Raw genomic sequence first — 57,671 nt, 5'->3', positions numbered from 1 at the left:
GCGATCCATATCCACTCGTCAAGAAAAGGAACTGAACCGTCTTCCGGCAGTGCCTGGACATGTGAGGAAATATCGATGGAATGCCGCGGAAACAGCGGCGACAGCTTGGCGACCAGCCCGCTCTTGCTGTCAGGACGAGCCGGAGGATAATCCTCTTTACCTGTTACATAGGGCATTTCCCGAGAATGGACATAAACAGGTACATCCCAATGCTCAAGGATCTCTTCGATTGCCCCAATATGGTCAAAGTGCCCGTGTGTGAGGATAATCGCCTTCAGCTGAAACCCTTCACCGAATCTTTGTTTGGCTTCATTGACAATCATGCCGGCTGATTGAGGCATGCCGGCATCAATTAAAACAAATGAGTGAGGTTCAGAAGGCAGCTGAATAAAATAGACATTCGCAATTTGCACAGTCAGGCCGTGCACCCCTTTTGCCGCTTCGAACCCCGTTCCGCTTCTGACTGAAGTCAGCGGCATATAAGGATCACTCATAATGACACCTCCGGAATGTTATATGCCGTTAGTGTGTGTCATTACGCCTGAATTATCATACGGAAATAGAGATCGCACCGATCAATAGAGCGATAGCCGTCATGACGATCACTGCGAGAACCGCCCATTTCAATGCGAATTTTTGATGGTCATCAATAGAAACTCCGACGAGTCCGACAAGCAAATGAGTGGATGGCACAAGCGGACTCAGCATATGAATCGGCTGGCCGATAATAGAGGCTCTGGCAATTTCCACTTTATCCACACCGTATGCGACAGCTGTTTCTGATAAAATCGGCAGCACCCCGTAGAAATACGCGTCATTCGGCATCAAAAATGTGAAAATGCCGCTTGTTAAGGCAACAATCGCCGGGATCAATCCGCCCATTTGTTCCGGTATCATGGACACGAGCGAGATCGCCATTTCATCAACCATTTTCGTGCCTGTCAAAATCCCCGTGAACACCCCCGCAGCAAAAATCATTGAACCGATAGCCAGCACGTTGCTGGAATGCGCCGCGATGCGCTGTCTCTGATGCTCGAGATTGGGATAATTCACAATCAGCGCAATACAAAACGCAATGACAAACAGTACGGTTAAACTGACTTTACCCGATACTAAACATCCTATTAAAGAAAGCGTTAACAATAAATTGAACCACCAAAGCTTCGGCCGCTTCCACTCATCTTCAACCGCAGCAGCCGGTTCATTGGCATTGGCCGGCTGTTTCAGTTCAATCACACCAAGGCGCTTTCGTTCCGCTTTTCCAAGCACATACGCAACCGCCACCATACAAAGCATCCCGCTTGCAATGACAGGAATCATCGGCCCTGTAAGCTCAGCTGGATCAACCCCCAGCGCACTCGCGGCCCTCGGCGTCGCACCGCCCCATGGAATCGTGTTCATGATTCCCATGCCGACTCCCGCGATTCCTGCCAAGATAATTGGCCGGATGCCTAGCAGCAAATAGAGCGGAAGCATGGCGCTTGTCGTAATCATGTACGTTGTCGAGCCATCTCCGTCCAAGGCGACGAGCATTGTAAGGACCGCTGTCCCGACAACAATTTTTAAAGGGTCTCCTTTGACCATGCTTAAAATTTTGCCAACCATTGGATCAAACAGGCCTGTATCAATCATAATTCCAAAATATAAGATCGCAAACATAATCATGACCGCAGTCGGTGCGACTTGCTGAATCCCCGAAATCATCATGTCCCCAACTTCAGTAAATCCAAATCCGGCGATAAGCGCAAACACAATCGGCGTCAAAACCAATGCTGTTAAAACAGAAAGCCGTTTTGTCATGATCAATGCCATAAACACAAGCATCATGAGAAAGCCTAAGATTGCTAACACATCCATTCCCCCTTAAATGAATCCGCTTACATTTTTTTCTCCCTTACTCCCCTTTTTGTCTTACCTTTTTGCCATCGTATGGGAAAACCAACCGCAAGTAAATAATTTGTTTTTTTTGTATTTTTAATTTTTTAAAACCGTTTTGTTCTTTTTGATCAATTTTCGGCATGAAAAAAATCCCGGGATGCCGGGATCTTAATTTCCTGTCATGATGCTTTGATAAAAAGCAGATTGCTCTTCTAAAAACCGTTTCGTTTCCCTGCTGTTCAAATAAAAGCTTTCCCAGTCCTGTTCGTTTATTTTCCGCTTCCATTCAGGTGAAGAGGTGACCTTCTTTAGCGCTTGATCCCAGTAAGAAATCTCTTCCTCAGACATATTTTTCGGGCCCAAAATCCCTCTCCAATGAGAAAAAACAAACGGGATTCCCTGCTCCTTCCACGTCGGTACATTTGGAAAACCGGGAAGTCTTTTATCAGACGTTACAGCGGCTAACGTGATATCGCCGTTTCGTTCATATGGTTTCGCTTCAGAAAGTGTCATGGAAGCCGCTTCTATCTCATGTCTGATCAGCGCCTGAATGAGCTGTTCGCTGCTGTCATACTGTGAGAATTGAATGTCAAACGGGTCAATGCCGTACATATCTGCCGCTCTGACGAACGAGAGCTGATCATCATTGCCAAACCCCGGGGCAAAGCCGATTTTCACCTTGCCGGGATGCATGTTGATCTCATTCAGCACATCCTTGCCATTTGTTAACGCTGATCCTTTTGGCAATGCAACCGTCTGCCATTCCTTGGAGAGAATGGCGAGCGGCGTAAAATCGGCCATTTTTAATTTGCTTTGCCCGAGAAGATCATTGCTCAATATTAAGCTGGACGTCATGCTGATGGTTTGTTTGCTGCTTTTGTTGACATATTTCCAGCCTTTCTCTCCCCCGCCGCCGGATTTATAGACGATATGAACATCACCGTTCACGATCTGCTTCTGCCTCAAAATAGATTGGATCGCCTGCGCTGTGACATCCCAGCCGCCAGAAGGCTCAGCGGGGACGACAATTTCTATCGGCCCGTCCGGCAGGCGCGGCGCAGCCGCCTGCCTGATATCACCCTGCATAAAGATCAATAGAAAAATCAATAATATTATAGATTTTTTCATATCTAATCCGCCGCCAAATAATATTTTCTCTCCGGCCTGCCGATAATCCCGTATTCAAGCTCGGCTCTTGCTTCTTCCTTTGATACAAGGTACTCGGCATAACGGCGGGCAGTTGTTCGTGACGCCCCCATTTTTTCCCCAAGTTCCTCCGCTGTCAATCCTTCTGACGCAGTCTGAAGCGCTTCCTTAATTTTTCGCAGTGTAATCGAATTAATGCCAGTCGGCAAATCCTCTGCCGGCAAAGCTGTCTTCACACTGTTCCCAAAAATATGGTCGATCATGGATTGGCTGACCTCCGGCTGAGACATGAGCAGCTTCCTTTTTTCTTTATACTGAAGCAGCACCTGCCTGAACTTGTCAGCCGTTACAGGTTTGATCAAATAGTGGGCAATTCCTGCTCTTAGCAATTCCTGCTCTTAGCGCTTCCTGCAAATGCCGGGTTTCTGTTGCCGCTGTGATAATCATAATGTCCACTTCAGGAAATTGGCTTCGTATATCAGGAATCAACGCGGTCCCAAGCTCGTCCGGCATATAAATATCCAGCAGAAGCAAATCAGCCTTGTGTTCCTTCAAAAGCGCCAATGTCTCTTTTGCGTTAGCCGCCTTGCCGATAATCTTGAATCCATCAAGCTGTTTAATCAATCTCTCATGGATTTGCGCAACTCGAAAATCATCCTCCGCAATCGCGATGTGAATCAAATGGATTCCCCCTTTGTTTCTCCTTCGGTATAAACACAGTGAATACCGCCCCGCCAGTTTTTTGATTCGCCAGTTCGATCCAGCCGCCCAGTTCACGCACTGAGTCTTTCACATTGGCCAGACCGTAGCCTCTCCTCATCCCCTTTGAAGAATAGCCTCTCTCAAACACAGCTTCTATTTTCTCTGGCGGCACACCGGGCCCTGTGTCTGATACTTCAATGACAATGTCATGGCCCATATCCGTGATAAAAAACAAAACTTCCTTCACGCTTTGCTCCGCTACAGCTTCGAAAGCGTTATCAATTAAATTGCCAATAATCGTAATAAGATGGGACAAGCCGATATGCGCAGGAAGAGGCGCGAGTGAGCTGTTCTCATCAATCACCAGCTTGACCTTCTTTTCCGATGCCTTGCTTATTTTCCCTAACAAAATGGCCTGCACCTGCTGCGAATGGATATTATGGAATAAAAGATCATGCTGTTCATTTTGTATCGCATATTCCTCTTTTATCAGATCAATGGCTTCATCATACTCCCCAAGTTCAAGCAGCCCTAAAATCGCATAAAGCTTATTTGAAAATTCATGAGTCTGCGCCCTGAGATCCTCAGAATATTTGCGAACCTCTGTCAATGTGTCGATCAGTTTCTTCAGCTCTGTTTTCTCCCTGAAGCTGACGACAATCCCATACGCCTGCCCGCCTTGATTCATCACTTTCGTATTGATAATAAACACTTGATCGTTGACGCTTACCTCTTGGTTCGGCAGCATTTCTCCTTGTTCAAGCACAGACATCAGCCCTGCTCCCGGCATGACGTCATCTATAGGAAGATGGATCACAGGCTCGGGCAGCTTCAGCATCTCGGCCGCCGATACGTTCATCATGGTGACGACGCCTTCACGGTTGGTGGCAATAATCCCTTCTCGAATCGCGAAAAGCATTGCGTTCCTCTCACGATATAGAGCCGCGATCTCATGCGGCTCAAGCCCAAGCGTATCCTTTCTGATGCTTTTCGCCAGCACGGCGGCGCCAATAAATCCAAGCAGCAGTACAAGCACAGCAATCACACTCAAATTTCTCAAATGCTTTTTGATGCTTTGCTCTGTCTCCGTTTGCAGAAAATCAACAGATACGCTGCCGATCACTTGGCTGTATCCCTTCTGTTCTTTTATAATCGGCGCGCTCCCTCTGATCACTCTTCGTCCATCCGCTTTTGTTTCAGAAACATACGAACCGCCAAACAAAATTTCTCTGCTGCGCTCCAGTTTTTTTAATCCGCTTTTTCCAGAGGCGCTGCGAATGTCTCCTTTTTCGTCCAAAACATAAATGGCAAACGCGCCAGTCTGTTCTTTCATTTGTTCAATGACCTCTTGCGTCTGAGCCGCATGTCCGTCTTTTCTCTCAATGAGCTCTTTAACCGGCGGCATATAGGAAATGGTTCTCGCCGTTTGAACCGCCAGCTGCTCTGCCTGTCTCCGTTCTCCCTGTGTATGCTGAACGGCTAACGTAATGGTCAGCACACCAATGACAAAGACCAGCAGAGCCGCAATCAGCCCCATTATTTTTGTTTGCAGGGAAAAATGGAACCGCTTTTTCACCACAGCACCAGCCGTCCTTTCTACCTAGATCATACCATTTTTCACAGGGGATTTTCTCATTTTTCAAAATCCGTTTTCTTGCGAAGGAGTGAAAATAAAAAAAAGGCAGACCGCGTCTGCCTTTTTCTTTCTACCATATTCCCAGTACTTTCCACCATAATCCGCCGATCACAAGCCATACGATGATATGAACAATCGACAGGATAAATCCGATGGACCACCATTTGCCTTGCGGGATGTAGCCTGCTCCGAAGAAGACCGGAGCCGCTCCAGAACCGTAGTGAGTCGTTGACCCGAACAGGTTACTGATGAACGCGAGGCTCAGCGCTGCTAAAAGCGGCGGTGCGCCCGCTGCCACGACGACAGCCAAAAATGCTGAATACATCGCACTGATGTGGGCTGTCGCACTTGCAAAGAAATAGTGAGAGTAATAATACACAACAATTAAAATGATAAATGCCACAATCCAAGAGAACCCTGATACGGATGATTTCATGGCATTACTGAACCAAGATACCATGCCTAATTCATTCAAGAAGTTGGCGAGCATGACAAGCGCCGCAAACCAAGTGAGCGTATCCCAAGCGCCCTGTTCTTTCTTGATATCATCCCAAGTCAGAACTTGTGATAATAAGAGAACGGCCAAACCGATCAATGCGGTTGTGGTTGCGTCGATGTTGAAGCTGCCGCCAAAAATCCACAGCACGAGCACCAAAAGAAACACGATAACCATGGAAAGCTCTGATTTTTTGAACGGTCCCATTTCTTTCAGTTTTTCTGTTGCGATTTTCGCCGCATCCGGTGTTTCTTTGATTTCCGGCGGATATAGCTTGTAAATCACAAGCGGCGTGATGATTAAGCTTACAAGTCCCGGCACAATCGCGGCAATTGCCCAGCTTGTCCATGTTAAGTCCACCCCTGCGACATCATGGGCCAGCTTGGCAATCAGCGGGTTCGCCGCCATCGCTGTCAGGAACATAGCAGATGTGATCAGATTCCCCTGAAAACCGGTTTTTAATAAGAATGCACCGATTTTCCTCTCTGTTCCATTTGCCGGGCTTGATCCGAATGTTTCGGATAATGATCTGATAATAGGAAATATAATGCCTCCTGCACGCGCCGTATTACTTGGAATAGCAGGTGAAAGTATTAAATCACTGAATAGCAGTGAATAAGAAAGTCCAAGGGTTTTTTTCCCGAATTTCTGAACGAATACATACGAAATTCTCGCACCGAGCCCGGTTTTGATAAATCCCCGGGAAATAAAGAATGCGATAACGATAAGCCAAATGGTCTTATTCCCGAATCCGCTTAATGTATCCTCAATTGATAGTGTTCCAGTTAGTGCAGTAACCGCCAATGCAAAAATTGCAATTGCACCCATTGGCAAGGGCTTGGAGATAAAGCCGATAATTGTTGCGACAAAAATCGCAAACAAATGCCAAGCTTTAGGTTCAAGTCCGGACGGAGCGGGAATAAACCAGATGATTAGTCCCACAGCGACAGTAATAAGCAATGGAACAAGCTTTACTGCTGACTGTTTTCCTGCGTCTTTTTCTGAAGCCATAAATAGGTCTCCTCCTATATACTTGTTTTCCGATCCCCTTTTCCATTCTACTCCTTAACTAAGTTAATAAACATTTTAATTAATTAAAAAACACAAAGGTTAGCACCCTTTGTGTTTTTCACTTTCTTAATTTAATTTACCCGCACCCGCTTGATTTATAACATTTGATTTCACATTAGCAGAAGCATCAATCGATCCATGCAGAGACGGCGTCCAGCCGACAGAAGAGCTCAGCCCGTTTGCAGCCGATGCGTTGATCTGTGTGCCGTTCAGCAACGTGCCGGAGTCATATAAAGCCGTTCCCCCGCTGAATACGCTGATCGTTTTAGCAGCTGACAGTCCCGGTACGTCAATGACATTGTTTTGGGCATAGATTTTAGATGACTTTCCGATTCCCCATGCATAGCTGAAAGGATAACTTGAAGAGCTTGTGCTTCCTTCATAATAGTTGTTGTATACGTGCACTTGCCCGAAGCGGACTCTCGGCGCGCGCTGGACAATATTTTTATAGCGGTTATGATGCAGCGTAATTTTTAATTTGCCGTCATCGGAGGTTTTGCTGTCACTTGATCCGAAAATGGAGCTTTTATCATGATCGTGATAATAGTTGTAGGACATCGTGATATAGTTAGCACCGTTGGAAGCATCCGTTTGGCCGTCATGGTGCTGATATTTTCTTCCATAATATTTCGGTGATGTGCTGTCCGGACGCGAACCGTCATTAAATGTACAGTGATCAATCCAGATGTGTGTGCCGCCGTTTATCGTGATGTTGTCGTATTGTGAGTTCCAGTTCCCTGAGCTTCCGTCAGTCGGATCCCATTGCGGAAAATAGTCATAGGCATCCTGGAATTCAATGTTGCGAATAATGACGTTATCACTCTTGATTTGGAAGTTTCCTCCCACGACTTTAGCGTTAGTCCCTGAACCGACGATCGTCGTGTTTGCAGGGATATCCACCATGACCCGTGCTTTTTGGTTTTTCTGAGAGCGTGCTCTCGCTTCTTCTTGTGTTCCCGACGGCTCTTTTTTGCCCCATGTGCTAGGATCATAGGCTTTCAAATATTTGTCCAAATCATACTCCGGATCTTTATAGTCATTTAGGCCAAGCGGCTTCAGATTGTCATCCACGTTCATGTCAATCGTTCCCTTGATATAAATGATTTTTGGCGTTGTGTTCGTTTCCTTCCCTAATGCCGAGACAAGCTGGTTTCTGTTGCTGACGGTATACACATTTGAGGAGGATGCTTTTGATCCGCCTGTCGTGCCGGTCGAGTACGCGCCCCAGCCATCATTGGATCCCAACGTCTGGTGGCCTAAATCAGCTGCGTTCGCGCCAGCTGGAGTCAATCCTAAAAACAAAGCTGTAGCTAACATCACTTTTTTCATCCACTATGTACCCCCATTTTCTATTTTGTGAGATTTTATTCCAATTTATCACAAAAATATAATAGCAAATTGAGGGACATTCAGAACCGAAAATGTTCCGCTATCCTATTGCGGCATTCTGCAAAATGCCACCGCAAAGACCGCAAAAAAACCAAAAGGCCGTCATAGCCTTTTGGTTTTTTCCTTGCTTTATGCCCAAGCTTTCACTTTTTCGTTATCTGTCACAAAGAGAAGCACTTTTCCTTCATCTAAGCGTTTTTCAAATTGAGCTGCTTCATCTTCAGAAAAACCGATTTCGTGAATTTTATTGCGGAGCTCGTCTCCTTTTTTATTGAAGATATTTCCCACCGCGTGCTTGAAACCTGTTTCTTTGGCTCCGATCGTGTTGGCGTTCGTGTTGTCTGCCAGGCGTTCCGTTCTGTCATCGTCGTGAGCTAAGACGTATACATCCTCTTTCGCAACACCCATTTTCTGCAATTCCTCTACATCCTTCATGAGCTGTTCGTCATTTGTATACTCTTTTACAACTGGTTTCATGTCGATATTCCTCCTTCATGTTTTCTATATTTCTTTCATACCCGATCGTCTGTACCTGAAACAGATTCCAGAACATTAAAGAGAAAAACAGGAGGAATGGTAGTAGCTATTTGTTTTCCGTCCATGGTAAAGTGATAGGAACGGGACCTATTTTCAGAAAAATCAAAATTAAGGAGAAGCCGCTGCACGGAGCACACGACCATGAAACGCTGCCTTTATCCGTACGAGCAGGAGGTATGTCTAATGCAATACTTTTCACCAGAACAGCAATACAATGCTTGGATTGTGAGTGATTTAGTCAAACAGATTTTCCATAAGCGTGCCGGATGTTCACCAGGAATTCACGAGCTTGCGGTTTTTGCCGAGGAACATTTTCATATCGATATCGACTTTGTTTTCTCGATTATCATGAATATCGGCGACATTGAATTTGCACTAACAGATGAAATAGAAAAGAAATTGTCCGGTTATCTCAGCACTCTCCTTCCTTATGTCACTGCTGATATGTTCGAAACCTCTAAAGCCAACGCCCATGCGTTTTTGTCTCGAAGACACGGTAACGCTGCATACCACTTATTTGTGTCTGATGATGCTTTCATGAGAAAGCAGTAAAAAACGCAGCTTTCTTTACTAAAAAAATATTGACATGATAAGCCATGCTATTATAGTGTTACATGTGATAATGATTCTCATTACTAAATCTAAAAAAAGGAAGAATGACATGCGCACCTATTCTAACAAGTTGATTGCCATCATGAGTGTTTTATTGCTCGCCTGCCTCATTGTATCCGGCTGTTCATCAAGCCAGAATAACAACGGAAGCGGCAAAAGCGAGTCTAATGATTCCAGAGTGATCCATGACGAAGAAGGAAAAACGACAGTAAGCGGCACACCTAAGCGGGTGGTTGTGCTTGAGCTTTCATTCTTGGATGCCGTTCACAACCTCGGCATTACGCCGGTGGGCATCGCCGATGACAACAAAAAAGATATGATTAAAAAGCTTGTCGCAAGCTCCATTGATTACACATCTGTAGGCACACGCAGCGAACCCAATCTTGAGGTCATCAGTTCCTTGAAGCCTGATTTAATCATCGCTGACGCTGAGCGCCATAAAAACATTTATAAACAGCTGAAAAAAATCGCCCCGACGATTGAATTAAAAAGCCGTGAAGCGACATATGACGAAACGATCGACAGCTTTACGACCATTGCTAAAGCATTAAATAAAGAAGATGAAGGAAAAGAAAAGCTTGCCGAGCACAAAAAAGTCATCAACGATCTAAAAGCCGAACTTCCGAAAGATGAAAACCGCAACATCGTTCTCGGCGTTGCAAGAGCGGATTCCTTCCAGCTTCATACATCATCATCCTATGACGGAGAAATCTTTAAAATGCTAGGCTTTACACACGCTGTGAAGTCAGATAACGCCTATCAAGAGGTCAGCCTTGAGCAATTGAGCAAAATCGATCCTGATATTTTGTTCATCTCAGCCAACGAAGGCAAAACCATTGTAGATGAGTGGAAAACGAACCCGCTCTGGAAAAATCTCAAAGCGGTGAAAAATGGACAAGTCTATGATGCGGACCGTGACACTTGGACAAGATTCAGAGGCATCAAGTCTAGTGAAACAAGCGCCAAAGATGTGCTTAAAAAAGTGTATAATAAATAGGACAAATGAGAAGCGAGGGGAAATCCTTGCTTCTTCGTTTTTGCAACCAGACGCAGTAAGGAAGTGAGACTGTTGTATCATTCAGCCAAACGGCGCTCATCATCAAGACTGATGATGTTTATCATTGCACTGATTATTTTTATATTTGGGCTTGGGCTGAATCTTTCAGTAGGAGCCTCAGACATCGGCATCATAGATTCATTGAAATATCTTTTTGTATGGGACGGTTCAAAGGAACAGCTCATCATCTCTACTCTTCGCCTTCCCCGCACTTTAATCGGCGTTTTTGTCGGCGCCAGCCTAGCTGTAGCAGGGGCGCTGATGCAGGCTATGACCAGAAATCCTCTGGCTTCACCCCAAATTTTCGGTGTGAATGCGGGTGCATCGCTTTTTGTTGTTGCTTCTCTCGTCATTCTGCCGGCATCGCCCTATTCATCTGTTATATTCGCTTTTGCGGGTGCGGCAGCAGGCGGCGCGATTGTATATATGATTGCCTCATCCGGCGGAATGACACCTGTCAAGCTGGCGCTGTCAGGAATGGCCGTGCATTTGTTCCTCTCCTCTATGACACAGGCCATCATTATTTTAAATGAGTCAGGTGAGGATGTTCTGTACTGGATGACAGGCGCAATCGACGGCAGCAACTGGCAGGATGTCATAACCATCGCTCCTTTTTCTGTCATTGGCATCGGGCTTGCCCTCGTATTTTCCGGTTCTGTTTCTGTTCTCGGTCTCGGAGACGAAACAGCAAAAGGGCTTGGACAAAATATGAACGGCATCAGGATTCTGATCAGTTTGATTATTTTAATCCTTTCCGGCGCTTCCGTAGCCGTCGCCGGGCCGATTGGCTTTGTCGGGCTGCTCGTCCCGCATATTGTCCGCAAGCTGATCGGAGAACATTATCAATACGTGCTTCCGTTTTCGGCACTGTTCGGTGCCATTTTGCTGGTGTACGCAGATGTTCTGGCCAGATGGATTGCATTTCCTTATGAATCACCGGTCGGCATTGTCACCGCGATTATCGGAACGCCGTTTTTCTTATATTTGGCAAGGAAAGGGCGGCATCTGAAATGAAGAAAACAACCAGAAAACAAAAACGCCCCTTGCTGGCGATACTCATATTGGCCGTGATTTTGATCGTTCTGTCCGTCATCAGCATTGGAATCGGTGCATTATACATTTCACCTGATGCGGTAGTGACGAATCTGCTGGGATTGGATCATTCCTTTGAATTTATCATCCAGCAATATCGTCTGCCCCGCATCATATTAGCGATTTTGGCCGGGGCTGGGCTTGCCGCTGCCGGAGCGATTTTACAGGGTGTGATCCGAAATCCGCTCGCTTCCCCGGACGTTGTCGGCATTTCAAAAGGCTCCGGACTTGCAGCGATGGCTGTGATTCTCATCTTTCCTGAGTCGCCGGTATACGTGCTTCCGTTCTCCGCATTTGCCGGAGCCGCCATTATTGCTGTACTATTATTAATGATAGCCCGAAAAAAGAGCATTCAGCCCTCTTCACTGGCTTTATCAGGCATTGCTTTAGGCGCGGTCTGCCACGCCGGAATGCAATATATGATGGTCAAGTTTCCGGGCGACGTGAATGCTGCACTCATTTGGCTGACAGGAAGCCTCTGGGGAAGAAACTGGGAAGAAGTCAAGCTGCTTGCGCCATGGCTTTTGATTCTTTTTCCGATCGTCTGCATACTCATACCGAAGCTGGATCTTATGTCACTCGGGGATGAGCTTGCACAGGGTCTCGGAGAAAACGCAAACCGGCTGAGATTCATCCTGATTTTCACCGCGGTGGCGCTGGCGGGAAGCTGTGTAGCCGTCGTCGGCTCAATCGGTTTTATCGGCTTGCTTGCTCCGCATATCGCCAGACGGCTTACCGGAGAAAAAGCTAAATATTTACTGCCTGCATCGGCATTGATTGGTGCTATTATATTATTAATTGCAGATACGTTAGGGCGCGGCATCATGCCTCCGGTTGAAATACCTGCCGGAATACTGACAGCCGTAATCGGCGCGCCTTATTTCTTATATTTATTGAAATTCGAAGCGAGGAAACAGTAGGGAGAGGATACCATGGGAAAACTGGCTGCAGACCAGCTCACTCTTTCATATGACAGTACAGTGATTATTGACGGAGTCGACTTAAAGATAGAAGAAGGAAAAATCACTGCGCTCATCGGCGCTAATGGCTGCGGTAAATCAACAATCCTCAAATCGCTCGCCAGGCTGATGGCCCCGAAAAGCGGTACAGTGCTACTAGAAGGAAAAGACATCCACCGCCAGCCATCAAAAGAAGTCGCAAAAAAACTGGCCATTCTTCCACAATCTCCTCAGGCTCCTGAAGGATTGACGGTAGAGGAATTATGCTATTTTGGCAGACATCCTCACAAAAAGCTGTTATCCAAGCATACCCAAGAGGATCATGACATGGTAGAGTGGGCGCTGGAAGCAACGGGCATGATTGAACTGAAGGATCGGACGCTGGATGCCCTTTCAGGCGGCCAAAGACAAAGAGCCTGGATTTCCATGGCACTTGCGCAAGGCACTGATTTGCTTTTGCTTGATGAGCCGACCACGTATTTAGACATCTCACACCAGATTGAAGTACTTGAACTGCTGAAAAAGCTGAACCGCGACCATGGCCGCACCGTTGTCATGGTGCTCCATGATTTAAACCAAGCCGCTCAATACGCTGACTATCTGATCAGTGTGCTGGACGGAAAAATATACAACGCCGGAACACCGGAAGATGTGTTCACCCAGCCATTTTTCCGTGAAGTCTTCGGCTTGGAATGCTGCATCATGAGAAGCCCGATCGACCAGAAGCCAATGTGCCTGCCGACGGGACTGTGCCCGAAATTACGGGCGAAATGAAAAGGAGAGGAGCCCCTCTCCTTTTTTGTTTGCCAGCTTACCTTTTGTATTTCCTCTCCTGTCCATGTTACAGTGGTGTCAACCAAGTAATAGGAGGATGAAAATGACAGCATCTCAGCAGCAAATTCAATTAGCAAGACGTCCACAAGGTATTCCTGTTCATGAAGACTTTCGCTTTGAAACCATTCCGGTTCCTGAACCCAAGCAAGGGGAAGTGCTTGTCAAAACGCTTTATGTTTCGGTTGACCCTTATATGCGCGGCCGTATGCAGGATACGAAGTCATATGTTGAGCCGTTCGCCTTGGATAAAGCGCTTTCTGGCGGGGTTATCGCTGAAGTTGTGTCAGACGGGAATCATCTGAAAAAAGGCGATATCGTCATCGGAAATCTCAGCTGGCAGGAATTTTCCGCTGTGAGCGAGTCTGCCTTGCGAAAAATTGATACAAGCCTTGCTCCCGCTTCGGCCTATCTCGGCATTTTGGGAATGACCGGCTTAACAGCATACTTCGGATTGCTGGACATCGGACGCCCGAAGGAAGGCGAAACCGTGGTTGTCTCCGGAGCTGCTGGAGCCGTCGGTTCAACAGTCGGGCAAATTGCCAAAATCAAAGGCGCGCGAGTCGTCGGCATCGCGGGCTCTGATGAAAAAATCGACTATTTAAAACAGGAGCTTCAGTTTGACGAAGCCATCAATTACAAAACAGCGGATGATATCCAAAAAGCGCTTCAAAACGCTTGTCCTGACGGTGTCGATGTGTATTTTGACAATGTCGGCGGACCGATTTCAGACGCGGTGATGAATCTGCTCAATGAATTTGCCCGCATTCCGGTGTGCGGCGCCATTTCTTCCTATAACGCAAAAAGCGAAGCAGATGACATGGGCCCTCGTGTCCAATCAAAACTCATTAAAACGAAGTCGCTGATGCAAGGCTTTATCGTAAGCGACTACTCCGATCGTTTTTCTGAGGGAGCAAAACAGCTGGCCGAATGGCTGAAGGCTGGTAAACTCCATTACGAGGAAACCATCACAGAAGGCTTCGAAAACATTCCTGACGCGTTTCTCGGTTTATTTAAGGGAGAAAATAAAGGGAAACAGCTGATCAAGGTCAGTGATCCGAGCTGAATGAAGATGAAAACGGGAGGGCTTTTTGCCCTCCTTTTGTGTTTCGATGAGATCAGTTGCGAAGAATCAGCGTAAGAAAACCATCTTCATCAGGTTCCGTGTCTTCTAAAGTGAATCCTGCTGCTTGAAAGCAAGCTAAACTGATTCGATTGTCTTCTTCAATGCATGCCACCCATTCTCGCACGCTAGTAAAATCAGGTTCGGTCATCAGCTTTTGCAGTATCCGTTTTCCGTACCCTTGAAGCCGGTACAAAGGATTGACGATCAATCCAATATACGTCCGCTCCTCTCCGAACTCAATAACGACCATCCCTGCCGGCAGCTGTCCATCATACGCCATGATGACAGTATCGTGTTTATCTTTATTTACTCGTGCGTACCACTCATCTAATGGCAGCATCCCATCCATTCTCCGTCTGGTATCCTCATTCTCAAACCAGTGTTCAAGTATTTTCAGCTCTGGCTCCTGCATTACTTGAAACCTGTCTATTGAAGCCATTTTCCCACCTCCGCGCAAAATCTTTTCTATTATTTTACAACAAAAAAAGGGCTTTCCGCCCTCCTTTTTATTTCGTCTTCAGTTTTCCGCCTGCATACACAGCTTCACTCAGCTCAACACCAAGCTTCTTCGCCATTTTTTTCAGCTTTGATTCCTCCAATTTTGTCACAAGGCTCAGCACGTTGCCTTCTTTTCCGGCCCGGCCTGTTCGTCCTGATCTGTGGACATAGCCATCTTCATCTGGAATATCAGCATGAATCACGTATGGCAGGTTTTCAATGTCTAAACCGCGTGCGGCAATGTCAGTCGCCAATAAAAGAGGAAACTCTCCGTTTTCGAATGCGGCAATGATTTTCGCCCGCTCCATTTTTTTCGCTTCGCTGTGCAAAACGCCGAGTTCAACGTGGTGATATGCCAGCTTTTCCGCATATACACTCAGGTTGCCAATGTCTCTCACAAATACGAGTGCCTGCATGCCTTCAAGCCTTGACAGCTTTTGCAGCAGCTTTACTTTGTCACGCTGGTCACAAATGAGATATTGATGCTTCACTTTCCCTGCCTCTGCCTTGCTTCGCTGCACCTTCAACACCTCAGGCTCTTGCGCCAATTCGCGGAGCACATCCTCTGTTTCCTTTTTAAGCGTGGCAGAGAAACATAGAAGCTGGCGGTCTCTTAATGTCGTTTTAATAATTTGTTTGATCGTCTCGCGATGCTCCGGCAGGATAAGCTGATCCGCTTCATCAAGTACAATCGTTTTCACTTCATGCATTTTGAGTTTCTTTGCTTTAATCAGTTCAAATACCCTGCCTGGCGTGCCGACAATGATATGCGGATGTTTCTTTAGCTTTTCGACCTGCTTCTTCACATTCGCCCCGCCGATTAAGGAAGCCGCGCGCAGCTCTGAGCCCGCTTTCCAATCCTGAATCACCTGAAAAATCTGCATCACCAGCTCACGGGAAGGCGCTAAAATCACCGCCTGCGGATGCTTTTGCTCTGGTTTGATCCGCTCCAAGACCGGCAGCGCATACGCCAGCGTCTTCCCTGTGCCTGTCGGCGATTCTGCAATGACATCCTTTCCGTCCATGATCAGCTGGGCTGCCTGCTCTTGAACAGGGGTTGGCGTTTGAAAGCCGGAAGCATTCCAATTCTCTTGTATAAATGATTGTGCATTATGTAAAAATGGCCAAGTTTGCGTCATTTTGTTCTCCTCAATTCCTGAAATCTATTCCATAGTATCTCAAAACCTCGCCCGGAACGCAATTTTTCTTTTTCTTTCCTATACCTTTCAACATTCCGAATCCTCCTTTATAATCAAAAGGGTGAATATTACACGCCGATTGTGCGTGTTTGATAACGATAGAGGTGTAAACATGAGTATTTTATCTGTAAAGGATTTAAGCCACGGCTTCGGGGACCGGGCCATTTTTAATAACGTTTCCTTCCGCCTGTTAAAAGGCGAGCACGTCGGCTTGATCGGCGCAAACGGTGAAGGAAAGTCAACCTTCATGAATATTATTACCGGAAAGCTTGAACCTGATGAGGGAAAAGTCGAGTGGTCAAAAAACGTCCGTGTCGGATACCTTGATCAGCATACCGTGCTGGAAAAAGGAAAATCTATTCGCGACGTCCTGAAAGATGCATTCCATTATTTATTTGCGATGGAAGAGGAAATGAACGAGATATACAACAAAATGGGCGAGGCTGATCCCGATGAGCTCGAGAAGCTGCTTGAAGAAGTCGGCGTCATTCAAGACGCGCTGACAAACAATGATTTTTATGTCATTGATTCCAAGGTGGAGGAAATTGCCCGCGGTCTCGGTTTGAGCGATATCGGTTTAGAGCGAGATGTCACCGATTTGAGCGGCGGACAGCGCACAAAGGTCCTTCTCGCTAAGCTGCTCCTTGAAAAGCCGGAAATTCTGCTTCTCGATGAGCCGACCAACTATCTTGATGAACAGCATATTGAATGGCTGAAACGCTACCTGCAGGAATACGAGAACGCGTTCATCCTGATTTCCCACGATATTCCGTTCTTGAATAGTGTCATCAACCTGATTTATCACGTTGAAAATCAAGAGCTGACACGCTATGTCGGCGACTACCATCAGTTTATGGAAGTCTACGAGGTGAAGAAACAACAGCTTGAAGCGGCCTATAAAAAGCAGCAGCAGGAAGTCGCAGAGCTGAAGGATTTCGTCGCCCGCAACAAAGCGCGCGTCAGCACGAGAAACATGGCGATGTCCCGCCAAAAGAAACTCGATAAGATGGATATGATCGAGCTTGCGGCAGAAAAGCCAAAGCCGGAATTCCACTTTAAGCCGGCGAGAACGTCAGGCAAGCTGATTTTTGAAACGAAGGACCTCGTGATCGGTTACGATTCCCCGCTGTCCCGTCCGCTCAACCTCCGCATGGAGCGCGGCCAAAAAATCGCCCTTTACGGCGCAAACGGGATCGGAAAAACGACGTTGTTGAAAAGTTTGCTTGGTGAAATCCAGCCGCTCGAAGGCTCTGTAGAACGCGGTGAGCACATCTATACCGGCTATTTCGAGCAAGAGGTCAAGGAAACAAACAACAATACGTGCATCGAAGAAGTATGGAGCGAATTCCCTTCTTATACGCAGTATGAAATCCGTGCCGCTCTGGCAAAATGCGGACTGACGACAAAGCATATCGAAAGCCGCGTCTCCGTATTAAGCGGAGGCGAAAAAGCGAAAGTCAGATTGTGCAAGCTAATCAACTCAGAAACAAACCTGCTGGTGCTCGATGAGCCGACAAACCACTTGGATGTCGATGCCAAGGAAGAGCTCAAGCGCGCCCTGAAAGAATATAAAGGCTCCATTCTGCTCATTTCCCACGAGCCAGACTTTTATATGGATATTGCGACAGAAACGTGGAACTGCGAGTCTTGGACGACGAAAGTGCTTTAATTTATAAAAAAACCCGCCTGCTAAAGGGCGGGTTTTTTACTGCCGTTTATTCTGAACGATTCTCAAAAGCTCTCTGTCTTTTAAAATGGAGATGTGAATTCATCAAGTGTCAGCTCTCTTTTGGCAGACAGCTCAAAATCCTCCTCATCTGCCCAAGCGGTAAACCACTCGGGCGAAAAGCTGTTTTTCATGACGCTGTGTATGTATTGATAGAGCGTTTCTAAACATTTCTGATCATATTCGTCGGTTTTGCCTTATCTATGGCAAACGTCCCCTCTACAGCATGAACCATCACTTGAAATGGCAATCGTAAATGAACGGACACATTCTCAGCTTCTGCAAGATAAATCCCAGCCGCATCAATGCCTGACCGAAGCGGATGCCAACGGAATTAAAAAAATCTCACTGAATGTCCTGGAAACAAACGAAAGGATTTGAAGCAGAAGGAATCTTAAAAAAGGAGAAATTGCTTTCTGACGGAAATTACTATAATACGGTAGTAATGGGGAAATTCCACGATTAAAAAAAGACACTGCATCTTCGCAGTGTCTTTCGTTATTAATGCCCCGCCTTAATTCCAGCAAGATGTTTACGTCCCATGAGAAGGACAAGCATGCCGACAAAAACGACGATTCCGCCTACTGTATATGGTGTGCTTGCAGTAAAGTGTTCTGACAGCATTCCTGCAATCCACGGGGCGAGCGCGCCGCCGATGAAGCGGACTGAGCTGTAGGCTGAAGACGCGATTGAACGTTCAACCGGCGCAGAACCCATCACAGCGGTTGTCATGATCGTATTCACCATACCGAGGACAGCACCAGCGACAACGATACATGTAATAATCAAAGTCTGATGGTCTGTCCAGATCCCCATAATAACGAGAATGGCCGCAAAGGCGATAAAGAGAACGACGAGCGAACGCACTGTGCCCAGCGCTTTGTGCACGAGCGGCGCCGTAAAGACTGACGTAATCGCCAGCAGAAGGCCCCAGCCGAAGAAGACATATCCAAGACCGTGTTCATCTAAATCCAGAACGAACGGAGAATAAGCAAGCAAAATAAAAAATCCAAAGTTGTATAAGAATGCCGATACCGCCATTGTTAAAAGGCCTTTATATTTTAGCGCCTTCATCGCATCAAACACACCGACGCGTTTCGCCGGTTTCGGCAATTTCGGAAGCATGAAAGAAATCGCGATTAACGCAATAAACATCAGGACAGATACTCCGAAAAACGGCGCGCGCCATGAAATGCTTCCAAGCTCTCCGCCTGCAAGCGGTCCGACAGAAATCCCGAGACCGAGCGCAGCCTCATACAAAATAATCGCTTGGGCGCTGCCACCGACTGATACGCCGACGATGACCGCAAGCGCTGTTGAAATAAACAAAGCATTCCCTAATCCCCAGCCGCCGCGATAGCCGACTAACTGAGCGATTGAGCTTGAGCTGCCGCCAAGCCCCGCAAACACAATAATAAAAATAAGTCCGAGAATTAATGTCCATTTCGCGCCGATGCGGCTGGAAATGGCTCCTGAGAAAAACATCATAAATCCGGTTACAAGCAAATAACTTGTAAACAAGAGTGATACTTCACTAGGTGAAGCATGTAATTGTGCGGCAATGGCCGGAAGAATTGGATCGACCAGCCCGATTCCCATAAAGGAAATCACACAGGCAAATGCGACAGCCCATACCGCTTTTGGCTGGCTGAGCAAGCCTGTTTTCTGATTCACTTGTTTTGTCTTATCCATTTGACCTGACCTCCATCTTTATTCCATTAAAAGAAACGCTACAAAAATAGCGTTTGGCAAACTTTTCATTCGATTGATTGAATGGCGCGTTCCGCTTTGCCTTTCATGCCTTGCAGGCGTTCTTTAAAGCTTTGGAATGTGCGGATTTTCTCATCAATCAAACTCAGCTGGTGATTCAGGGTTTCCTGAATTTCCTCCAGTTTTTCTTTCCGTTCCTTAGGATCCAGTGACAACAAATACCCCTCTTTGTTTAACTCTAGCTGGCGGCTGGTTTCCATGAAATGCTGAAGCTCCTGAAGGGAAAAACCGAGCACCTCTTTTGTGCTGATGACTTTCTCAAGCTCCTCCATATCATCCTCTGAATAAAGCCTTACACCGCCGTCTGTCCGTTTCGGCGCCGGAATCAAGCCGATTTCTTCATAAAACCGGATGGTCCGCTTTGTCAGTCCGCTCCTTTTGGCCACTTGATCAATCTTCATCCATTCCAAGGTAAATCCCCCTTCGCCGTTTCTGTTACCATTATACACCCTTTGAACCTTAACGTAAACGTTAAGGTTTAAAAAACAATAAAAAAGACGAGTAGCATACAGCACCCGTCTTTCACTTTCCTGTTTAAGCTAAACTTCCCGCCACTGACAGAGACTCTTTTTGAAGGCTTTCAGAAAGCACTCGATACGCGATCACTTTCTTCTTGTACTGTTTCACGACGTCGATATGGTCGTCGTAGCGGTACACGAACAGCTTCACGTCTCTTTTTCCTTTTTTTGTATCTATCACCAGCGGCGTGCCGCCGTTTTCCGGATGTAAATAACGCTCTTCATCACCTGGATAGATATAATATTTTTCCAGGAAGACAGCTTCGTTAAATTGATCAATCACTTTCTGCTTCTCTGCACCCTCGAGGCGTTTTCCATCTAGAGAGAGACTCGCATTTTCGCCACTCAGCTTGGCGTGCACTTCAAATTTGCTGAGCAGCCATTCTATGACGCCTGTAGGAAGACAGGTTAATACGATTTTCACCAGACTCATGAGAATTAACATCACGATCGCCCATGTCATACTTCATCATCTCCGTTAGTTTTCCATGTGCCGCTGACACACAATTTTATCCTAACATAAGCAGGCCGGTTCGTTTTTGTCCATTATGTGAAAAAAAGCGCGGCCTGCTGCGGCCACGCTTTTTAGCTTTCCAGTTCTTCGATCATGAGGGACAATTCTGTCCAGCGGTCCATCGCAGCCTCAAGCTCTTCCGCAGTTTTCGCCTGCTCGGCCATCAGCTCTTGGATTTTGCCAAAATCACTGCCTGCTGCGGCGATGTCAGCTTCGAGCTGCTCATGCTTTTCTTCCAGCTGGGCAATTTTATCTTCGATGCCATCCCATTCCAGCTGGTCTTTGTAAGAAAGCTTTTTCCGTTTTTTCTTCGGCTCGGCTTCAGCCGTTTTTTCCTCAGCTGTCGGTTTTGGGGCCGCTTTTTTCGCTTTTGACTCCTCCATATAGTCGCTATAGGAGCCTTGAAAGCGGGAAATGACGCCATTTCCTTCAAATACAATCAAACGGTCGACGACGCGGTCAAGAAAATAGCGGTCATGGGATACGGTGATGACGACGCCAGGGAACTGGTCAATATAATCCTCAAGAACGCTTAATGTTTCAGTATCCAAATCGTTCGTCGGCTCATCGAGAAACAGGACATTCGGCTCCTGCATGAGAACCTGAAGCAAGTATAAACGGCGTTTTTCCCCGCCGGACAGCTTGCGGATATACGTCTGCTGCATCGAACGCGGGAAGAGGAAACGCTCGAGCATTTGTTCAGCTGTAATCATATCGCCATCTGCCGTTTTTACGACCTCCGCCGTTTCTTTTATATAGTCAATGACCTTTAACTCACCGTTCATTTCACTATGATCCTGAGTATAGTAGCCGATTCTGACCGTCTGTCCGATCGTAATATCGCCTCCGTCCGGCGTATGACGGCCGGCAAGGGCATTTAACAGCGTTGTTTTCCCGATGCCGTTTGGCCCGATGATCCCGATCCGTTCACCTGGTATGACAAGTTCATTAAAACGGTCGACGAGCATGCGGCCGTCATAAGCGATCATGACGTTCTCCGCTTCAATAACCTGTTTTCCGAGACGGTGCGAGCCAATGGCAAAATCGAGTGAACCTGATGACTGAGGGCCTTTCTGCTCTTTAAGCGACTCTACCCGGTCAATTCTCGCCTTTTGTTTTGTGGAGCGGGCTTTCGCTCCTCGTCTGAGCCAGGCCAGCTCGCGGCGCAGCAGGTTTTGCCGCTTCGTTTCCTTTTGCTCAGCCTGCGCTTCCCGTTCCGCGCGTTTTTCTAAAAACACTTCATAGTTGCCTTTGTACGTGTAGAGGCTGCCTCTTTCAAGCTCATAAATGCGGTTGGTGACACGGTTTAAGAAATATCTATCGTGCGTCACCAGCATGACGGCGCCGGGATATTGGCTTAAATACCCTTCAAGCCACTCAATCGTTTCATTATCCAAATGGTTTGTCGGCTCGTCCAAAATGAGCAAATCAGCGGGCTGAATTAAGTTTTTGGCAATGGCCACCCGTTTTTTCTGGCCGCCTGAGAGCTCATTGACCGGTTTTGTTACGTCGTTGACGCCCAGCTTAGACAATACGGTTTTTGCCAAGGTGTTTGCATCCCATGCATTGTTTGCGTCCATTTTCGCTTGTGCTGCCAGCAGGTGTTTCTGGCGCTGTTCATTTTCGGGATCTTTCCCCAGTTCATACAGCGCTTTTTCATATTCACGCAAGGTTTTCATCACAGCCGATTCACCGGAATAGATATGCTCCAGCACTGTTTGCCCCGCAGGCAGCTCCGGGTCTTGATGAAGAAATTCGACCTGCACGCTTCCGGATTTCGTGATTTCTCCTTCTTCGGTAGATTCCAAGCCGGCAATCACTTTCAGCAGCGTTGATTTTCCTGTTCCGTTCGGCCCGATTAATCCGATTCTCTCATTCTCTTCAATATGAAAGGAGATATGGTCAAATAATGTTTTATCTCCGTATGTTTTATAAAGATTTTCCGCTTTTAATATGCTCATGGTTCCTATCAATCCTCACGTAAGTTCATGTGTACATTTTAAATCAGCCGCTGGAATAAAACTAGTAAAACGTCAGACGAATTTCATGGAAATGCAGGATAGAAAAAGACCGGGGACGTTTGTCCCCGGTCTTTTACTCTTCCTCAAGCGCTTTTTCAGCCATTTTTGCAAGATGCTGCGCGCTTCCTGATATCTCCTGCATTGTGGCGGAAATTTGTTCAACGGCAGCGGCTTGTCCGTCTGTATGCTGATTAATCGACTCAATGGATTCCTCCAGCCCTTTCAGCAGGCTGTGGATTTTTTTCGTAATCTGGTCAATTTGGCCGACATTTTCTTTTGAATGCGTCGCTAGCTTTCTGATCTCATCTGCGACGACAGAGAAGCCTTTTCCGGACTCCCCTGCTCTTGCCGCTTCGATCGCGGCATTCAAGCCTAGCAGATTGCTTTGGTCCGAGATGCCTTTAACAGTTACTGAAATATCGGCGATTTCACCGGCGCTTTCGCTTACTTTTTTCGCCTGAGAGGAAATGCCCGACATTTGAGTTGAAAACCCGTTAATTGATTCAGAAATGTCGGAAATAGCCGCGGCCGTTTGTTCAACGACAGCCGATAAGCTTTCCGCCACATCATGCAGCTTTGACGACTCCTCAAGGCTCGTTCCGAGGCCGACGCCTCCAATGACTCTTCCATTCTCGTCGTGCAGCGGGATGGCACGCGCGATCAATGGAAAGCCGAACAATTCTTTCGGAACCATACTCGTCTTCTTCTGATTGCTGCGGATGGCATCAGTGATAATATCCCCTTCCTGCAGCGGATCGCCGGCTTTTACGTTCAGCGAAAAGGTTTTGGCCGGTATATTCACGAGCAGTTTTTCCGTATCATAAATGCCGATTGTAATATCATCCTGAACCAGGCTGTTTAAATAAGGGGCTACTTTGATAAATGCGTCCAGAATATCTGCGGTTTCTTTTTCCGTATTTATGGTCAATTCCATTCACTCCTTTTCATTAATAAGGGAAGCTGCGTTTTTCGTGCTGGACCGAAATCCATTTCAGCGTTGTAAATTCTTCGAGGCTCCACTCACCGTTTAATCGGCCGAGGCCTGATTGCTTTTCACCGCCGAAGGCTACATTCGGTTCATCATTGATGGTCGTGTCATTGACGTGAATCATGCCCGTTTCAATGCGTTTCGCAAAAGCCACGCCGCGCTCAAGATTTGACGTATGTACGGCACCGCTCAAGCCAAACGGGGTTTCGTTTGCGATATCCACCGCTTCGTCTTCTGAATCAAACTTCATAAAGGAGACGACTGGTCCGAACAGCTCTTCCTTGGCAATGCTCATGAACGGTTTGACGTCTTTTAAGATCGTCGGTTCCACGATCGTCCCGTTAAATCCGCCAAGCTTCACTGGTACGGCGCCTTCTTCAATTGCTTTCTCAACAGACTTCATCAGCCCGTCCGTCTGTCTGCTGTTGATTAATGGCCCGATAATCGTATCAGGATCCATTGGGTCGCCGACTTTCAGCGATTCCACTTTTGCCTGGTACAGCTCAAGGAACTTGTCATAAATAGAAGAATGAACAAGCACGCGGTTGGCTGACATGCAAATCTGTCCTTGATGTGTAAATCGGCTGAACACCGCCGCATTGACCGCATATTCTATATCTGCATCCTCAAGTACGATGAAGGCACTGTTCCCGCCAAGCTCAAGAAGCGGCTTTTTAAAATGCTTCATCGCAAGCTGTCCGATGTAGCTGCCGACTTTCGTAGAACCGGTAAATGAGATGATCCGCGGCACTGGATGCTCAACGAAGCTGTCGCCGATTTCGGCAATGTCTGTGACAACAACATTCAGCAGCCCCGCTGGAATTCCCGCGTTCTCAAAAATTTTCGCAATCAGCGTTCCGCCGCAAATCGGCGTTTCCTCATGCGGCTTTAGCACAACGCCATTGCCGGCTCCGAGTGCAGGCGCCACTGATTTCATAGATAAAAAGAATGGGAAGTTAAACGGACTGATGACACCGACAACACCTGCCGGCACGCGATATAATCTGTTTTCCTTGCCATCTATTGTGGACGGAAGAATTTTGCCTTCCATGCGGACAGGGAACGTTGCCGCTTCTTTTATGATGTTTTTGACAAGACCGATTTCAAAAGCTGCTTTGAGCCTTGTTCCGCCAAGCTCTTCCATAATCAAATAAATGATGGCTTCTTCGTTCTCTTCGATATACGTGACGGCTTTTTCTAAAATGGTCCTTTTCTCGAACGGATTGACCGCATCCCATTTTTTCTTCGCCAGCGCCGCTGCCCTGTACGCTTCATCTACATCGTCAGCAGTCGCTTTACGGAATGTTGTGAATGTTTTTTGAGTATAAGGATTTTTGTTTTCCAATACATTTGGGCTGCTGCCCTCCTGCCATTTCCCGCCGATAAACTGTTTATTCAACTCTTCATATTGAAACATGGTCAGCATCTCCTTTATAACCGCAAATCAAAATATGGGCGAATCTATTTTTTCTATCGGTTCATCTTGCATAAAATTGAATATACGATTAGTAAAAATTACTATCCTATGATACGACAACGCTGTTTCGCTTCTATCATTTAAAGCAGAAAAATATTTTATTGACTGCGTCAAATTTCGACAATATAATACAACAAGAACTGCATATAATGATTAGAATATTTTGAATATTTCTAGGAGGAACTTTTGATGAGTTCATTATTTAGAAAAAAACCGCTTGAAACATTGAGTGCGCAGAGCAAGTCAAAAAGCCTTGCCCGTACGTTAAGCGCATTTGATTTAACCTTGCTCGGTATCGGTTGTGTCATCGGTACAGGGATTTTTGTCATTACAGGAACAGTGGCAGCGACCGGTGCAGGTCCCGCCCTCATCATATCGTTTATTTTAGCGGGGCTCGCCTGTGCGCTGGCTGCTTTCTGTTATGCTGAGTTTTCGTCTTCCATTCCGATTTCGGGAAGCGTGTACTCATACTCATACGTGACACTTGGAGAGCTGCTCGCCTTTTTGATCGGATGGGATCTCATGCTTGAATATGTCATTGCACTGTCGGCGGTTGCCACCGGCTGGTCTTCATACTTTCAATCACTGCTTGCCGGCTTCAATCTTCATATTCCGGCTGCACTGACAGGAGCGCCGGGAAGCACGGCGGGCGCCGTATTTAACCTTCCGGCTGCGGTGATCATTCTCCTCATCACTGCGATTGTCAGCAGAGGCGTCAAGGAAAGCACACGCTTTAACAACGTCATCGTACTGATGAAAATCGCGATCATATTATTGTTCATTATTGTCGGCATCGGCTATGTGAAACCGGATAACTGGTCTCCTTTTATGCCATTCGGGATGAAAGGCGTCATACTTAGCGCTGCCACTGTATTCTTCGCGTACCTTGGGTTTGACGCGGTTTCTAACGCATCAGAGGAAGTGAAAAATCCGCAAAAAAACATGCCCGTCGGCATTATTTCAGCTCTAGCCGTCTGTACGGTTCTGTACATCGCGGTATCGCTTGTGCTGACAGGCATGATGCCTTATGCCAAATTGAATGTCGGAGATCCTGTATCCTTTGCGCTGAAATTCGTCGGACAGGACGCTGTTGCCGGAATTATTTCTGTCGGTGCGATTATCGGGATTACGACGGTGATGCTCGCTTTGCTGTACGCACAGGTCCGCTTGACATTTGCCATGAGCAGAGACGGCCTTCTGCCTGGATTGTTCGCAAAGGTTCATCCGTCATTTAAAACCCCGTTCCGCAACACATGGCTGACAGGGATCGTTGCAGCGGGAATCGCCGGCTTTATTAACCTCGGAACGCTGGCCCATCTGGTGAACATGGGAACACTTGCCGCGTTTACGGTCATTTCCATTGCTGTCATTGTGTTAAGAAAGAAACATCCTGAAATCAAAGCGTCCTTCAGAGTGCCATTCGTTCCGGTTGTGCCGATTATCAGCGCAGGCATCTGCCTTTGGTTCATGTACAGCCTTCCCGGCGTCACATGGCTTTCATTTGTCATCTGGATCGCTGTCGGAACGCTGGTTTACTTCCTATATTCGAGAAAACACAGCTTATTAAACAAATAATCTCTTTTCAGCCGGCGGTGCCTCACCCGCCGGCTTTTTCCTTTTTTTATGTGCTATACTTTGAATACATATGAGAAAGGGAGACACACAGATGAAACGATACCGCACTTTATTATTTGATGTAGATGATACCATCCTTGATTTTCAAGCGGCAGAAGCTTTAGCCCTGCGTTTGCTGTTTGAAGATCAGAACATTCCTTTAACAAATGACATGAAGGAGCAGTATAAAACCATCAATCAAGGTCTCTGGAGAGCCTTTGAAGAAGGTAAGATGACACGGGATGAAGTCGTAAACACACGTTTCTCCGCTTTGCTCAAGGAGTACGGTTACGAAGCGGACGGCGCCTTGCTTGAGCAAAAATACCGCCGCTTTCTTGAAGAAGGACATCAGCTTATTGACGGTGCATTTGATCTCATCTCAAATCTGCAGCAACAGTATGATTTGTACATCGTGACAAACGGTGTGTCTCACACACAATATAAGCGTCTCCATGATTCAGGATTATTTCCATTCTTCAAAGACATTTTCGTTTCTGAAGACACAGGCTTCCAAAAGCCGATGAAGGAATATTTCGATTACGTGTTTGAACGGATTCCTCAATTTTCAGCAGAGCACACATTAATCATCGGGGATTCACTAACTGCTGATATCAAAGGCGGACAGCTCGCCGGGCTTGATACTTGCTGGATGAACCCTGACATGAAGCCGAATGTGCCAGAGATCATACCAACCTATGAGATTCGTAAGCTTGAAGAGCTATATCACATTTTGAATATCGAAAATACCGTCAGCTGCTAATATTTATAAGAGTCTTTTTTCCTCTTGATAAATTCTTCACCTTATGAATAATATGGTGGTATGCTTTGGTTATATATGTAAGGAGGAGACTCAATTGGCTATCGCCGCCCCGTTAAAAGAAAAAACAGTTCAAAAACCAGGCACCACGGTGTATCCGATTTTGATTATTATCGGAATTTGCCATATGCTCAACGATTCGCTTCAGGCTGTGATTCCGGCCATGTTCCCTATTTTGGAACGCTCCATGAGCCTGACGTTTACACAGCTTGGCATCATCGCTTTCACATTAAACATGGTGTCATCCGTCATGCAGCCTGTTGTCGGCTGGTATACCGATAAACGGCCGCGGCCGTATGCGCTGCCAGTCGGTTTGACCGCCAGCATGCTTGGCATTTTGGGCCTTGCATTTGCCCCGTCATTCATAACGATCTTATGCTGTGTGTTTTTCATTGGATTAGGCTCGGCCATTTTCCATCCGGAGGGCTCCCGTGTGGCGTATATGGCCGCCGGCACAAAACGCGGGCTCGCCCAGTCGATTTATCAGGTGGGCGGAAACTCAGGCCAGGCGATGGCGCCGCTGATCACCGCGCTGATCCTTGTGCCGCTCGGGCAATTCGGCGCTGTTTGGTTCACGCTTGTCGCCGCGCTTGCTGTTATGTTTCTCATGTATATTGCGAAATGGTACGCCTCACGTCTCGGCAGCCTTGCCCAGAAATCAGGCAAGCAAAAGAAAACGGCTGAAAACACGGCCATCACCAAATCTGTTGTATCTGCTCTTATTATTATTATATTTCTCATTTTTGCTCGTTCTTGGTATACGAGTGCGATCGGTAACTTTTACACGTTTTACGCGATGGATACATATCACGTAAGCATTCAGCAGGCACAAAGCTATATTTTTGTCTTCTTGCTGTTCGGCGCGATCGGCACGTTTCTCGGCGGCCCGCTTGCAGACCGTTTTGGAAAACGCTTCGTTATTCTCGGTTCGCTGTTATGCTCGGCGCCGCTGGCGATTGTGCTGCCATTTGCCGGCCCGGTTCTCGCCTATGGCGTGCTCGCATTGATTGGCTTGGTTCTGATGTCGAGCTTTTCTGTAACGGTCGTCTACGCACAGGAGCTAGTTCCTGGAAAAATCGGCACAATGTCCGGTTTAACCGTCGGGCTTGCCTTCGGGATGGGCGCAATCGGCGCTGTGGCGCTGGGCGCTCTGATTGACGCCGCGGGCCTGACCCCGACGATGATCGCCATTGCCTTTCTCCCTGTTCTCGGCATCCTTGCCTTCCTATTGCCAAGTGACCAGAAGCTGAGAGAATGGCATAGCTGAAAAAACCCCTGCCAGGCGGCAGGGGGTTTTTTAATCCAGCTGGATAAAATGAGTGTCAGGCACTGCGTGCTTCGGGATAAAGCCATCCGCAAAGTCCGGAAACGCCGACTGTATTTCATCAATCCATCTTTTCAGATTTAATATATACGGCATATAAATCATCTCAATTGTCGCTTCGTCTTCAATCCGGTAGTACCAGCAAAGATTAAACTCTTTTTCTGTCACCAGTGTAAACCCAGAGAAATGATAGAAAATCAGCGGCGTTTCATCTATATACACGCGGCCGTCCTTTTGCCCGACCTTATAGTTTTCGATATTCCAAAGCGCTGTATTGGCTCCTATTGATTTGACAACATGAACACCTTTAAACTGCTCCGGCCATTTCTCCACATATCTTTGATCACCATATGTCTTTCGTTCCGTATCCATTTCGACCGTGCAAAATTCAATACAGTCCTGTCTCCACTGCCACACCGCTTCATATGCTTCCTTTGTATTACCGGCACCGACAAAGCCTGTATTAAAGCGTCCGGTTCGGTCGTAGTAGGACATGAAGCGCGGCGAATTACGATGATCAGTCAAATACAGAGACGCCGTTGGGTTTTCTGCAAAAATACGTGCCGGATCAGAAAAGAAAAATAGATCCGTATCCATATGGGCAAAGTATTCAGCGTCATCCCACTTGCTCATCACATGAAACAAAAAGGCAGGCTTTAACGTCCAGCAATATTCATGAAACGTTCTGTTGCTTTTCGCTTTCAACAGCTCCGGGTCTTCCATTTCATGCAGCTGCACAAAGGTTACATGCTCCCATGGAACGTGCTGAAGCAATTCATACGCTTTCTGGTCGACACACAGCACATATAAATGAAAATCATCGCAATGCTCATGGAGAGAATGAATCATAGGCATGAGCTTAAAGATATGTGTCCTTGACACTATCGTTGAAAAATGAAATGTACTCACTTATACCACATCCAATGATCTAAGATCCACGTGCAGCAAATCGTTGACAAGCGCATACAGTGCGTTGGCAAAATCGTTCACGCCTAGCTTTTTCTTCGCCTTAGGCAGAAGCTTGCGGACAGTTTGCAAATCAAAGCTTTTCGCCGTCACCCTTGGGGATTTCTTTCGCCAATCCGGATCAATGTTGCGCTCTTTAACAACATGCAGAAGTTCAAGAAACAGATTCAGCAGTATATCATATTTCTGTGATTCCAGCAGCTTTTGAATATCAGCCATGATTCTGTTCGTCATGTCAGGCGGGAACGGCCCATTAAAAGCGAGATGAACGTCTAAGGAGCGGATGTTATTGTATTTATCGCACATATAGGCAATGTTTGCCCGAATATCGTCTACAGATTTACAATTGCTTGGATGTTCCTGATGAACACTGACAATATCGCGGCGAAGCCTGAAGGTCAATCCGGCCTGATGAAGCCTGATCCCGAGGTCATAATCCTCAAACCCGTACCGCACAATGCCTTCGTCAAATAAACCGAGGTCAACCACATGCTTGCGTTTCACAGAGGAATTATTCGTGATAAAAAAGCGCCATGGCATATGATAGCCTTTCAAGTCATCGCCGTACTCATCTAAAATCTTCTTGAGCACGTCTATAAAGTCGGTATCGAGGTCAAAGCTTTTATCAAGAAAGCTTCCGTTTTTGATGTCCGCTTCCTCCAGCAGCTTTTGTTTGTCTTTCTTCGGCATTTCACCTGTGAGCTTTGCGAGCTGTTCCTTATGTTCTTCTTCAAACCGTTCATAATAAAAACTGTAGATCCGTTTCCAAAACAACCCGCACACGACGAGATTCTCTTCGTTCTCATGGGCTTTAATATGTTTTGCCACAAGGTCCTTTGCCGCAAGCATATCGCTGTCATGGAAAATCAGGATGTCTCCTCTGGCATTGCGAAGCGCCTGATTTCGTCCGTACGCAATGCCCCTGTTTTCTTTAATCCGTGTAAAGATCAGCGGAAAATCAGCTTGAAATGACTCAAGCATCGAGAGCGTCCCGTCCTCAGAGCCATTGTCCGCTACAATGACTTCGAATTCTTCATCGCACTCCTGCTGGTTTAGTGACAGAAGGCTGTTGTAAAGGCGCTCCTTTGAATTATATGCAGGAATAATAACGCTTGCTTTCACTTCATTTTCACTTCCTGTATTTACTCATTTATTTGTTGTCATCTTTTGAAGCAAAACCGTTAAATTCAGGGTCTAACGTTTTGATGTGCTGAATGATATGCGGCAGTGTCTCTTGATACAGTTCATGCACAAACGGCAGATCTGTGCGGGTTGTTTCATGAATCTGTTTGATTTCATTGATGCTGACGATTCGGTATCCGCTGAAATGATAAAAGATCAGCGGACTGCCATCCTCCAGCACGATCCGGCCATCTTTCCAGGAAAACGTATGCTGTCCATAATTCCAATGGCCGATGTTCACGCCGGGTGTTGTAATGTCACACACATTCGGAAACAGCTCAGACATATAATCCAAATAGCCCTGATCACCGAATTTCCCTTCACCCGGTGCATTTTTGCATTCCTCAAGACAGCGTTCCTTCCACCACTCCAAGCAATCCGTGCCTGCATCATCATGCTTGAAGCTGATAAACCCGGAATTATATCTGCCTAAAAGACGCTGCAGCATGTCAATCTGCTCTTTCTCAAAAGAAGGGATTACAATATCCCCCCGTGAAAGCAGCACCGAGCAGTCCGGCTGGTTTTCAAAAATCGGCGATGGATCTGCATAGAAAAAGAGATCCCCGTCAATATACGTCACGCGCTCCAGCTCAGGATTGCTGTTCAGCACAGCTTGCAGAAAGATCGGCTTCATCGTCCAGCAATACTCACTTTGATCTCTAGTTTCCTTCAGCTTCAGCAGCATTTCATTTTCAAGAGCGGCCACCGGCACAAGGTTCAGCTGCTTCATCTTCAGCTTCTGTAACACGCGGTGCGTATCTTCATCCATGCAAAGTATAAAAATGGGACTGTCTTGATCAACTTGCTCTAACGACTTAAACAAAGCGACTGCCTGATATAATCTTCCTTTTGATAAAACGGTGCAATACGCGCTGGTCACAGTCTTGTTCACCTCGTTTCACATTACTTTTTGAAGAATTCCGTATACCACTCAATCGTTTTTTCAAGTCCCTCATCAATAGTGTAGGCCGGTGTCCAATTCAGCAGCTTTCTTGCTTTTTCCGCGGATAAATATTGATGTTTGATTTCATTGCTTCCCTGATTCAGCACCTTAGGTTTCAGATTACTGTTCATTTTCTTTAATATTTTCTCTACCAGTTCAAGTACGGTCAGCTGGATCTCATTGCTGAAGTTAAAGGCCTCTCCGGCAAAATTGTTTTCTTCCATTTTTTCTGCAAGAAGCAGATAAGCCTGAACGGCGTCTTCAATATAGAAGTAGTCCCGTACAAATGTGCCGTCGCTTCGGATTTCCGGCGCTTCCCCGTTCAGCACAAGCTGAATCGTCTGAGGAATGATGCGGTTGAAGTTCAAATCTCCGCCGCCGTATAAGTTTCCGCAGCGCGTAATGCAGACCGGAAGCCCGTACGTGTGAAAATAGGTGTGGCTGATCAGATCTGCGCAGCTTTTTGAGACGTCGTACGGGTGCTTGCCTTGCAGCGGCATGTTTTCATCGTATGGAAGGTTTTCTTGATCGCCGTAAGCTTTATCACTTGAAGCGACAATGACCCGCTTAATTAACGGATGCTTGCGGCAGGCTTCGAGAATATTCCAGGTGCCGAGGATATTCGCTTCAAAGGTAGAAATCGGGTTGCGGTTTGCCACGCCGACAATCGCTTGTGCAGCAAGATGAAAGACTGTGTCGATCTCATACTCGCCAAGCGCGCGTTCAATCACAGCCAAGTCCTCAAGAGAGCCCCGCACGATATTCATTTTCTTGATATGTTCTCCCTGATAAAGATTGGATTGAGGCACATGATCCCTGACTAGCCCCGTAACGTTTGCGCCCTGTTCGATCAGCTCTTTCACCAAATAGCTTCCTAAAAGACCTGTGCATCCCGTGACAAATACGTTTTTATTTTTCCAGAAACTCAAATCGATTCACCATACCTTCCATACTTGTTGTCCTTGATTCCACATTTTGTTGACTTCTAAGAGATTTTTATACGTATCAATAGCCGTCCAAAATCCGTAATGGCGGTACACAGCAAGCTCCCCGTCTTTGGCAAGGTTCTTCAGCGGTTCATCTTCGAACATCGTGTTTCCGTCCTTCGGCAAATAATCGAAAACCTTTGGACTGAGAACGAAGAATCCGCCGTTGATGATTCCGTCACTTGATGTCTTCTCAGAAAATGTTTTCGCCATGCCGTCCTCAACCGTCAAGGTGCCAAACTGCGAGACTTTGTCAATGCCGGTGACAGTCGCGGCAGCACCTTTTGTCTGATGATAGCTGATGAGATGGAAAAGATTGATATTGGCCAGCCCGTCCCCATAGGTAAGCAGAAATGTTTCATCACCGATATAGTCTTTCGCCTGCAAGATTCTTCCGGCTGTCAGCGTATCTTCCCCAGTCTCCAAAAACGTAATTTTCCACGTTTCAGGCTGCCCCAGGATCTGTACCTCTCCCGTAGAGCTGTCGAGTGTCAGGCTGTTGTGCTTCCATTCATAGTCGAGAAAGTATTCCTTGATTTTTTCTCCTTTATAGCCCAACAGCAGAATAAACTCGTTTACTCCGTAGTACTGATAAATTTTCATAATATGCCATAGAATCGGTTTGCCGCCTATCATGGCGAGCGGTTTAGGAATGTCATTCGTGACTTCACTCATTCTCGTTCCTTTTCCGCCGCAGAGAATGACCGCTTTCATCTCTACCCCTCATCTCTATGAATATTGAGTTCGAAACCTGGTACATCTTCACAATCTATCAAGGCATTTCCCCGATAATTTGTCCGATTTCAATCCGGTTTCAAAATCTACTGTAATGATATGAGAGAAAGCCAGCCTTGGTGACCAAATGGAATCTATTTTTTCAAGTTGGTTGTATAACCAAAAAAAGAGCCTTGAGCGAAGGCAATGCGCCCGCTCAAGGCTCTTTTTCATCTTATTTGATTTCTTTCTCCTTGCCGTAATGATAGTCTGACGGATCAACGGCTTTGAAATCATTTAGTTTATGGAACCTCAGCAAGTCTTTGTACAGGACACTGTCTGAAAGGCTCAGCTGCTGGTTCACTCTTGTTTTCAGATTCTTCGTTTCTTCATTCGCTTTCAGTTTTTCACCTGTCTTCGTATCGTAAATGATATTGTCGACTGATGTGTACTTCGGCGTTACGAAGTCTCCGTTTCTGAATGCCACCGTATCGTCGTGGTCTTTAGAGAATAAATCAGTACCAAAGTTGATATATTTCTGAGAATCAATTCCTTCTAAGTGCAGAAGTGTCGGCATGACGTCAATTTCGCCGCCATACGTATGGTTCACTCCGCCTTTTTTGCCAGGAACGCGGATCATCAGCGGCACACGCTGGTTCTGTGCGTTTTGATAATCTGTGATCTCTTTTCCAAGAATCTCTTTCATCGCTCGGTTATGGTTTTCAGAAATACCGTTATGGTCACCGTAAATCATGATGACTGAGTTGTCATACAGGCCGGCTTCCTTCAGCTCCTTGAAGAATTGCTCAAGCGCTTCGTCAAGGTAACGCGCTGTCTGGAAGTAGCTGTCAACTGTGTTATCGCCTGTTGTCGCTTTTTTAAGAGACGCGTCTTTTTCATCAAGGTTAAACGGATAATGGTTTGTCAATGTAATCAAATGCGCATAAAATGGCTGTTTAAGAGATTCAAGCTTTGGAATCGATTCTGTAAAGAACGGCTTATCCTTAAGCCCCATATTAATCACATTTTCATCTGACATATCATACGTGCTTGCGTCGAAGAACTTGTCATATCCGATATGTTTGTAAATCTGGTCACGGTTCCAGAACGATTTGTAATCACCATGCAGGACGGCGCTTGTATAGCCTTCCTTCTGGTCTAAAATCGCAGGAAGCGACTGGTAAGTGTTTTCGCCTTTCGTCACAAACGCGGAGCCTTCAGGAAGACCGAAGATCGAGTTATCCATTGTCAGCTCGGCATCAGATGTTTTTCCCTGGCCTGTCTGATGGAAGAAGTTATCAAAATACGTCACATCTTCCCCGCCGTGCGCAAGTTTATTTAAGAAAGGCGTCACCTCTTCACCGTTTAGCTTGTAGTCAATCAGGAATGACTGGAAGCTTTCGAGGTGGATTTTAATGATATTTTTGCCTTTGGCAGAGCCGAAGTACTCGGCGTTCGGTTTCGCATAATGAGACGTCGTGTAATTCTCGACACTTGTTAAATCATCGCTGCTTGCATAGGCCCGTTGCGTTTCTGTTTGAGCCGTCTGCACACCGTCATAAATGGTGTAGTTGTAAAGACCTAAATACTTCACGATATAATTGCGGTCAAACGTTCTTGTTAGCAGCTGCGGACGGTCTTTTTCCGCATAGTGCAGGTTGATGAAAAACAGTGCGATCCCAGAAAGGATCACTAAAGACGCAAAGCGTTTTTTCATTTTGTATTCTTTTAATTCAGGTCTCCAGATCAATACCGCAATCAAAATGATAATATCTAAGAAATAGAAAATATCATGACCGGCCATGATACTGAAAATCCCGTCTCCCATGTTTCCAACGTTTCCGGACTGTTTAATGTTCGGGAACGTCAAGAAATCGTCAAAGAAACGATAGAATAAAATATTTGCATATAACACAAATGTCATCAAGAAATCGATAATCAGCATAATAATGGCTGATTTACGCCCTTTCGCCAGCAAAGCCAGTCCTAAAAAGAAGACGGCGCTTGAGAATGGGTTAAATATCAGGAGGATCTCCTGAGTTGTGCCTTTTACCCCAAGATTAAACTCAGTCTTGTAGGATAAATACGTTTTTGCCCAAAACAGTATAACAGCCAGCACAAAAAAGCTAAGTTTGTAAGAAAAAAGTTTCTTCATGGCAACCTCTACTTTCTTAAACACTTTAAGTTCTTCATTCATATTTACCTGCTCTTTATATCCTGCCTTCCAATTCCTTCTTTCCAAACAAAATCAAGGCATCACACAACAATAAATACACCGCGGCAAGCCGGAATATTTATGTTTCGCACCATATCATTTTTATTACAACCATTTGGAAACCAATCACTGGACGAAAGAAACCTTCATTTCGTTTCACATTTTTTTCTCGGAAATAAAAAAAGGATTTCTTTTGTCATGTGTGCCTTTGAAAAAAGAAATAGATACCGAGTATAAGAATAACATAAACTAGCAAAAACGAAAAATAGGTTTTGCAGACAGCCCGCCCTTCCGGCGGACTGAAGTTATTGTATGCATCAATGTTTAGCGCGATCACTATTTTTTCGAAAGGACAAAAAAGACTGGATGTCTCCAGTCTTCCAGATTGTTGACAAAATCCTAAAATGGTTTTCATTTTAGGATTTTGTCATCTTTTCAGCGTGATTGAAAACCCTTGAAGTCTAGGAAGGACGAGCATAGGAGCGGATATTCACAGGATGTGATGACGACGGCGTTTAGGCAGGACGCCTGAGAATTTAGCCGTTGATCCACTTCGCATTGAGCACCGAAGCGCAGTCCTGACAACGAATGCGAGGGTTTGCCGACACGCTGAAAGACTGGATGTCTCCAGTCTTCATTATCTATATTCCTGCCCAGACATCTTTGGCGTATATACCGGTATCCTGCAGATGTCTCAGCCAGTTTTGCGCTTCTTGCTCCCCGGTGCCATGGACAGACTGATACGCCTTTTGCAGTGCCGCCTCCACATCCGGGGCCATTTTGCTGCCGTCACCGCATACATAAAGCCTGCCTCCGCGATCAAAAATTGATATTAACGTTTCCGCATGGGCAGCCATGACATGCTGGACATACGTTTTCGGCATGCCTTCTTTGCGGGAAAAGGCTGTGTGGACAGTGACAATTCCGTCTTTTTCAAACTGCTCAAGCTCATCGCGGTATATAAAATCACGATCGTTCCTGCATCCAAAATAGAGATGAGCTTCACCGAGCGTTTTCCCCTCCCGCTTTAAAACTTCGCGGGCTTGAAGGAAGCCGCGGAATGGCGCGACTCCCGTGCCAGGTCCGACCATAATGATTGGAGTTTCAGGATCTTCTGGAAGCTGAAACCGGGATTCCGGTGTGCGGACAAACATCACGAGATCATCACCGGCTTGACGCCCAGCTAAATCATTTGATGCCACGCCCCTGTATTCGCCACGGCCGCTCCACGCAGGGCCGCGCACGACACCGACTGTGATTGATGCTTGCCGCGGATTCACTCTTGGAGAGCTTGAAATCGAATAGTATCTCGGTTTTAACGGCCGTAAAAGCTCTAAAAATCGTTCAAACGGCATGTCACACGCTTCATACTTTTCAAGCAGATCCAGCATGGAAATTCGTTTTTTCAATATTTGCTCCTGATAAACACCCTCTGCTGACAGTTCTTCTAATTCGCGCCTATGCGGCGGACACACTGTAAATGACGCCAGTTCACGTATTTGCGCTCTTGTGGCTGCTTCCTGCACCTCGACGCTGTAGCTGAGAAGATCATGCAGGCTGACAGGACGGCCCAATGGCAGATGCCCCGCACTGCGGCCGCTTGCCGACAATGTCACTTGGTCGGTTCCCTTCAGACCGAATCTGTGAAGAATCCGGCTGACATTGGTTTGGCTGTTTTTTGGCAATACGCCAAGATGGTCGCCCTCTTGATATTCAACATCCGGCGGCAATGCAATTTCGATATGGCGAGTGCTTCGATCGCTGTCTGCGGACTGGAGTTCACGATTTTCGGCAATGGATGCGTGAGAGGCTTCGTACGATCTAGCGAGCGGAGACTCGCCCAGCCCTCTGACAAACTGAAGGCTCAGCGTGCTTCGTTCCTTATCAGCGTTTTCATTAAGCTCAAGTCCGAATGCTTTGATGGCATCCGCCCACATGCTTTTTTTCCACTCGTCAAGCTGCCCTTCAAAATCACCGCTCACATCCCCTTCCCCGCGCGCAGAAAACCGAGTCGCGCCTTTCTCCGCAAGCTGCTCATCAATGAATCTCGGCACGTATTGATACGTGCTCGCCCAGTTGTGGTCGCCGCAGCCAAATACCGCGTAATGGACGCCCTCAAGCTCACCCGGTTTGATTTCTTGAAGCCACTGCACGAATTGTCCGGCATTGCTTGGCGGCTTTCCATTATAAGACGAGGTCACAATGACAACCGCTCCCTCTTTCGGCAGCTTTCCAATCCGGTCGTTCAGAGGTGCTGTCTTTGTCCTTACGCCGTGAAGACTGGCAGTATCAGCAAGCTCCCGGGCGACGCCTTCTGCGGTGCCGGTATCTGAGCCGTACAGCACGAGAAGCGGGCGGTTGTTAAGACCGATGACCGATGCACCCTTTGCTTCCGTTTTCTCCTTTTGCTCATCAGGCGCGGCTTTTTCAGCTGCCTGGACGTCTGCATGAATGGCTTCCTGATGACGGCTTTGAACACTGATGTGAAAATCGCCCGGCTTAAGTGTTAAGGTTTGTTTGATATCAAGCTCATAATTCTCATGATCAATCAATGTGAAATATTTTAGAATCATGCCTAACACAAGTGTGGCTTCATGAAGGGCAAACTGCATGCCGATACAGGCCCGTTGTCCATTTCCGAATGGTTTGTACGCATGATGAGGCACTTGGTCCTGATGCTCAAACCGTTCCGGCCGGAATTCTTCTGCGTCCTTTCCCCAAGCGTCTCGATCACGATGAAGCTGCGGAATCAGCACAGAAATTCTGTCATTCGTCGTGATCGGAAATTTTCCGCCAATGACTGTGTCTTCTTTTGGATAAAGGCTGAAAGCCGGAGCTGTCGGCCATAAGCGCAGTGATTCATTTAAAATCATCCGTATGTATGTAAGCTCCAGCACTTGTTTATAGGTCGGCGCTGCATCCGTCAGCACCCGATCGACCTCTTCATACGCCTTTTTCAGTTTGTCAGGATGCTTCAATAAAAAGTAAGTCGCAAAGGAAAGCAGGCCGCTCGTTGTTTCATGGCCGGCAATCAAAAACGTGATGATCTGAAAGCGGATATTTTCGTCGTCGAGCTTTTCACCAGTTTCCGGATCTTCCACATTCAGCATGCGGGCGAGCAAATCTTTTTCATCCTGGTCTCCATTCGCCCTGCGCTCTGCAATAATGCTGTCGACTAACGAAAACATCGTTTGAATATCATAGCGGAATTGCCGCTTTGTTCTGACCATAAGCTTATCTTGAACATCAAGCCGCTGCATTTGATGCATCGCTTCATCAAGCGCCCGCACCATGCTGTTGATAAACGGGTGGGGCGTTTCTCTGTAGTAACTGTTAAAGCGGTAGTTAAACCCGCATAGCCCAATGGTGTCGAGCGTCAGCCGGGTCATATCTCCCGGGACATCGACTGCTTCATTCGGGTTGAGCCTTGCCCATTTTTGAATGAGCTGAACAGCGATATCGACCATTTTCTCATGATAGTCCTTCATGGCCCGCTGGCTGAACGTCGGCATCAGAATGTTGTGCGCTTTTCTCCAGTTAGGCTCATGCGTCCAGCTCGTAAACAATCCGTCACCGGAAAATGCGCGAACCTTTTCCAAGGCGCCTTCAATGCTTTTATCAAACCGTTCTTCATCACAAACCTCTTTCACCAATTCATGGCCGGACACCACAATCGTCGTGCCCGCGGGTGTATGGATTTGAAAAATCGGACCCTGTTCTTCCGCTAGCTTGATCAGTGAAAGCGTCGGTTTGTCTTTATCAATTAAAGGCAAATTGCCGAGCGGCCCAAACGTCTTCGGCTGAGGAATCGGGCTTGTTTCCTTCATCGAACCATTCCTTTCCGTATGAGATGCCTTCTATTTGACTACATTTCCCTTTCGTGGTCATGATTATTCCGTTCTCCCAATTGACGCATGATTGCTGTTTTTTCTATACTTGAGAAGCTGTACAATACGCGAATAAGGTGAGTTTATATATGGATTTTGAAATTCGGTTTTTATCCTTTTATGTCATACAGGTGGAAGGCAAAGATGAGCAGGCGAACAAGCAGTTCAAGCACTTCCAGACCCTTGATACGGGCGAATTTGAAGAAAGCGAGCTGAAGGACTTTCTCGACGGGGAACTGAAAAAAATCGTCAAACGGAAAGCAGACCGCCATCCGCAGTCCGAGCAGGTGCCGACGAAAATCGGCCATTTTATCGTCGAGCCCGGCCACGAGCTTGATTCCAACCCAAACTACAACATGTTCAACCGTGCGCGTCTGGCGGAAACAAAAGAAGACTTCAATGAGCTGAGTGAGCAGTTCGTCCGCACGTACCTCGACACAAGCGCGGTCCGCGGCGGTGTGTTTCTCGTCGCTTCGGCCGTGCCGAGAAAATACTTTGACGAGTCATTTGTCTTCATTATGAAATGTGACTTTGAGCCGAAGGTCGCCCGCATCTCTGACGCGTCTTCTCTCATTAAAAAAGTCGAAATGGCGATCACGACAAAAAACATGAAAAGCATCCAATACCCGTACATGCCAGAGGAAGGAATGGTCGAAGAAGGTGAGCTAAAAATCCATCAGGCCTCGCACGCCCGCTATTTTGAGGACTTTCTGAAATTCGTCGAGTACGGCGAATCGATGCCGGAAATCATGAAAAATCAGGTCATGAACATGGTACAGGAGCACGTCTACGAGACATTTGAAGACAACAGCGAAGAGCTCAAGCAGTTCGAGCACGACATTGAAATTTGGGAAGCAAGCGAAAAGCGGGAAATCCAAGAGCGCCTCGACACCCATCAAGTCATCGAAGCCTCCGCCCAAATCATCGAGCACACGCCAGAGGCCCAGCTGAAAATGAAAGTCGGAGAAACAGAGATTAAGGGATTGCTAGCGGATTTTGGCGATTCTATTCATCTCGCAAAAGTAAACGGGCGCTATGTCGCGCTGATTGAAGCCGAGACGATTTCGTTTGAGAAAGGCAGTTCACCGGTGGAGTTTTATAAGCCTGAGGGGCTGCATGAGGTGATTGAGCGGATAAGGAATAAAACAGAGCAAGACTAAAAAGTCCAGAAATCACTTTCTGGACTTTTCCTATTTAATACCCTTCCCTCAACACCGCATAGCACTCCCCAATCAGTTCTTCCGCTCCCGGCTCTCCTTTCAGCCCGCGGCGGACGATTTCTGAAGATAGATTCTGGACTTTGAGCGCTCGTGGGGCTCTTCTTTTGTAGTACGCCTGTAATGCTGTTTCGTGGTCGGCGTGGTTTTGGAGTTCTTCGGCGAGGACGATGGCATCCTCGATCGCCATTGCCGCTCCTTGTGCCAGGGTTGGCGCACCGGCGTGGGCGGCGTCTCCTCCGATGATGACGCGGCTTTTGTGCCATGGCTCCTGCACGGCGACCTGCTCCAGTTTGTTAAAGATGACAGGATGCTGTTTTGACATGTGCTTTGTAACAAAATCCAGCCCCGGAAAACCAGAAAGAACCTCTTTTACTCTATCAAACCGGGTATCTTCCTCATCCCAGTAATCGCTCGTGCAAGGCTGGAGGACGAAGACATAGCCAGCGTGTTCCGCCAATGGCACCACCCCGATTTGTGTGTCTCCGCTTCTATACATGAATGTTGCGTCCTCGAATGTGTAATCAGGAAGTTCGATATAAAAGCGCCACGCTCCCATGCCGAGATGCTCTTTTTCCGTCTCCTTTTGCAGCATCTTATCGCGAACAACGGAGTGAATGCCGTCAAAGCCCGCCAGAATGTCAGCCTGCATCTTTTCTCCATCTTCACATAAGGCAGTGACCGATTCAGCAGTTTCTTCATAAGCGACAACCTTTTTCCCCCACTTGATGTCTACACCCGCCGCCTCGGCATGCTTCATGAGAATGTCATTTAACGTTTTGCGCAGGATATTATTGCGTCCTGGAAGTGAATCGTCTAAAAAGGATTCACTGACTTGAAACAGCAAATTCCCCTGTTCATCAAACGTTTTAAACCATTCTGTTTGAAAGCCGTGCTTACAGCACTCTTCGAATACGCCCAGTTCTTTCAACACCGCCAGTGCGTTTTGCGGCTGAAGAATCCCCGCACCTGTTTTTCGGTTTTCTGAAGCCGCTTCACATAAGGTGACGGAAAACCCTGCCTTACGGAGAGAAATGGCCGCTGACAAGCCGCCGATGCCGCCTCCTGCAATTAACATATGTTTCATATAAATAACCACCTTTTCAGCTCTATGTGTATTAGTTAGGTGCCTAATTATATTACCTTACTATGTCCCAAGAAAAGCTGTCAATCATCTCCAAGCCAAGTTGCGTTATGGTTTTCCCTCCTTTATAATCGTGTCACAACGAATGTACGGGAGCTACTTGCGATGGAATTAAAACATTTACCGAAATATAAGCATATAGCAGAGCACGCCGAAACGTATGCCAATATTGACGTCGGCTCTCTTGAATTGTTTTTATCTCTATTTGATATTTCAAAAAAAATGAATCATGTGATGGAGCATTACTTTGCTGGCCGAGGGCTTTCAGAAGGAAAATTCAAAATCCTGATGCTGCTCTTTGATGCCAAGGATCATAGGTTAAGTCCGACAGAGCTTGCCAAACAGTCAAACGTCACGAAAGCGACGATTACAGGCCTGCTGGACGGACTGGTGAGGGACGGTTTTGTCAGCCGCAGGCATCACACAGAGGATAAACGAAAAATCAGCATTGAACTGACAACAGAAGGCAAAGCACGCCTGGAGCAATTTCTGCCCGGCCATTTCAGCAAAATATCCGCTGTCATGGAAAACTACAGCGACGAGGAAAAAGACATGTTCGTGAAGATGCTTGGTGATCTTTTTGAAAGGCTGAGCGTGTTTAAAGACTAAAAAACCCGTCCGATCCGGACAGGCTATAGCGTCTTTTCTTCTGCAGCCGGATACGCATCCGGCTGTTTTTTCTTTATGACCGTAACAAATATGCCGCCGATGACACATGCAATGCCGATGAAATGCACAAACTCAAATGGCTCCTTCAATATCACGCCTGACAAAATGACAGCTGAGACCGGAAGAACGGATGTGAAAATGCCCGATACACCCGCCGGCACCTTCGTCACCCCGCTATACCATAAGTAAAACGCCAAAACAGTGACAAAAAGCGCGTAATACAGCACATACGACCAATCCAAAACAGTCGGCACGCTGTAATCAAATGAAGAGGCCTCAAACAAAGCAAACGGGAGAAAAAACAGGAAGCCGAAGAGCGATACGAAGGTCGAAATCGCCAGTGCCGAAATATGCGGGGATAGCAGCTTGGCCATCAATGTAAACAACGCTTCGCCAATGACTGCAGCAATGATCAGCATGTTCCCGAATAAGGCGTGCGGCGTCCCGTCTTGGCTCCCGGCTCCAAACAAATTAATCGCCATTACGCCGCAAACCGCCAGCAAAATGCCGATCAGCGTCTTTTTCTCAATTTTTTCTCTCAGCAGGAAAAAGGATAAAATACCGATCAACATGGGGGTTGTGCTTGTCAAAATGCCGCTTTCCGTTCCCGTCGTATATTGAACCCCATACAGCAGGCAAATACTGAACAAAAACACGCCTGTGAATGATTGCACCAGTAATACGAACACATCTTTTTTCGTCAAAGCCGGAAACCCTTTTTCAATGCAAAACAGCAGCATGAGCAATACGACAGAAGCGATCAAAAAACGCAATCCTGAGGAAAGAAAGACCGGAATCCGTTCGACCATCAGCTTGCCGACAACGACAGAACTGCCGACGATCGCCATAGCTGCTGCCAGAGATACATATGCGCCCATTTGTTTTTTCACCAATACTCCACCTGCCTTTTTGATGTATGGCAAAAAGCGCCTATCCAATGACAGACGCTTTTTCATTAATCATCACTGCTCAAAATGCCGAAGAAGCGGAGCAGGTTGATGAACAAGTTGATAAAGTCTAGGTACAGCGATAACGCCATAACCGGAATCAAGTCTTCCGTAATGTGGCGGTGCTTGATTTGGTTCAAATCATACAAAATGTAAAGGGAAAAGACGATGGTTCCGATCACGGAATACGCCATCATCGCCGCTGAGTTTAACGGGCTGAAAATGTTGAAAATCCCTACCACTGCGAGTGCGAGCACCGCAACCAGCAGAAACGACCACAGGAAGGATAAATCCTTCTTCATTTTTGCGCCGATTGTGCCCAAGACGGCAAAAATGACAAATGTAGAGCCAAAGGCTTCGAGCACGACATAGGCGCCGGCGATGGAAGCGTAATGGCTGACGATCGGAAATAAGGTAATGCCGGAAACGAACGCGAATGTATATACAAACGCATACCCGACCGCTTTTCTTCTGCGCATCCAGAAGGCCAGAATAATCATCGCCACTTCAAGAATAGAAAGCGGCAGCATCAAAGCGACAGGAACAAATTGGCCGATAAAAAGGCCGACAGTCGCGATCAGCAATGTGAAGACAAAGACTGTCAAAATGCGTTGCATGATCGATTGCTTACTCTCGTGAACCGTAGCTTGCATGTCAAAAATCCTCCTAAAAAATGATCTTAAAGGTCTATTATATAAAAATTGGATGAAATATGTATATGTTTTAAGGAGAATTTAATGAAAACAAACGCCCTTTACATTATCATTTTGATTCTTTCCTTTTCAGCGAAAAACGGTGCTTTTCTATTTTCTCAATTTGGGTAATCTGAGAATCATGAACCGTAATCTGAACCGTGCCGAAATCGAGTGTTTCCAGCGAGCTGATGATTTTTTCAATCACTTCCGGATCAATCGTTGATTTAGAAACCAAAAGACCTTCCCCCCTGTTGAATAGGTTTTAATTCACAGTATTCTTATAAGAATTATAATATTATGTTTTTTTCGATAAATCAATGGTGATTTCTGTTCAAATCAAAAAGGCATATGATCACCCGGTGACGGACAATCATATGCCTGGAAACTTCCTATTTGTTTTCTTCCAATTCCTCAACAATACAGCGGACACCCATGTTTTCTAATGCCTGCTTCAGCGTGCCGTACGTTTCATATTCACTAAAATCAAGCCCCAATTGAATCGATGTTTGGGCCACATCCGGGCGAATTCCTGAAAATACGGCTTTGACGCCTAATAAGAAAAGTGTTTTAGACAGGTTGTACAATTGCTGAGCCACCATGGTATCCACAATCGGAACACCCGAAAGATCAACGACGAGGCTTGTGATTTTTCTCTCGACACAGCGGACCGGCACTGTTTCTAAAATGACCTGTGCCCGTTTTGTATCAATGGAGCCGATAAGCGGCAATATCCCGATTCCATCGGCAATGGAAATGACCGGGCAGCCAAGCTCTGAGATCAGTTCCTGCTGAGATGTAAGCCTCATCAGCATGAATTTTTGGTACTGCTCGGAGAATTCAATAATCAGCTTATCGAACGACTGATTCACAATGCGGTTCCATCGGTCTGCATCCTCATTTGTGACGATCTCCTGATTCTCTTTTATAAATGTTGCGACTGCGTCCCAGAATGAGATTCTAGAATTGGATATGGCTTCTACGACCTCATGCACTTGAACATCCTGCTCTACCCTGTTTTTCGCAACGTTTTCCGCCCATTTTGTCATGTTTTCTTGAAAATCGGTTTGATCCTCCAGAAATGCGCTTGCGATTGTTATATTGGTAAATGTATGCTGCTCGGTTAAAAGTGTTTTCGTTTCTTCACTTAAATGGCTGGCGGAATATAGCTCGCCTTTTAGCTGGCAACGCAAACTGAACCATTTCTCAGTAATATCCGCAGTGTTGTCTATGATATATTGATATAATAATTGATCGATATTCACGGTCTGTCTCCTTTTTCGTAATAGAAGCACTTTCATTATAAAATGATAAATCGGAATTGTGAATAAGACTAGAGAAAAATCAAATGATTCTGCTCTTTGAGAGCATTCCAGCTTCATATCCTTAGGCGAATGCACCAATAAGAGTCCGCCCGCATAAACTGCAGTGTACAGTTTACAATGAGAAAGGACGTTATCACATGTATTATGTTGATCCTTATATGTTTGCGGGGCATTTTTATGAGCCTTGGCCTGCTTTTGAATATGAATACCGATATCCATGGCCTGGCATTGGCAGCGGCGCTGTTCCGGGCTCTGGCGGCGGCTCCGGCCCTGGCATTGGCGGCGGCGCTGTTCCGGGCTTCGGCGGCGGCTCCGGCCCTGGCATTGGCGGTGGCGCTGTTCCAGGCTTTGGCGGCGGCTCCGGCCCTGGTATTGGCAGCGGTGCCAGCCCAGGCTTCGGCGGTGCGCCGCAGGGACCTCCTCCTTCCCAAATACCAGCGAAACCCCCAAAACCGCAGGGTTCTCAAGGAGCCGTTTTGTTAATTGAACCAATCACCATTCGTCCTTGCCTTTTCCGATTTACCTATGTTTGGTTAACCAATGGCCGCTCATTTTGGTTCTACCCAATTATCCTTGGCAGAAGATCCGTCGGCGGCTTTTATTGGGATTCCTCACGGCGCCGCTGGGTTTATTTCGCCTTAGACACAAATCACATCGATGTTGTAAGCTGCTCATTTTAATAATCAGCCGGTTTCCCGGCTGATTTTTTTATGTTACTTCGGCCGTAAACAGGTTATAGTATTATTATCTTTTCAACTTGGAGGTTTCCCTATGATCAAACAAATTGGCACTGTTGCTGTATATGTCGAGGACCAGCAGAAAGCGAAGCAATTTTGGACAGAGAAGGTAGGCTTTGATATTGCAGCGGACCACCCAATGGGACCTGAAGCAAGCTGGCTGGAGGTTGCGCCAAAAGGGGCCGAGACTCGTTTAGTCATTTACCCGAAAGCCATGATGAAAGGCTCAGAGCAAATGAAGGCTTCTATTGTGTTTGAATGCGAAGACATCTTTGGTACATACGAGAAAATGAAGACAAACGGTGTAGAATTTCTCGGTGAGCCCAATCAAATGGAGTGGGGCACCTTCGTTCAATTTAAGGACGAAGACGGAAATGTGTTTTTATTAAAAGAATAAACTGTTGCGCACGGCGGTTCGATTCCGCCCTGCGCTTTCTTTGACATTGAGAATGAATTTCATTTACAATTATTCATATGTGAGAATGATTGGAGTGAGACAAATGTTTGTACAGTTGAGAAAAATGACGGTTAAAGAAGGCTTTGCAGATAAAGTCATAGAACGTTTCAGCGCTGAAGGAATCATTGAAAAACAAGAAGGTTTAATTGATGTGACAGTGCTTGAGAAAAATGTGCGCCGCGGTGATGAAGAAGTTGTTGTCATGATTCGCTGGGAATCAGAGGATCGCTGGAAGCAATGGGAAAAAAGCGATGCGCATATCGCCGGCCATAAAGCAAACAAAGGCAAACCAAAGCCTGACTATCTGATCAGCACTGAAGTGAGCATGTACCATGTACGTGCTGTCAAACAAGGGACATACAATCAATAAAAAGCTTGCGCCTTGCTGCAAGCTTTTTTCTAAGAGTCATGTTGATCTGCTTTGTTCGTATGTTACGGTATACAGCGGCTTATTTTTATGCCATTCTGCAAATAACACGTCCTCCGTCTTATCAATGTTCTTCTTTTTCAATTCTTGCTTCAGCCACTGTTCATCCACACCTGCTTCCTTCAGATTATCCCGGACAATCTCTCCATCTATGATTAAAGTGATCGGCAGGGAAACAGACTTCGAAGGAATCTGCAAATCCTTATTGGTCGGTTTGTCAAAGTCTGATTTTGGAAGCACGCTGACCATCCCGTTTGTTTCCAAAATCGCATATTCTACTTCTTGAATCGAAAAGCTCCCCGCTTGCCTCAAAAGGCTTTGCAGCTGGTTAATGTCCATCTTATTTTTCTTCAATACTTTATATTGAAGCTCCCCTTTGCGGATGACGATATTCGGCTCGCCCTCCAAGAACTTTCGCGATGATTTCATTTTTTGCGTGATAAATTCAATAATATAAATCAGCACGCCCCACAATAGCGAAGCAAAAATAATTTCTTTGATTTTGATTTCATGATCGTAGACGGCATTTCCGACCAATTCACCTAAAATTAAAGCAGAGATAAAGTCAAACGGCGTAATTTGAGAAAATTGGGTTTTCCCGAGAAGCTTTAAGATGATAAATAAAATACCTAAACCGCAGACCAGTTCTACCGCAACACTTAAATAATTTCCCATATTGATAGCACCTACTTCTTGATTATACTATCAGTATGGTCAATGCTTTCCTTTCTAAACCGGAAAAGCTCCGCTCAACGTTGCATGGTGCATTGGAGCATGTCATTGAAAAGCTGCTCTGCATCACTGCGATCAATCTTGACAAGCGGGTCATTGAGGAAGGCTTGAAACGCGAGGCCAGTATCCTTTGTTAAACCTGCGTCCGCCACTGCCTCCTGATTGGATATATGCCTAGCCGCCAGCATTTCCACACCTTTCGGAAGCGCTCCGGACAAAATCGGCTGGACACGGTTCCTTGTGATGAATGCGTTTGTTTCGACAATGGCTTGTATAGGGAGGTTTGAGACCTGGCCTTGATTCGGCATATTTACATTTGTGACGAGTTCACCCAATCCGAGAAGAGCCGCTATGATGTTCACGCCTTCTTCTCCCGAAGCTTTCTCAGCAACGCCCCGTTGTTGCACGATCAACCGTTCTGTTTCTTGTCGTTTCTCAGCTCTGTCTTGTTTTCTGAATGATATAGGTGTGAGATGAAATTTCCATACTTCAGGCTGTTTGAGGTATGGGCCGGGAAGAAACTCTGCCAGATGCCTGTCTCCCGCAGCAGGGATGGAGCCATACGTTTCAAATAAATCAAACGCAACACGGTGTGCCGAACAAAAGACGCTGTCCCTCCAGCTTTCCCCCTCCAGCTCATATCCTGATTCCCCATAGTGCGCGCTGAATTCACGGAATATAGGCAGCAGGTCAATATGGCGGTAAGAGGCTTTTGTGATCCATGTAAAATGGTTAATGCCGAGCACATTAACGCGGATATCCTCACGCCGCGGCACCTCTATCCCCAGCCTTTCCGTGACCATTTCCGCCAATAGCTTTTGCGTCCCGAATACCTCGTGGCAGCAGCCAATCGCTTTGATGCCGGGAAACACTTTATACAGCACTCTTGTACAGACAGACATCGGGTTTGTATAATTAATGACCCATGATTCAGGTGCGTAGTCTCTTATTGCCCGGGCAATTTCCGCAAATATCGGCACAGCACGCAAGCCCCTGATGATCCCTCCAGGCCCGACAGTATCACCTACAGACTGATAAATACCGCAGCGCTCAGGCAAGTGCACATCGACTTCCATATCATCCAGTGATCCCGGCAAAATGGAAATAATGACGATATCCGCAGCTGATAACGCCTTTTTCAAAGTAGAAACAGCCTCATATCTCCATCTGCCGTTCCCGCTGTGATTGCCGATCACTTCATTTTTCTGAGCGGCTTCAAAATCAAGATCATAGAGCGCCACCGTGCCTGACATCCGTTCATCAATCGACAAATCACTCATCAGGCTTCTGGCCCAGCCTTGGGACCCCCCGCCGATATAGGCAATCTTAATCTGATCTAATGTACTGATATGAAACACTCCCTTTCTCAGCCTTTCACCGAACCGATCAGCATTCCTTTTGCAAAGTGTTTTTGTAAAAATGGATAGACCGCCAAAATCGGCAGCGTCGCAATGACAATGACAGCGAGTTTAATTCCCTGCTCCGGCGGAACGGCATTTTGCATCGTATCGCCATTGGTCGCCGTTAAATCCGATAAAATCGTGACTTGGCGAAGCACCATTTGCAGCGGCCATTTTGCACTGTCATTGATATATAAGAGAGCGTGGAAGAAATCATTCCAAATCCCGACCGCATAAAACAGCGCAAAGGTCGCAATAACCGGCTTTGACAGTGGCAGGGCGATCCGCCAGAAGACGCCGATTTCGGAACAGCCGTCTATTTTTGCTGATTCCTCCAGCTCGCGCGGCAACTGCTGAAAGAAGTTTTTGATAATAATAAGGTTGAACGGATTAATCGCCATCGGCAGAATCAATGCCCAATACGTATCCAAAAGGCCAAGTGATTTTACGACAAGGTACGTCGGAATCATGCCGCCTGAAAACAGCATGGAGAAAATCACCAGATTCAACAGCAGATTCCGTCCCTTCACATGCCGCTTCGCCAGCGGATACGCCATCGTGAAGGTGAAAAACAGCTGTACAGCCGTCCCGACCACGGTGATGAGGATGGACACACCCATGCTTCGAAGGAACGTCGGTGTCGAAAACACATACTTGTAAGCATCAAGTGTAAAGGTTTTCGGGAAAATAAAGAAGCTCCGCTGGGCGAGTTCCGCTTCTGTCGCAAAGGAACCAGCGATAATATATAAAAACGGCAAAATGGTAATCGCGCCGACACCACCGAGAAACAGAATGTTGCAGACGTCAAACACCCGTCCGGCTTTGGTGTTGTGCATCGTGTGAATTTCAGCCATACCTCTCCCTCCTCTAAAACAATCCTTCCTGATCAAACTTTTTCGCAATGTAATTGGCGCCAAAAATCAAGATAATCCCGACAACTGATTTAAACAAACCGACCGCCGTGCTGTAGCTATACGCCCCTTGGGTAATCCCCATCATGTACACATACGTGTCGAAGATGTCAGCCACACTGCGGTTGAGTGAGTTCGTCATCAAATACACCTGTTCAAAGCCAAGATTCAAAAAGCTGCCGATTCTTAAAATCAACAAAACGATAATAGTGCTTCTAATCGCCGGCAGCGTAATATGCCACATTCTCCTGAACCGCCCCGCTCCGTCCATGATGGCCGCTTCATACTGCTCTTGATCAACCGTAGCGAGCGCTGCCAAAAATAGAATCGTTCCCCAGCCTGTCTCCTTCCAAATGCTTTGCATCACAATCATCGGCCGGAACCAGTCTGCATCCGACAAGAAAGAAATCTGCTCACCTGTCAGGCTCATGATCATTTTGTTGATCACACCTGTATCGACAGTAAAGAAAACGAAGGTGATGCTGACCACAATTGTCCATGATACGAAATGGGGTACGTAAATGAAGGTTTGGATACATCTTTTATACGCGGCCTTTCTTACCTCATTCAAAAGCAGGGCCAAAATGAGAGGCGCGGGAAAGGCAAACAAAAGATCCAGACTCGCCAGCATGAGGGTGTTGCGCAGCAGCCGGAAAAAATCCGGATTCATAAAAAAGTCTTTGAAATAATCAAAGCCGACCCATTCGCTTTTCCAGAAGCCGAGATATGGCGAATAGTCTTTAAAAGCGATCAGCACACCCCACATCGGCAAGTATTTGAAAATCAAGAAATAAAGCAGACCGGGAATAAGAAGAAGATAAAGCCATTTGTCCCGTTTGAGCGCAGCCATCCAGCTGATGCCTTTTCCAGCGGTGAGAACAGGTGAATTTCCCTTCTTCGGCACTGTTTCCATATCTGTTCTCCTTTCATGTTACCGGGGCGCCCGCCGAACGGCAGGCGCATCGGTTTATTTTGACGATTGGTACAATTTGTTCAAGTCCTTCATCAGGTCATTGCCGCCGCTTTTTTTCCAAAGCTCCACTGCATCAGCGAACCCTTTTTCATCAATTTCTCCAATGATAAATTGTGTTCTCGCGTCGAGGATGATGTTGTCAAGCTGGGCTCCTTTTTGGGTATAGACATCAGATACAAGCGACTCAGCCGGGTTAAAGACGGCTATTTTTTCTCCTTCGGTTATGATGTCCTTGCGATGCTGGAAGAGCTTGGTTTTCTGGTCTTCGATGTAATACTCGCTTTTCGGAATCGACATGCTGAACTGTGCCAAGCCTTCATGCTCATACAGGAGAGATTTATTATTTTTTTCAAGTGAGGTGAATACGCCGTCCTTGAGCTCGTAATTGCGGCCCTTCACTCCGTTGTTCGTGAGAATCTGCGCCTCCTTATCATTCATCTTATCGAGGAAGGACAGCACCTCTTTCAGCTCTTTTTCGGTTTTGACACTTGATTTTGGTATCGCGATCATGCCTGAATAACCAGATGTCGGGAAGGTGCGCTTGCCATTCGGTCCCTCAAGCGAGCCGACGATATCAATGATATCCTTGTTCGACTCATCCGCCTCCTCCATCGCGCTTTGGATTTGAGACGCTCTTGAGCCTGTATCAACGATGACACCCGCTTTTCCTTTTACAACCGGATCATTCCACTTCGCAGAATCCATGACAGCAAAGTCCTTATTGATCAATCCCTCATCATAGAGCTTTTTAAAAAACGTGAGCGCATCCATGTATTCCTTCGTTGTAAAATCCGGAATCAGCTTTCCGTTTTCAACACCGTAGCGGTTCGGAGCGCCGAACCAGATTTGCAGAACATCCCATGGGCTTCCGTTGCCGAGTCCCATCCATTTCGGCACGACCATGCCGTACGTATCATCCTTGCCGTTTCCGTCAGGATCTTTTTCCTTAAAGGCTTTCAGCACTTCATAGAAATCATCAAGCGTTTCCGGCATATCCAGACCGACATTTTTCAGCCAGTCGGTTCTGATGATCATACACGCCCTGATCAGATCCCTCGTTCTGTAGATTCCGTACACCTCGCCGTTCACCGAGCTGTTCTTCAAAATCTTTTCATCTGCCTGGCTTAAATTCTTGTAGTCTTTTAAATAAGGAGACAGTTCCCAAAACGCCCCTGCTTTGACAGACTTGATAAAGCCGGCTGACTTATCTTTAATGACAATCGCGTGAGGCATCTCTCCTGAAGCCATGACGATGTTGAATTTGTCGTTGTAGGATGAATCAGGCACCCATGTGACCTTAATCTCTTTGCCTGTGTATTTTTCGAGCGCTTTTAATGAAGGGCTCTTATCACTTGGGCTTTCCGGCGATAAGAGCGGCGCCATAATTTTGATCGTATCTTTCGAACCGCTTGCTGAATTGGATGTTTCCGAATGGCTGCATCCGGCGATCATCATGGCAGCAAGCGGCAAGGCCATCCATTTTTTTCGCATTCTTATTTTCATGTTGCGTAAGTCCCCCTTTTTTCAATTTGCATTTCCCCTTTGCCCCTCTCAATATAAAGCGCTTACATAAATTCTTGCAATCTTCATTTTTTGCACCATTTCTCCTATGAAATTCCGGCTGTTATCCTTTTTTGCCCGATGTTTCTTTTTTTGCCGGAAGGGAATCTCCGATCAGTTCCAGCGCCGCTATGACATTTAAACACCATTGAGAGACAGTGTTCGTTGTCACCCATGGAAGCTCCTCTAGCTGCGTCCATGTCTCGATGCGCTCCGGTTTGATCGGAAGCGGCGTATGGCTGAGCTTATCTTCTAGCAAAAGATTCCACGCTTTGGCGGCGAGATGAGGATCTTGTTTTTTTCTCGCGGCGTAGGCTGTCATACCGGCGGCGAACATCGGCCAGTGAAAATGCCCGTCATGAAGAGCGCCTCCGCTTTTTTTCCGTTTTTCCTCATCACTGAGTGTGTAAAATTCGCCGAATTCACTCAGCATATCCTCCCATTCCCGGTCATCAAGAAGCTCAGCCAGCTCCATCCACACTTGCGGCGCGCCGAAGGCAATGATCATATGATATCCGCCCGCAATGCCGTCTCCCATGTGATGAAGCATCGAGGTCGCCGGGTCATATTCAAATGTCGGGCCGGATAATAAGCGGAGCGGCAGCAGCTTCAGACAGTTGATTCCAGTTTCGATTTTTTTGAGATATTTCGGATTTTCGGTCCGCTCCCATTCCGCCAGCCAGTTCGAGCAAAACGCCGCCCAGTCCGGTCCCGTTCTGGCGTGAGTCGGGTGCTTGCCTTTCTCGTAAAAAGCGCGCATCGGATCGGTTTTGACGAGGGCATAATCGGCATCCTTCACTTCTGTCAAAAGATCTCCCGTCCGCTCATCACCCGTCAGATAATAATAGAATTTATAAAGCCCGGCCATGCTGATTCTCGCTTCCTTGCAGCCGCATCCCCAGTGCACAACGTTATGCCGTGAACCAAGTCCTGCGTATTCACCGAGGTGAAAGCTGTCCGTTTCGCTCGTATGGCGGGTCATGGCTTCTGCCATGCGAAAGATATCCTCTCTGCCTGAGCGGAAAAACGTCTGCCACAGCCATAGGGTCGGAACGAGCTCATTGTTTTGCCATGCGTATCCGCCGAGATCGTACCGCCACATATGCCGGATCGGGTCATACGTATGCATGACATCGCCATAATGCCAAAAACCGTACCATCTGCGTTGCTCTACTTCCTTTTTATAAAACAGAAAGGCCGCATCGAGCTGTTCTTCCAGCTCTTTTTTGAGCGGATGGGATGTGTCAATGATGCTCCAAACCCCGAGTGCTTTTGATTCGTAATAGACGTCCGGCTCGCATACAATGAGCGGCGGCGCCTGCCATTTGTCAGCGAGCGCATTGAGGACTTCGTCAGACGGCATGTGCGAAAAGCACGCCAGGCTGATTTCATTTGTGTTCGCAATGCCTGTCGGATCAGAGCGCATTTCATCAAAGCCTTCATACGCGCTGGCCACGTGGGTGTTTCCTGTATAATGCCGCAAATCCATCGCTTCGCCGTCCGGGGGCCAAAGCCAGACGGTCATTTTGGGGCGGCTGCCGGCAAGACCTGTGATTTCCAGTGCTGAAGGGTATTTCTCAAAGAAATACCGCAGGCCGAGAGCCACACCGCCATTTTCTCCGCCCGCATAGCAAAGCCCCTTCGCCCGGCAGCCATGCAGCATGCCGATCCACGCATAATCTTTTCCGGTCCGTTTTGACAGGCTGTAATGATCGCTTGAATCCTGAACAAGCTTCACATCGTCCCAAACCGCATTCTGTGTTCCGTGCGCAAACCATTCCTTATGCTCTTCATCTGGAGACAGCATTTCGCCATTGATTTGTTTTTCATAAAGCGGATATCGTTCATTGAATTTACGTGTGCCAAACAGCTGGGCGGGTTCTTTGTACATCCCTTTCTCTCCCGCAAACCGGAAATGGCGGTTGTACGGCTCCCCCTCCAAAAAAAGGTCAAATTCGATGCCGAGCCCCTTAATGAATTCTTGTTTACCGTTCCTGTCAATCAGCTGCGTGTGCACAAGGCCGATCTCAGACAGCCCGGCATAAAACACCAATCGGATGACAAACGGCAGCCATTCTTCATTCGTTTTATGGAGCACATGCACTCCCTCGATTTTGACTACTGCTTTGACAGGACCACTCTGCTCAATCGCCGCCCGTTTGATAAAGCTGACAGATGCTTCTTGAAATAGAACCGTTTCCACCGCCGACTCTTTTCTCTTTTCTCTTATGGCAACGAGCCTCCCGCCTGCGGCGATCGGCTTTCCATTGATCTGCAATGATTGAATGAAATCAGATCCTGTTTTATGAATGGTACAAACGAGTGCTCCTGTATCCACTTGGATATCATGCTCTGTCTCATGAATGCTGAGCGATTCAGTTGGCTGCGGCACTTCTCTTTTGTGCACTGTAAAGCTTTGGTTTTCCTGACCGCCAAACACCGCCGCGTGCTTCGTCCACTTGATGCTCCCGTCCGGCCAATAGGCCGACGGTTCGCTTTGCACATATCGCGTTTCCGCGTTTTCATTCATAAGCGCCAGACGGTCACCCTTTTTTAATTCTCCTTTTTTCCATGGCACGCCCCACGTCACACCGCTTATCACCTTTGGCTGTCCTGATAACCATTTGATCTTTTTCATCGGTCTCTCCCTCCATAGAAAAAAGCTGATTCGATGCAAAGAATCAGCTGGGATTGTCAAATTGAATCACACGGTATTCATGCGGTCCGACCGCCAGCCTCCCCGCCTTTTCCAAGCGGTGCGTCAACAGATCTGTTCCCGCTTCCGGCAGTGTCACACTTCCTCCTTTTCCATCCATATTCACGATGATCCACACAAGGCCGTTATCGCCTTTGCGCGGGGCAACGATCGTGCCGGGCGTAACATCCGACCGGCTGGAAATAACAGCTTCCTCCGCGTAATGCCTAACGAGCGCTTCCAGCATCGCATCCCCTTCTTTCCCGGATGGAAGCGAGCCCAGCATGACAATTTTCCCCTCGCCGTAATTCCGTTCCGTCAGAAAAGCATGGCCCGCCCCCGGTCCTGCTTCAACCGTGCCAAGGGTGTTTCCGCTCTCTGTGTCAAACACCGCGCTCCATAGTCCGAGCGGTGCCGTGATGCCAAACGCTTTTCCTGTATTCACGTTCTCATTCATCGGAAAGGTAAAAAGTGTTTTGATCCCTGACGTTTTCTCAAGTTCGCCAAGTCCGCAATCGGTATGAATGGTATGCTCGCATGTGCGCCCTCCTGTCAGCGGCCCGGTGATCCAGATGCCGCCCGCTTCAGCGAATGCCGAAGCTTTTTTGATAAATTCAGAAGACAAATACGGCACAAATGGCGTAAACAGCAAGCGGTAGCCGTCCAGTGGAGCGCCTTCCGGAATAAGGTCACGGTGAATCCCCGTGTTGAGAATACGTTCATAAAAATGCGTCACAAGCGAACGATGCCGGAGTCCCCGGTGAGGCTCAGTTTTAATAAATGCTTTTGCTCTGTCAGAGTAAGTCATCGCCGCCTCGGCTTGAACGGGTTCAGTCGATAGAATAATAGGCTCGATTTCCTTTCTTGCCCGCTCAACCGCCAGCACATTTTGGTAGCCGATGGCGGGTTCGCCCCAGGCGCTGAGAACCGAACCGTGGGAAATCTCGCTGCCTGAACGCTGCTGTCGCCATAGCCAGTAGCAAAATCCCTGGCTCCCTAAGGCGTAGGACGATACGGCTTCGGCCTGCAAATACCCGTCTGCGTGCGGGTAAGCGGAGCTTTCAAGCGAGGCGGCATACGACGGACTCGTTTCCAAAATCCAAAACGGGCGTCCCTGTTTCAGATTTCTCCATAAATCACAGTTCAATAAAAAGGCAGAGGCGTTTTCCTGCGAAGCGTACGTGTCATAGGAGGCAAAATCGAGATTCTGAAACATTCGCTCATTGTCCACGCTGAACATGACTGATCCGTTATGCGTGATCGGCGCATCTGAATAGCAGCGGATGATTTTGGCCTGTTCATCCGCAAACGAAGCGATCATCTCCATCGAAAACAGTTGATACATAGTGCGTAGAGAGGCATGATGCAGAAACGGGGCCGGTCCCGGCTGCGGGACTTGCTCAAACGTCTGATAGGTTTCGCTCCACACATCGGTTCCCCAAGCTTCATTCAAGCGCTCAATCACCCCGTAGCGATTTTTGAGCCAGTCATGCCATAAGCGCAAACATGTCTCACACATGCATTCTGCAACATGGCATTTAAACTCATTGTCTAGCTGCCATCCGATCAGCCCCGGGAGCCGGCCAAGCTCCTTGGCGATGGCTGTGGTGATGATGGCGGCTTTTTTTCGGAAATACGGGTTGTTCGTACAGGCATGCTGACGGGAGCCATGCCCCATGATCTCTCTTTTTTCATTGGCATGCATGCGTTCGGGCAGGCCATGTGAGAACCAAATCGGCGGGGTAGGCGTCGGCGTGCACATAATCGTTTCGATCCCGCTATCATACAGCCGGGCGATGATTTCTTTGAAAAAACCGACGTCAATTTTTCCTTCTTCAGGTTCTATGACAGACCAGGCAAATTCACCGATCCGCACAACATTTACGCCAACTTC

Annotated in this window: 50 protein-coding genes and 3 pseudogenes (2 of these 53 running past the window's edge); 16 read left to right on the top strand and 37 right to left on the bottom strand. The window is 46.9% G+C overall.

Going from position 1 to position 57,671, the window contains the following annotated elements; translation table 11 throughout:
• The 9 genes and pseudogenes from MKY50_RS04175 to MKY50_RS04135 all read right to left on the bottom strand — a co-directional run.
• On the bottom strand, positions 1–494 hold the 5' portion of the coding sequence (locus tag MKY50_RS04175) for an MBL fold metallo-hydrolase (RefSeq protein WP_069322451.1). It extends 301 nt beyond the left edge of the window; only the first 494 of its 795 coding nucleotides appear in the window; it begins with the start codon at positions 492–494; its stop codon lies beyond the left edge, outside the window.
• A 55-nt stretch (positions 495–549) separates the two neighbouring features.
• A complete protein-coding gene (gene citM / locus MKY50_RS04170; protein ID WP_003242978.1) occupies positions 550–1,851 on the bottom strand; it encodes a citrate transporter CitM in 1,302 nt (433 codons plus the stop codon).
• Between the two features lie 43 nt (positions 1,852–1,894).
• Complete coding sequence (locus MKY50_RS04165) at positions 1,895–2,020, bottom strand: hypothetical protein (RefSeq protein ID WP_064671902.1); 126 nt, start codon at positions 2,018–2,020, stop codon at positions 1,895–1,897.
• 26 nt (positions 2,021–2,046) lie between these two features.
• Complete coding sequence (locus tag MKY50_RS04160; protein ID WP_033883250.1) at positions 2,047–3,006, bottom strand: tripartite tricarboxylate transporter substrate binding protein; 960 nt, start codon at positions 3,004–3,006, stop codon at positions 2,047–2,049.
• A 2-nt stretch (positions 3,007–3,008) separates the two neighbouring features.
• Positions 3,009–3,705, bottom strand: a pseudogene (citT, locus tag MKY50_RS04155) (two-component response regulator CitT).
• Positions 3,677–5,305, bottom strand: a complete 1,629-nt coding sequence (gene yflR / locus MKY50_RS04150; RefSeq protein WP_341116214.1) for a two-component sensor histidine kinase CitS — start codon at positions 5,303–5,305, stop codon at positions 3,677–3,679. The pseudogene citT and the gene yflR overlap by 29 nt, the downstream one beginning before the upstream one ends.
• Before the next feature lie 127 nt (positions 5,306–5,432).
• Positions 5,433–6,869: an anion permease gene (locus MKY50_RS04145; RefSeq protein WP_003233725.1), complete on the bottom strand. Its 1,437-nt coding sequence runs from the start codon at positions 6,867–6,869 to the stop codon at positions 5,433–5,435.
• A 126-nt stretch (positions 6,870–6,995) separates the two neighbouring features.
• A complete protein-coding gene (locus MKY50_RS04140) occupies positions 6,996–8,258 on the bottom strand; it encodes a pectate lyase (protein ID WP_003244025.1) in 1,263 nt (420 codons plus the stop codon).
• A 189-nt stretch (positions 8,259–8,447) separates the two neighbouring features.
• The gene (locus MKY50_RS04135) at positions 8,448–8,795 is read right to left on the bottom strand and encodes a general stress protein (protein WP_003233729.1); all 348 of its coding nucleotides are present in this window, start codon (positions 8,793–8,795) and stop codon (positions 8,448–8,450) included.
• Positions 8,796–9,038: 243 nt separating this feature from the next.
• On the opposite strand from MKY50_RS04135, the gene MKY50_RS04130 reads away from it, so the two are divergent.
• The 6 genes from MKY50_RS04130 to MKY50_RS04105 all read left to right on the top strand — a co-directional run bounded on the left by MKY50_RS04130 (position 9,039) and on the right by MKY50_RS04105 (position 14,472).
• Positions 9,039–9,407 (top strand): YfmB family protein, encoded by a 369-nt coding sequence (locus MKY50_RS04130; RefSeq protein ID WP_003233730.1) that lies wholly within the window; start codon positions 9,039–9,041, stop codon positions 9,405–9,407.
• A 109-nt stretch (positions 9,408–9,516) separates the two neighbouring features.
• On the top strand, positions 9,517–10,464 hold the full coding sequence (yfmC, locus tag MKY50_RS04125; protein WP_341116213.1) for a Fe(3+)-citrate ABC transporter substrate-binding protein YfmC: 948 nt from the start codon (positions 9,517–9,519) through the stop codon (positions 10,462–10,464).
• Positions 10,465–10,536: 72 nt separating this feature from the next.
• Positions 10,537–11,538 carry a Fe(3+) dicitrate ABC transporter permease FecD gene (gene fecD, locus MKY50_RS04120; protein ID WP_015482945.1) on the top strand — a complete coding sequence of 334 codons (1,002 nt, stop codon included), beginning with the start codon at positions 10,537–10,539 and terminating at the stop codon, positions 11,536–11,538.
• Positions 11,535–12,536 (top strand): Fe(3+)-citrate ABC transporter permease YfmE, encoded by a 1,002-nt coding sequence (gene yfmE / locus MKY50_RS04115; protein WP_003243506.1) that lies wholly within the window; start codon positions 11,535–11,537, stop codon positions 12,534–12,536. Before fecD ends, yfmE begins: the two co-directional genes overlap by 4 nt.
• Before the next feature lie 12 nt (positions 12,537–12,548).
• Complete coding sequence (gene yfmF, locus MKY50_RS04110) at positions 12,549–13,349, top strand: Fe(3+)-citrate ABC transporter ATP-binding protein YfmF (protein WP_003233737.1); 801 nt, start codon at positions 12,549–12,551, stop codon at positions 13,347–13,349.
• Positions 13,350–13,452: 103 nt separating this feature from the next.
• Positions 13,453–14,472, top strand: a complete 1,020-nt coding sequence (locus tag MKY50_RS04105; RefSeq protein ID WP_033883243.1) for an NADP-dependent oxidoreductase — start codon at positions 13,453–13,455, stop codon at positions 14,470–14,472.
• 52 nt (positions 14,473–14,524) lie between these two features.
• On the opposite strand, the gene MKY50_RS04100 is transcribed toward MKY50_RS04105, so the two are convergent.
• Together MKY50_RS04100 and MKY50_RS04095 are read right to left on the bottom strand one after the other, a co-directional pair.
• The gene (locus tag MKY50_RS04100) at positions 14,525–14,971 is read right to left on the bottom strand and encodes a GNAT family N-acetyltransferase (RefSeq protein WP_015252579.1); all 447 of its coding nucleotides are present in this window, start codon (positions 14,969–14,971) and stop codon (positions 14,525–14,527) included.
• Between the two features lie 67 nt (positions 14,972–15,038).
• Positions 15,039–16,169, bottom strand: coding sequence for a DEAD/DEAH box helicase (locus MKY50_RS04095; protein WP_015252580.1), 1,131 nt, complete (start codon positions 16,167–16,169; stop codon positions 15,039–15,041).
• Between the two features lie 172 nt (positions 16,170–16,341).
• Between MKY50_RS04095 and MKY50_RS04090 the strand changes: the two genes are divergently transcribed.
• Complete coding sequence (locus MKY50_RS04090) at positions 16,342–17,898, top strand: ABC-F family ATP-binding cassette domain-containing protein (RefSeq protein ID WP_014476110.1); 1,557 nt, start codon at positions 16,342–16,344, stop codon at positions 17,896–17,898.
• A 109-nt stretch (positions 17,899–18,007) separates the two neighbouring features.
• On the opposite strand, the pseudogene MKY50_RS04085 reads toward MKY50_RS04090, so the two are convergent.
• Positions 18,008–18,149: pseudogene (locus MKY50_RS04085) on the bottom strand (hypothetical protein); the annotation flags it as partial.
• Positions 18,150–18,258: 109 nt separating this feature from the next.
• On the opposite strand from MKY50_RS04085, the pseudogene MKY50_RS04080 reads away from it, so the two are divergent.
• Positions 18,259–18,421: pseudogene (locus tag MKY50_RS04080) on the top strand (GNAT family N-acetyltransferase); the annotation flags it as partial.
• Positions 18,422–18,456: 35 nt separating this feature from the next.
• Here MKY50_RS04080 and MKY50_RS04075 read toward each other — a convergent pair.
• From MKY50_RS04075 to yfmT, 6 genes are all read right to left on the bottom strand, one after another.
• Positions 18,457–19,647 (bottom strand): MFS transporter, encoded by a 1,191-nt coding sequence (locus tag MKY50_RS04075; RefSeq protein WP_015252583.1) that lies wholly within the window; start codon positions 19,645–19,647, stop codon positions 18,457–18,459.
• 65 nt (positions 19,648–19,712) lie between these two features.
• Positions 19,713–20,135, bottom strand: a complete 423-nt coding sequence (locus tag MKY50_RS04070) for a MerR family transcriptional regulator (RefSeq protein ID WP_014479143.1) — start codon at positions 20,133–20,135, stop codon at positions 19,713–19,715.
• 124 nt (positions 20,136–20,259) lie between these two features.
• The gene (locus MKY50_RS04065) at positions 20,260–20,706 is read right to left on the bottom strand and encodes a YfmQ family protein (protein WP_163130956.1); all 447 of its coding nucleotides are present in this window, start codon (positions 20,704–20,706) and stop codon (positions 20,260–20,262) included.
• 122 nt (positions 20,707–20,828) lie between these two features.
• Positions 20,829–22,718, bottom strand: a complete 1,890-nt coding sequence (locus MKY50_RS04060; RefSeq protein ID WP_192858302.1) for an ABC-F family ATP-binding cassette domain-containing protein — start codon at positions 22,716–22,718, stop codon at positions 20,829–20,831.
• 133 nt (positions 22,719–22,851) lie between these two features.
• Positions 22,852–23,256, bottom strand: coding sequence for a methyl-accepting chemotaxis protein (locus MKY50_RS21710; protein ID WP_369888597.1), 405 nt, complete (start codon positions 23,254–23,256; stop codon positions 22,852–22,854).
• 469 nt (positions 23,257–23,725) lie between these two features.
• Positions 23,726–25,183 carry a benzaldehyde dehydrogenase gene (gene yfmT, locus MKY50_RS04050; RefSeq protein ID WP_341116212.1) on the bottom strand — a complete coding sequence of 486 codons (1,458 nt, stop codon included), beginning with the start codon at positions 25,181–25,183 and terminating at the stop codon, positions 23,726–23,728.
• A gap of 249 nt (positions 25,184–25,432) precedes the next feature.
• Here yfmT and MKY50_RS04045 point away from each other — a divergent pair, with 249 nt between their 5' ends.
• The 3 genes from MKY50_RS04045 to MKY50_RS04035 all read left to right on the top strand — a co-directional run bounded on the left by MKY50_RS04045 (position 25,433) and on the right by MKY50_RS04035 (position 28,941).
• Positions 25,433–26,818 (top strand): amino acid permease, encoded by a 1,386-nt coding sequence (locus MKY50_RS04045; RefSeq protein WP_003233771.1) that lies wholly within the window; start codon positions 25,433–25,435, stop codon positions 26,816–26,818.
• Positions 26,819–26,909: 91 nt separating this feature from the next.
• Complete coding sequence (locus tag MKY50_RS04040; protein WP_116316373.1) at positions 26,910–27,617, top strand: YjjG family noncanonical pyrimidine nucleotidase; 708 nt, start codon at positions 26,910–26,912, stop codon at positions 27,615–27,617.
• 94 nt (positions 27,618–27,711) lie between these two features.
• The gene (locus MKY50_RS04035; RefSeq protein WP_003243467.1) at positions 27,712–28,941 is read left to right on the top strand and encodes an MFS transporter; all 1,230 of its coding nucleotides are present in this window, start codon (positions 27,712–27,714) and stop codon (positions 28,939–28,941) included.
• Between the two features lie 30 nt (positions 28,942–28,971).
• Here MKY50_RS04035 and MKY50_RS04030 read toward each other — a convergent pair whose 3' ends face one another.
• The 7 genes from MKY50_RS04030 to cypD form a co-directional block, all read right to left on the bottom strand.
• A complete protein-coding gene (locus MKY50_RS04030) occupies positions 28,972–29,907 on the bottom strand; it encodes a putative nucleotide-diphospho-sugar transferase (protein WP_015252589.1) in 936 nt (311 codons plus the stop codon).
• Complete coding sequence (locus tag MKY50_RS04025; protein ID WP_029317509.1) at positions 29,908–31,086, bottom strand: glycosyltransferase family 2 protein; 1,179 nt, start codon at positions 31,084–31,086, stop codon at positions 29,908–29,910.
• 28 nt (positions 31,087–31,114) lie between these two features.
• Positions 31,115–32,026 (bottom strand): putative nucleotide-diphospho-sugar transferase, encoded by a 912-nt coding sequence (locus tag MKY50_RS04020; protein ID WP_014476099.1) that lies wholly within the window; start codon positions 32,024–32,026, stop codon positions 31,115–31,117.
• Positions 32,027–32,049: 23 nt separating this feature from the next.
• The gene (locus MKY50_RS04015; RefSeq protein ID WP_341116211.1) at positions 32,050–33,018 is read right to left on the bottom strand and encodes a GDP-mannose 4,6-dehydratase; all 969 of its coding nucleotides are present in this window, start codon (positions 33,016–33,018) and stop codon (positions 32,050–32,052) included.
• A 6-nt stretch (positions 33,019–33,024) separates the two neighbouring features.
• On the bottom strand, positions 33,025–33,789 hold the full coding sequence (locus MKY50_RS04010; RefSeq protein ID WP_129092948.1) for a glucose-1-phosphate cytidylyltransferase: 765 nt from the start codon (positions 33,787–33,789) through the stop codon (positions 33,025–33,027).
• A gap of 235 nt (positions 33,790–34,024) precedes the next feature.
• On the bottom strand, positions 34,025–35,944 hold the full coding sequence (gene ltaS1, locus MKY50_RS04005) for a lipoteichoic acid synthase LtaS1 (protein WP_003243930.1): 1,920 nt from the start codon (positions 35,942–35,944) through the stop codon (positions 34,025–34,027).
• Between the two features lie 701 nt (positions 35,945–36,645).
• A complete protein-coding gene (gene cypD / locus MKY50_RS04000) occupies positions 36,646–39,831 on the bottom strand; it encodes a bifunctional P-450/NADPH--P450 reductase (RefSeq protein ID WP_341116210.1) in 3,186 nt (1,061 codons plus the stop codon).
• A 149-nt stretch (positions 39,832–39,980) separates the two neighbouring features.
• Here cypD and MKY50_RS03995 point away from each other — a divergent pair, with 149 nt between their 5' ends.
• Entirely contained in the window at positions 39,981–41,051 is a 1,071-nt protein-coding gene (locus tag MKY50_RS03995; RefSeq protein ID WP_003233793.1) for a DUF3900 domain-containing protein, read from the top strand.
• 34 nt (positions 41,052–41,085) lie between these two features.
• Here MKY50_RS03995 and MKY50_RS03990 read toward each other — a convergent pair whose 3' ends face one another.
• Entirely contained in the window at positions 41,086–42,195 is a 1,110-nt protein-coding gene (locus tag MKY50_RS03990; RefSeq protein WP_341116209.1) for an FAD-dependent oxidoreductase, read from the bottom strand.
• Positions 42,196–42,357: 162 nt separating this feature from the next.
• Here MKY50_RS03990 and yetL point away from each other — a divergent pair, with 162 nt between their 5' ends.
• Positions 42,358–42,861 (top strand): transcriptional regulator YetL, encoded by a 504-nt coding sequence (yetL, locus tag MKY50_RS03985; RefSeq protein WP_339231763.1) that lies wholly within the window; start codon positions 42,358–42,360, stop codon positions 42,859–42,861.
• 23 nt (positions 42,862–42,884) lie between these two features.
• On the opposite strand, the gene MKY50_RS03980 is transcribed toward yetL, so the two are convergent.
• The 4 genes from MKY50_RS03980 to MKY50_RS03965 all read right to left on the bottom strand — a co-directional run bounded on the left by MKY50_RS03980 (position 42,885) and on the right by MKY50_RS03965 (position 45,825).
• Positions 42,885–43,877 carry a DMT family transporter gene (locus tag MKY50_RS03980; protein ID WP_003243771.1) on the bottom strand — a complete coding sequence of 331 codons (993 nt, stop codon included), beginning with the start codon at positions 43,875–43,877 and terminating at the stop codon, positions 42,885–42,887.
• Complete coding sequence (locus MKY50_RS03975; protein ID WP_003244397.1) at positions 43,877–44,521, bottom strand: Bax inhibitor-1/YccA family protein; 645 nt, start codon at positions 44,519–44,521, stop codon at positions 43,877–43,879. Before MKY50_RS03975 ends, MKY50_RS03980 begins: the two co-directional genes overlap by 1 nt.
• Before the next feature lie 109 nt (positions 44,522–44,630).
• Entirely contained in the window at positions 44,631–44,798 is a 168-nt protein-coding gene (locus tag MKY50_RS03970) for a YezD family protein (protein ID WP_003244522.1), read from the bottom strand.
• 154 nt (positions 44,799–44,952) lie between these two features.
• On the bottom strand, positions 44,953–45,825 hold the full coding sequence (locus MKY50_RS03965) for an STAS domain-containing protein (RefSeq protein ID WP_085187052.1): 873 nt from the start codon (positions 45,823–45,825) through the stop codon (positions 44,953–44,955).
• 197 nt (positions 45,826–46,022) lie between these two features.
• Between MKY50_RS03965 and MKY50_RS03960 the strand changes: the two genes are divergently transcribed.
• From MKY50_RS03960 to hmoA, 3 genes are all read left to right on the top strand, one after another.
• On the top strand, positions 46,023–46,565 hold the full coding sequence (locus MKY50_RS03960; RefSeq protein ID WP_128481809.1) for a hypothetical protein: 543 nt from the start codon (positions 46,023–46,025) through the stop codon (positions 46,563–46,565).
• Positions 46,566–46,656: 91 nt separating this feature from the next.
• Positions 46,657–47,019, top strand: coding sequence for a VOC family protein (locus MKY50_RS03955; RefSeq protein ID WP_003233803.1), 363 nt, complete (start codon positions 46,657–46,659; stop codon positions 47,017–47,019).
• A gap of 103 nt (positions 47,020–47,122) precedes the next feature.
• Positions 47,123–47,449 (top strand): heme-degrading oxygenase HmoA, encoded by a 327-nt coding sequence (hmoA, locus tag MKY50_RS03950; protein ID WP_014479126.1) that lies wholly within the window; start codon positions 47,123–47,125, stop codon positions 47,447–47,449.
• A 36-nt stretch (positions 47,450–47,485) separates the two neighbouring features.
• On the opposite strand, the gene MKY50_RS03945 is transcribed toward hmoA, so the two are convergent.
• The 7 genes from MKY50_RS03945 to yesZ all read right to left on the bottom strand — a co-directional run.
• Positions 47,486–48,181: a DUF421 domain-containing protein gene (locus MKY50_RS03945; protein WP_014479125.1), complete on the bottom strand. Its 696-nt coding sequence runs from the start codon at positions 48,179–48,181 to the stop codon at positions 47,486–47,488.
• A 74-nt stretch (positions 48,182–48,255) separates the two neighbouring features.
• The gene (gene lplD, locus MKY50_RS03940; RefSeq protein WP_341116206.1) at positions 48,256–49,596 is read right to left on the bottom strand and encodes an alpha-galacturonidase LplD; all 1,341 of its coding nucleotides are present in this window, start codon (positions 49,594–49,596) and stop codon (positions 48,256–48,258) included.
• 8 nt (positions 49,597–49,604) lie between these two features.
• On the bottom strand, positions 49,605–50,492 hold the full coding sequence (locus MKY50_RS03935; RefSeq protein ID WP_003233807.1) for a carbohydrate ABC transporter permease: 888 nt from the start codon (positions 50,490–50,492) through the stop codon (positions 49,605–49,607).
• 13 nt (positions 50,493–50,505) lie between these two features.
• Positions 50,506–51,462 carry an ABC transporter permease gene (locus tag MKY50_RS03930; RefSeq protein ID WP_069322444.1) on the bottom strand — a complete coding sequence of 319 codons (957 nt, stop codon included), beginning with the start codon at positions 51,460–51,462 and terminating at the stop codon, positions 50,506–50,508.
• A gap of 54 nt (positions 51,463–51,516) precedes the next feature.
• Positions 51,517–53,025: an extracellular solute-binding protein gene (locus MKY50_RS03925; RefSeq protein ID WP_080529044.1), complete on the bottom strand. Its 1,509-nt coding sequence runs from the start codon at positions 53,023–53,025 to the stop codon at positions 51,517–51,519.
• A gap of 121 nt (positions 53,026–53,146) precedes the next feature.
• Positions 53,147–55,720: an exo-rhamnogalacturonan lyase family protein gene (locus MKY50_RS03920; protein ID WP_341116205.1), complete on the bottom strand. Its 2,574-nt coding sequence runs from the start codon at positions 55,718–55,720 to the stop codon at positions 53,147–53,149.
• Positions 55,721–55,763: 43 nt separating this feature from the next.
• Positions 55,764–57,671, bottom strand: partial view of a beta-galactosidase YesZ gene (yesZ, locus tag MKY50_RS03915; protein WP_341116204.1) — the 3' portion only. It continues 84 nt past the right edge of the window; only the last 1,908 of its 1,992 coding nucleotides appear in the window; the start codon falls outside the window, past its right edge; it ends in the stop codon at positions 55,764–55,766.

The organism is Bacillus sp. FSL R7-0685, from assembly GCF_038002425.1.
Lineage (GTDB): Bacteria > Bacillota > Bacilli > Bacillales > Bacillaceae > Bacillus > Bacillus subtilis.
Note: the sequence above shows the minus strand (reverse complement) of the source record. Positions and strands in the feature narration are given on the sequence as shown.

Excerpts from the sequence above, each read along its gene's own strand:
- MKY50_RS04105 (WP_033883243.1), top strand. The coding sequence starts at position 13,453 with ATGACAGCATCTCAGCAGCAAATTCAATTAGCAAGACGTCCACAAGGT.
- MKY50_RS04010 (WP_129092948.1), bottom strand. The coding sequence starts at position 33,789 with ATGAAAGCGGTCATTCTCTGCGGCGGAAAAGGAACGAGAATGAGTGAA.
- MKY50_RS04145 (WP_003233725.1), bottom strand. The coding sequence starts at position 6,869 with ATGGCTTCAGAAAAAGACGCAGGAAAACAGTCAGCAGTAAAGCTTGTT.
- MKY50_RS21710 (WP_369888597.1), bottom strand. The coding sequence starts at position 23,256 with ATGTCGGGCATTTCCTCTCAGGCGAAAAAAGTAAGCGAAAGCGCCGGT.
- MKY50_RS04165 (WP_064671902.1), bottom strand. The coding sequence starts at position 2,020 with ATGCCGAAAATTGATCAAAAAGAACAAAACGGTTTTAAAAAATTAAAA.
- MKY50_RS03925 (WP_080529044.1), bottom strand. The coding sequence starts at position 53,025 with ATGAAAATAAGAATGCGAAAAAAATGGATGGCCTTGCCGCTTGCTGCC.
- MKY50_RS04060 (WP_192858302.1), bottom strand. The coding sequence starts at position 22,718 with ATGAGCATATTAAAAGCGGAAAATCTTTATAAAACATACGGAGATAAA.
- MKY50_RS03920 (WP_341116205.1), bottom strand. The coding sequence starts at position 55,720 with ATGAAAAAGATCAAATGGTTATCAGGACAGCCAAAGGTGATAAGCGGT.
- MKY50_RS04100 (WP_015252579.1), bottom strand. The coding sequence starts at position 14,971 with ATGGCTTCAATAGACAGGTTTCAAGTAATGCAGGAGCCAGAGCTGAAA.
- MKY50_RS03960 (WP_128481809.1), top strand. The coding sequence starts at position 46,023 with ATGTATTATGTTGATCCTTATATGTTTGCGGGGCATTTTTATGAGCCT.
- MKY50_RS03980 (WP_003243771.1), bottom strand. The coding sequence starts at position 43,877 with ATGAAAAAGCGTCTGTCATTGGATAGGCGCTTTTTGCCATACATCAAA.
- MKY50_RS04135 (WP_003233729.1), bottom strand. The coding sequence starts at position 8,795 with ATGAAACCAGTTGTAAAAGAGTATACAAATGACGAACAGCTCATGAAG.
- yetL (WP_339231763.1), top strand. The coding sequence starts at position 42,358 with ATGGAATTAAAACATTTACCGAAATATAAGCATATAGCAGAGCACGCC.
- ltaS1 (WP_003243930.1), bottom strand. The coding sequence starts at position 35,944 with ATGAAGAAACTTTTTTCTTACAAACTTAGCTTTTTTGTGCTGGCTGTT.
- MKY50_RS03995 (WP_003233793.1), top strand. The coding sequence starts at position 39,981 with ATGGATTTTGAAATTCGGTTTTTATCCTTTTATGTCATACAGGTGGAA.
- MKY50_RS03930 (WP_069322444.1), bottom strand. The coding sequence starts at position 51,462 with ATGGAAACAGTGCCGAAGAAGGGAAATTCACCTGTTCTCACCGCTGGA.
- MKY50_RS04130 (WP_003233730.1), top strand. The coding sequence starts at position 9,039 with ATGCAATACTTTTCACCAGAACAGCAATACAATGCTTGGATTGTGAGT.
- MKY50_RS04140 (WP_003244025.1), bottom strand. The coding sequence starts at position 8,258 with ATGAAAAAAGTGATGTTAGCTACAGCTTTGTTTTTAGGATTGACTCCA.
- MKY50_RS04095 (WP_015252580.1), bottom strand. The coding sequence starts at position 16,169 with ATGACGCAAACTTGGCCATTTTTACATAATGCACAATCATTTATACAA.
- MKY50_RS04045 (WP_003233771.1), top strand. The coding sequence starts at position 25,433 with ATGAGTTCATTATTTAGAAAAAAACCGCTTGAAACATTGAGTGCGCAG.
- MKY50_RS04065 (WP_163130956.1), bottom strand. The coding sequence starts at position 20,706 with ATGACATGGGCGATCGTGATGTTAATTCTCATGAGTCTGGTGAAAATC.
- yfmT (WP_341116212.1), bottom strand. The coding sequence starts at position 25,183 with ATGTTTCAATATGAAGAGTTGAATAAACAGTTTATCGGCGGGAAATGG.
- yfmE (WP_003243506.1), top strand. The coding sequence starts at position 11,535 with ATGAAGAAAACAACCAGAAAACAAAAACGCCCCTTGCTGGCGATACTC.
- cypD (WP_341116210.1), bottom strand. The coding sequence starts at position 39,831 with ATGAAGGAAACAAGCCCGATTCCTCAGCCGAAGACGTTTGGGCCGCTC.
- MKY50_RS03990 (WP_341116209.1), bottom strand. The coding sequence starts at position 42,195 with ATGAAACATATGTTAATTGCAGGAGGCGGCATCGGCGGCTTGTCAGCG.
- MKY50_RS04160 (WP_033883250.1), bottom strand. The coding sequence starts at position 3,006 with ATGAAAAAATCTATAATATTATTGATTTTTCTATTGATCTTTATGCAG.
- hmoA (WP_014479126.1), top strand. The coding sequence starts at position 47,123 with ATGTTTGTACAGTTGAGAAAAATGACGGTTAAAGAAGGCTTTGCAGAT.
- MKY50_RS03955 (WP_003233803.1), top strand. The coding sequence starts at position 46,657 with ATGATCAAACAAATTGGCACTGTTGCTGTATATGTCGAGGACCAGCAG.
- MKY50_RS03935 (WP_003233807.1), bottom strand. The coding sequence starts at position 50,492 with ATGGCTGAAATTCACACGATGCACAACACCAAAGCCGGACGGGTGTTT.
- MKY50_RS04040 (WP_116316373.1), top strand. The coding sequence starts at position 26,910 with ATGAAACGATACCGCACTTTATTATTTGATGTAGATGATACCATCCTT.
- MKY50_RS04090 (WP_014476110.1), top strand. The coding sequence starts at position 16,342 with ATGAGTATTTTATCTGTAAAGGATTTAAGCCACGGCTTCGGGGACCGG.
- yfmC (WP_341116213.1), top strand. The coding sequence starts at position 9,517 with ATGCGCACCTATTCTAACAAGTTGATTGCCATCATGAGTGTTTTATTG.
- MKY50_RS03945 (WP_014479125.1), bottom strand. The coding sequence starts at position 48,181 with ATGGGAAATTATTTAAGTGTTGCGGTAGAACTGGTCTGCGGTTTAGGT.
- MKY50_RS03975 (WP_003244397.1), bottom strand. The coding sequence starts at position 44,521 with ATGCAAGCTACGGTTCACGAGAGTAAGCAATCGATCATGCAACGCATT.
- MKY50_RS04075 (WP_015252583.1), bottom strand. The coding sequence starts at position 19,647 with ATGGATAAGACAAAACAAGTGAATCAGAAAACAGGCTTGCTCAGCCAG.
- yfmF (WP_003233737.1), top strand. The coding sequence starts at position 12,549 with ATGGGAAAACTGGCTGCAGACCAGCTCACTCTTTCATATGACAGTACA.